This is a genomic window from Sulfuricystis multivorans (assembly GCF_003966565.1).
Classification (GTDB): Bacteria; Pseudomonadota; Gammaproteobacteria; order Burkholderiales; family Rhodocyclaceae; genus Sulfuricystis; species Sulfuricystis multivorans.
In genome coordinates, this window is record NZ_AP018718.1 from 1,786,649 (window position 1) to 1,841,457 (window position 54,809).

Genomic DNA, 54,809 nt, shown 5'->3' on the forward strand with positions numbered 1-54,809 from the left:
CATCGCCGGAAAGGATGGTCAGTTTCGCGCCCGTCGCCGCGATGCGCGACAGCGCTTCGCGCACGCCTGGCCGCAAGCCATCGCTGATGCGAAACCAGGCGCGATCCCCACGATCGTCGCCCAATGCGATCACCGTATCGCCGCCCGCCCGCCAGCCGACGACGTCCTCCGGTAACGGCCGTCCATGCAATTCGGCGACGAAGGCCGGCACGCCGATGCGCACTGCCCTGCCCTCGGCATCCCGGGCCTCGATCCCCTTGCCGGTCACGGCGCGCAGCTGCGCAAGTGTCGCCGTCTCACCAGCGCCGACTTTCTCACACAGCGCCTTGGCCAGCGGATGTTCCGATGCCTGCTCCAGCGCCCTTACCTGCGCGAACACCTCGGTCTCGCTCAACCCCTCGGCCAAGCGCAGATCGACCACCGTCGGCCGCCCCAAGGTGAGTGTGCCCGTCTTGTCGAAAATCCAGTGATCGGCGCGCGAGAGCGTCTCGATCGCATGACCGCGCGTGACCAGCACGCCTGCCTTCGCCAGCGCGCCGGTGGCCACGGTCAGCGCCGCGGGCGTAGCGAGCGAAAGCGCGCACGGGCAGCTGACCACCAGCACCGCGACGCAGATCCACAAGGCATTGGCCGGATCGACGTTGAACCAGTAAATGCCGGTCGCCAGCGCCAGTGCCAACAGTGCCCAGACGAAACGCTGCGCGATGCGATCCGCCGTCTGCACCAGGGTCGGTTTTTCCGCCGCGGCCTGCTCCATCAGCCGGCGGATCGACGCGAGTCTCGTCGCCTCGCCGACCCGTTCGAGCCGGATCGTCAGGGGGCTGCCGACATTGACGCTGCCGCCCGTCACCGCATCCCCGATGCCCTTGGTCACCGGGCGGCTCTCACCGGTGAGCAGCGATTCGTCGGCGCTGCTTTCGCCATCGACGACGATGCCATCGCCGGGGATCGTCTCGCCGGGCTTGACGCGCACCACATCGCCGACGGTCAGATGCGCGACCGCGACGCGCTCGGCATCAACGGCCGGCCAATGGGGCAGCCGCTCGGCGAACGCCGGAATCGCGCGCGCCAGCGCCTCGATCCCGCGGGTGGCCTTCTGTCGCGCCATCATCTCCAGATAGCGTCCGGTGAGCAGGAAGAACACGAACATCGTCACCGAATCGAAATACACCTCGCCCGAAGCCGTGAGCGTCGCCCAGACGCTGGCGAGAAACGCGCTGCCGACGCCGAGGGCCACCGGCACGTCCATGCCGACGCGGCGGAACTTCAAATCGCGCCAGGCGCTGGTGAAGAACGGCGCCGCCGAATAGCCGATCACCGGCACGGTGAGCAGAAAACTCGCCCAGCGCATCAGTTGCGCGATGTCCAAGGGCATGTCGCCGCTCTCGCCGATGTCCGCCAAATACATCGGTACCGCATACATCATCACCTGCATCATGCCGAAACCGGCGACGAACAGCCGCCACTGCGCGCTGCGCCGTTCCTTTTTCGCCAGTTGCTCGGACTTCGTCGCATCGTATGGATGCGCGCGATAGCCGATCGCCTGGATCGCCTCGAGCAGCGCGGAGAGCTTGGTCACGCGCTCGTCCCAGCGCACCCGCGCGCGCCGCGTCGCATAGTTGATGTCCACGGCGGTCACACCCGGCTGTTTCGAAAGATGCGCCTCGTTGAGCCAAACGCAGGCCGCGCAGGTGATGCCTTCGAGGATCAGGCTCGCCTCGCGCTCGTGCGCGCCGATCGGCCGCACGAAATTCTTCTGCACCTCGGGATGGTCGAAGAGCCCCAGCTCCTGCAAGGCGGCGGGCAACGCCTCGCGCGGGCTTTCCGGCAGCGCGTCGCGGTGCTTGTAGTAATCGGTCAGTCCGTTGGCGACGATCGCCTGCGCCACGGCCTGGCAGCCGGCGCAGCACATCTGGCGCGGCACGCCATCGATCTCGACCGTGAAATCGACGCCCGGCGGCACCGGCAGGCCGCAGTGATAGCAGTCGTGTTCGCTGGCCAAGGGCTTATTTCGGCTGCATGCGGATCGCGCCGTCGAGGCGGATCGTCTCGCCGTTCAGATACGGATTCTCGATGATCTGCCCGACGAGCGAAGCGAACTCGGCCGGCCGGCCCAGGCGCGGCGGGAAAGGCACCATCTTGCCGAGCGCATCCCTCACCTCGTCGCTCATGCCGGCCATCATCGGCGTTTCCATGATCCCCGGCGCGATCGTCATCACGCGGATGCCCATGCGCGCCAGATCGCGGGCGATCGGCAATGTCATGCCGACGATGCCGCCTTTCGATGCCGCATAGGCCGCCTGACCGATCTGGCCGTCGAATGCCGCCACCGAGGCGGTATTGACGATCACGCCGCGCTCGCCCTCCTCGTTCGGCGCGTTCTCGCCCATCGCCGCGGCGGCCAGCCGAATCATGTTGAAGGTGCCGACCAGATTCACCTCGATCACGCGCTTGAAGCTTGCGAGCTGATGCGGCCCTTCCTTGCCCACCGTCTTCTCGCCCAGCACGATGCCGGCGCAGCCGACCAGGCCATGCACCGCGCCGAAAGCCTCCCGCGCCGCCGCGATGCAGTCTCGTGCGCTCCCTTCGTCGGCGACGTCGGTGGCAACGAAGCGGGCATTCGCCCCCAGTTCCGCGGCCAACGCCTCGCCCGCGGCATGATTCGGATCGGCAATGACCACCTTGCCGCCACGCCCTGCCAGAAACCGCGCCGCCCCGGCGCCCAGGCCCGAAGCCCCGCCAGTGACGATGAACACACATTCTTCGATCTGCATGACCCATCAATCCTTTTCGAGTGCGAGACGCCCGCCCGCTTTCTTCAACGCCTTGCGCAAATCTGCATCGATGGTCGCCAACGGCAGATCCTCACGCAAGGCCAGTTCGAGGTATGAAGCATCATAAGTCGAAAGCCCATAGCGGCGCGCCAACTGCAAGGTATCCGATAGCGCAAGGCGGTTCGAGGCCGGGTCGATCTCGATCGCCATGTCGCGCAACAACGAAAGGAAGGCGATACTGCGCGCCTCCTGGAGCAAGCCTTTCGCCTCGGCGCGCACCACGACATTGCCGACCTCGAGCGGCCAGACGGCGGGAACGAGCGCGACGGTTTCTTCCTGCTCGAAACAGGCCAGCACCTCTTCGGCATAGCGGCGGTCGGCCTCGCTGCCATCGCCGAACAGCCAGCGCATCACGACCGAATTGTCCAGCACGAGCCGCATCAGTCGCGGCCCTCTTCGATCAGCGCGCGCACATCGACCCCTTGCCCTGCGGCACGCTCATGCATGAAACGCCGCAGCCGCGCGGCGGCTTCGGCGCAAGCGCGCTTTTCGAGCGTCGCCGCGGGAACCAGATCGGCCACCGGCTTACCGCGCTGGGTGATGCGATAGGCCGCGCCGGCCTGGACCTTGCGCAGAAAATCGGCGAGATGCGTCTTCGCCTCGTAAGCCCCTATTTCCACGTATGTCGTCATCGCTTCACCCCCACCATCGACCAGTAGATAGACCGGTCGGTCAAAGTATACAGCCGCCTTCGGGATGCGCTGCAGAATTTTTCACCGCCGCTCAGCCATCCCGCAACATCGCCAGCACCGGCGCCGTCTCGGGCCGCACGCCGCGCCAGAGGAAGAACGACTCGGCCGCCTGCTCGACCAGCATCCCCAGTCCATCGGCGACGCAGGATGCGCCCAACCCTCGCGCCTGGATCATGAACGGCGTCTCGCTGGGGCCATAGACCATGTCGTACGCCAGGGCGTCGGGGGCGAACAGCCCCTGCGGCAGCGGGAGCTGCGCCCCGCCCAGGCCGGCCGAGGTCGCATTGATCACGACGTCGAAGGCCCCACCCGCGAAAGCGTCGAAGCCGCCGGCCTCGATCCGCCCGTAGGATGCAAAACGTTCGCGCAGCTCGCAAGCCTTCTCGACGCTGCGGTTGGCGACCGCCAAGAGCGCCGGCGAGCGTTCCAAGAGCGCCGGAATCACTCCCCGTGCCGCCCCGCCAGCGCCGAGAATCAGCACCCGCCGGCCGGCAAGATGCACGCCCAGCCGCTCTTCCAGATCGCGCACCAGCCCGATGCCGTCGGTGTTGTCGGCGAAGATGCCGTCCGCATCGAAGCGCAGCGTATTCGCCGCGCCGGCCAGCCGAGCCCGCTCGGTCGGTTTGTCGGCCAAGGCCAGCGCCTCCAGCTTGAATGGCACCGTGACGTTTGCGCCGCGCCCGCCGGCGGCGCGGAACGCCGATACCGTGGCCGCGAAGTCCTCCAGCGGCGCGAGGATCGCCTCGTAGGACACGTCCTGCCCGGTCTGCCGTGCGAAAGCGGCGTGGATCAGCGGCGATTTCGAATGGGCGATCGGGTTGCCGATCACCGCGTAACGGTCGGTCATCCCGCCTCCAGCCCGGCCACATCCTCGTAGAAGTCATCGAGCGAGACCGCGATCGACAACGGCGGGCAGGACAGTGTCAGCACCTCGTCCTCCTCGAGCGTCCCCGGCCGCCACGGCCCGCCGGCCTCGCGCAGCCAATACTCCACCGCGCGCTGCTCGCTATCGACCAGCAGATAGGCATGAAGGCTTGGCAGCGTCCGGTAAGCGAGCCATTTCTCGCGGCGGTCGATCGCCGCCGTCGAAGGCGAGAGCACCTCGACGACGATGCACGGACTACTCTTGTACTGCGGGTGCGTATCCGTCTCGCACACCAGCATCACGTCCGGGTAATAGAACGCATTGGCCGCCTCGATGCGCAGCTTCATGTCGCTGATGAACACCCCGCAGCGCGTGCCACGCGAGGCAAGGCGGAAACGGAAGGCGGCATTCAACGCGATGCGGTTGTGCCGCTCGCCGGCGCCGGCCATCGCGACGATGCGTCCATCGAGATATTCGTGCTTGATCGGGCTTTCGGCCTCGTGTCTCAGATAGTCTTCCGGGGCGACGGGCAGGATTTCGGCGGCAAGCGGCATAGGACGACTCCGATTCGAGAAACATCGAGAACACGAACCCTAGCATACCGGATCGCCCTCGTCACCCGCCGCCGCGACGGCCGCGAGCGGTGCCAAGATCGCCCCCTGCGTCATGTCCCGGCCGCGCTGGCGCGCGCACGCCGCGAGGTTGCGCGGTCGGTCATCCTTCCTCCGCCGGCAGCGTGTTCCAGTCGATCGTCACCTCCGGCACCGCGGCGCTTGCCAACGTGCCGGAAAGCTCGAAGACCTCGTCGCGGCCATAAAGGCCGCCTGCCGCATCGAGCCGATAGACGCTTGCCGCATCGAGCCGATAGACCATTGATCGAGACCCCACGTAGTGACGCACCGGCGCATGGTAGCGCAGCTTTTCGTCCCTCACCATCCATCCGGCCTGCAAAGCGCGGCTGGCCCGCCAGATCCCTCTCCCGCTTGGGCAGCTTGGATGTTGCAAAAACCCAACACCTGCGTCGTCAAGAACCCGCCAAAGTGCAATCGTGGCCCAGCTCGACGGTGGCTTTGGCGATAATGGCGCCAGCTTCCCGCTTGGGGAGTTCCCGCGGAGTCAGTGGCCGACCACGTGGAGCCATTGGAGCCGTCTGAAACACCTTTACAACACATCTTTGAAACACCTTTGCAACACCTTCTCAACCAAAGGAGATTCATATGCAGAAGAAAATCATCGCTCTGGCCGTCGCCGGCCTCGTTTCCGGCGCGGCGTTCGCTCAGTCGAACGTGACGGTCTATGGCGTCGCCGACGGCTACTATGGCCGCCTCTCCGCCGACGGCATGATGTCCAACAACTACTTCAACTCCGGCGGTCTGTCCGGCTCCCGCATCGGTCTGCGCGGTTCCGAGGATCTGGGCGGGGGGCTCAAGGCCGTGTTCGAATATGAGCTTGGCTTCAACCTCGACAATACTGCCAAGGACGCCACTCAAGCCATCAACAAACAAGATACCACTAACGGTGGGAACGGTATCAATGGCACCCGCCAGTCCTATGTCGGTCTCGGTGGCGGCTTCGGCACCGTCGTTGTCGGCCGCCTGCAGACGCCCGGCTACTACATCGGCAAGTTCGACGCCCTGGCCTCCTCGACGATCAGCCCGCAGTCCATCCTGTCGGGTAAATCCGGTGCGACGATCGCCCCGAACAACAATGGCCGCGTGAACAATACCATTGCCTATATGTCGCCGAATTTCAACGGCTTCTCCGCCGTCGTCGCTTTTGGCTCGGGTGAAGAAAACACGCAAGGCGCCGAGAAGGAAAGCGTGCAGGGCCTGGGCCTGAACTATGCGAACGGCCCGCTAGCCGTCGGCTATGTTTTCCATCATGTCACGAACGTCACGGCTAATAACACAGCCAATGTCGATTTCCCGAACCGCTCCGAGCACATGATCGGCGCGTCCTACGACTTCGGTATGGTCAAGGTGCTCGGCTCGTACCAGAACCAGAAGAACTCTGGCGGCGGTCTGACCGATCCGGCCACCAAGCGCGACAACATCTGGCAACTTGGCGTGGTCGTGCCGGTCGGCGCAGGCAACGTTCATCTCGCCTATGGCAAGTACAACCTCAAATCCACCGCCGCTTCGGACGATGCCAAGAGCTGGACGCTGGCCTATACGCATGGCTTCTCCAAGCGCACCACGGGTTATGCGGGTTACAACTACACCAGCAACGATGGCGACAATCTGACGGGGGGCACCGCGGGCATCCTGGCCCCGACCCCTGGCGGCAACAGCAAAGCCTTCGTCGTCGGCGTCCGCCACACCTTCTGATCGATTTCCCTCGATCGAAGCTCGAAACAGCCGCCTCTTGGCGGCTGTTTTTTTTGCCTCGCTGCCGCAATGCGCCACTAACGCCCATCTGCGGAAGATGAAATTCCCATGCGCAAGAACAAACACCCGCCCACATCCTGTAGGGGCGGGTCTTGTGCCCGCCCTATGGGCGGCTGAACGGGTAGGCACAAGGCTGAGCTTCCCCTGAAATTTCGTCTTCCAGGAGATGGGCTATGACGCCCCGGCAAACTGGAAGGAGCGAGGAAGTTGAACCCAAATCGTCCATTGGACCGGGCTGGCTCGGATGAGCGTGAGCAAGCCTTGTCATCCTGGACTGCGCAAGTGCTTTCGGTCTGCGGGCAGGCCAGCAGGATCAGATAGGGCAGCCAGCCGAGCAAGCCGGACAAGTGCATCCGGTGCTCGAAGGCCAGGAGCAGAACCGCAAGGAGCGCATAGCCACCGAAGACTCAACGGGAGCGTCGTTTTGTCCTGATGGTTGTCTCGGTGCGCGGAATGGTCATGTGCTTCCATCGAATATGCCAAGAGTTATGCGTCACTCTTACCTTGCTCGCGACAACCCTATGCCAACATGACCTGGAAGTGACATTCACGTCAGTGGGACTGGGCTATCCCTCAGCGCAACCGCGCCGGCGGATGGTTGCAGCAAGCGCCGCTCATCGGATGCGCCTCGTTTTCGATTTCATTGCCCTCGATGAACTTCCACAGGCTGCGGCGCCAGCGATGCAAACCGCCGCGGAGAACGAGGCCCGCCCCGGCAACGACGGCTTCGATTTGTGCGAATGTCACCTGGCGCAGGTCATATTCGACAGTGAGATCATCCGCCCCCGGAACGGCAGTTGTGACTCCCATCATGCCGAGGAGCATGCCGCACGTGGCACGAAGCGTCTCCTGTTTCGGCGCGATGAAGCGAATCTTGCGCCGTTTGACGATGGGGACGACATTTTTGACGCCTTCCGGTGAGGTGTAGAGCGATGGATTGGCAATGAAGCGTTCGAGGCATTGCGCCGAACAGAAATGGAATTCGATCCCTTGCCATGTCGTCGAGTATGGCGATGCGATAACGCCTACAATCATCCCACACACCGGGTCGCGGCTCGTTTCAGGTTTCCTGGTCATGGGTCTCTCCTGTCAAGGTAGCACATGGAGATGCTGAAAATATGTAGCGTGCAGGTAATGCGCCGTCCTGCCAGCCCCGACTTTCGGGGCATGCGTCAGATCAGATCGCCTGCATGATCCGCTCCAGTTTCCCGCGCACTATGGCGGCGAGAGGCTCGATGTTCGGGTTGTCAACGAGCTGAAGCACTGCAGCTGTCCATAAATGTGCTCAATTGGCTGGTTTCGTGGGCTCGCCCGGCGGCATGCCCATGCGGCCCTGCATCATCATCTGCATCATGTCCATGCGCTTCTCCATCATCTCCATGCGCTTGGACATCATGTCGTCCGGGGCAACCTTGCCTTGCCCCATCATGCCCATGCCGCCACCCATCATGCCCATGCCGCCACCCATCATGCCCATGCCGCCACCCATCATGCCCATGCCGCCACCCATCATGCCCATGCCGCCACCCGGCATGCCCATGCCCCCCTGCATCATCGGACAACCCATCATGGCCGATTGCATGCCCCGGGCCATGCCCATGTTCTCCTGCATGGTCTGCATGTGCTCGTCCATGATCTTCTGGCGTTCTTCGGCGGTCTTCGCCTTCGCCAGCCGTTCGAGTTGGATGCGCATTCGGCCCAGGTTGTCCAGCATCTTCTGCACGGTCTTGCCATCCGGCTGTGCCTGTGCAGTTTGTGCCCCACCGGGTTGCGATGGGTGGTGTGCATCATCGGCAAGCGCCGGCATGGCCAAGACGATGGAGGCAGCGATAGCGGAAAGTGTGATCGTTTTCATGGTGTTGCTCCTTTGCTGAAGTTTCAATGACGGGCGAAGGACGACGTGCTGCCGTCCTGGCGCACGAGGAAGATTTCGTAGGGCTGCTTGCCGGGCATGTCCATGCCGGGCGCGCTTTGCGGCATACCAGGCGAGACGAGACCCTTCGCCTTCGGCTTTTCTGTCAGCAGGCGCTTGACGTCATCCGCCGGAACGTGGCCCTCGACCAGATAGCCGCCGACCTCGGCGGTGTGACAGGAACCCATACCGACTGGCACGCCCAGCCGCTGCTTGTGCGGCGTGACATCGTTCATTTCGTGGGTGACGACCTTAAAGCCGTTCGCCTTCATGTGCTCCACCCATTTGCCGCAGCAGCCGCAGGTCGGGCTTTTGTATACCTCGACAGTCGGCAGGGAGGCTGCGGCCCAGGCGGCTGGCGTGAGCAGTGCAAACAGGACGGCGGCGCGGATTGCTGGTTTCATGAGAGACTCCTTTCTGATTCGATGAATCCAGTATGAAGTACAAACACCTACGCCAGTCTGACCGCAAGATTACATTGCTGTCATCTGCGCATTGCGAGGTGCCAAGGTCGTTCAACCCAGATTGTCCATTGGAACGCGAGCGGGTATCGAAAGCGAGGGCGAGCAGGTTTGGGTCTCCGCGACGAGCCAATAACAGTGTCTGGCGATACGCGGGGGCGCAAAGATGCCGCCCGCAGACCGAAAACCGCCGCGTAGGGCGTTGAAATGATCGTATCGGATGTTCATGACGAATCAGCCCGGTCTAATGGATAATCTGGGTTCAATGCATCATGTGCCCGGAGTGGCCGTCTTGCGCCATGGCCGCAGCTTTCGCCAACGGCGTAAAGCGCGCCTGCTCGGCGGCTTTCCCGGGCAGCGTGATCGACACCACCGCCTTCATGTCGGGCGTCGAGGCATACACCCCCGATCCCTTGAGCCGATTGTCGCCATCCGGAGCCAGATCGACCGTGGTCTTGGCCTTGCCAGACAGAATGGTCACCGTACCTTTGGCGCCCGTCGTCGGCACCTTGGTGCCGGCGTGGTCGGTGACATAGACAATCACGGGGTTGTCTTTCGCCTCTTTGCTGTCTTTGGCCACGACCAGTTCGAAGTGGTAAATGCCCGCCATGCGCAGTTGACCGCCGTGGGGCGCGGCCTGCGTGTCCAGGTATTCGTCGGAATGCGCCAGGGCAGCGCTGGTGGAAAGGGAAAACAGGCTGGCAGCAGCGGCGACAGTGATCAGGGTCTTGCGAAACATCTTGGTTCTCCTGGGTCGTTGTGAAGTGGGTCGGATCAGAAGCTGTCCCGGCCATGCTCGGCGAGCAGTCGCTTGAGCGGCTTCTCGCCCCAGAGCCAGAACATCAGCGGCGTCAGCACGGTGTCGAGCAGGGTGGAGCTCACCAGGCCGCCAAAGATGACGACGGCGACCGGATGCAGCACCTCCTTGCCCGGCGCATCGGCCGCGAGCAGCAGGGGCAGCAGCGCGAAGGCCGCGACCAGCGCGGTCATCAATACCGGCGTCAGGCGTTCGAGCGAGCCGCGCACGATCATGTGCTGGCCGAAGCTCTCGCCCTCGAAGGCGCACAGGTTGATGTAGTGACTGATCTTGAGAATGCCGTTGCGCGTGGCGATGCCGGTCAAGGTAATGAATCCCACCAGCGCGGCGACCGACAGCGGCTGGCCGGAAATCCACAGCGCGATCACGCTCCCCACCAGGGCCAGGGGAATGTTGCCCATGATGATGAAAGTCAGCGTCGCCGAACGGTAGCGGCTGTAGAGCACCATGAAGATCATCGTCAGCGAAATCAGGGCCAGCAGGGTGATCAGCCGGGCTGCCTGCTCCTGCGCCTGGAACTGGCCCTCGAGCGCCGTGAAGTAGCCTTCCGGCAGCGGGTTGGCTGCCAGTTCGGCGCGAATGTCGGCGATCACCTGCGCCATGTCCCGGCCGTTGGTATTGGCTGAAAGCACGATGCGCCGGCGCGAGTTCTCGCGGCTGATCTGATTGGGCCCGTCGCTCTCCTCGACGCGGGCGATCTTTGACAGCGGCACGAAGCCGTTGGGCGTTTCGATCATCAAGTTCGCCAGCGCCTGCGGCCCGCGGGCGTCTTCCGGCAGGCGCACCAGCAGGTCGAAGCGGCGGTTGCCCTCGACGATCTGGGTGATGCGCTCGCCCGCGACCATCTGTTCCAGGCTGCGCAGCAGATTGCCCGGCGCGACGCCGTAACGTGCAGCCTCGGTATAGTCGAGATGGATCTTGATCTGCGGGATCAGCACCTGCTTCTCGATTTGCAGATCGGTGATGCCGGGAATCTTCGCCAGCCGTTCCCGCAAGCCACCCGCCAGACCGCGCAGGGTGTCCAGGTCGTCGCCGTAGATCTTCAGGGCGATCTGAGCGCGCACGCCGGAGAGCAGATGATCGAGACGGTGCGAGATCGGCTGGCCGACGCTGGAGACGGCCGGCAGGGTGGCCAGGCGGCTACGGATGTCGGCGATGACGGCCTCACGGCTGCGCTCCGACGTCTTGAGGTCGACTTCCATCTCGGTGTAATGCACGCCTTCGGCGTGTTCGTCCAGTTCGGCGCGACCGGTGCGCCGGCCGACCTGGGTCACCTCGGGCACCTGCAGGACGAGTTCCTCGGCCAGGGTGCCGATGCGATTCGATTCGGCCAGCGAGGTGCCGGGATTGAGCAGCACGTTCACGGTAAGCGTGCCTTCGTTGAACGGGGGCAGGAAGGAGCGCGAAAAGAACGGCACGCTGGCGCCGACCAGCAGGACCGCGACCAGCGCGACGGCCAGCAGGGTGCGCGCATGGGCGAACGACCAGTGCAGCAGGCGCGCGTCCTGACGCTTGAGCCAGATCACCAGCGGGCTATCGCCCGCGTGCAGCTGCTTCATCCGGGGCAGCAGGTAATAGGCCATCACCGGGGTCAGCGTCACCGAGACGATCATGCTGGCGAGGATCGAAACGATGTAGGCGACGCCCAGCGGCGTAAACAACCGACCCTCGATGCCGGGCAGCACGAACAGCGGCACGAATACCAGGACGATGATCACCGTCGCATAGACGATCGCGGAGCGCACTTCCAGCGTCGCCGCTGCGATCACCTCGATCACCGGCCGTGGCGAAGATCCGGCTCGATTGATCTTGAGGCGGCGCAACACGTTCTCGACGCCGACCACCGCATCGTCGACCAGTTCACCGATGGCGATCGCCAGCCCGCCCAGCGTCATGGTGTTGATCGACAGGCCGAAGTAACGGAACACCAAGGCCGTTACCAGCAGGGAGACGGGAATCGCCATCAGCGAGATCACCGTGGTCCGCACGTTGAGCAGGAACAGGAAGAGGATCACCGCGACCATCAACGCACCGTCGCGCAAGGCCTCCTCGACGTTGGTCACCGAGTGCTCGATGAAATCGGCCTGTTTGAACAGGAAGGCGGGCGCGGCCACGCCCGGCGGCCGGCTCTTCGCCAGTTCGTCCACCGCCTTCTCGACCTCGCGGGTCAGGGTCACGCTGTCGGCAGACGGTTGCTTCTGCACCGACAGGATCACGGCCGGCTTGCCCTGGTAGCTACCGTCGCCGCGCTTGATGGCGGACGCGAGGCGAACATCGGCCAGCTGCTTGAGCAGCACCGGCTGACCGTTCTTGACGGCCACGACCAAGTTTTGCAGGTCCTCGATGCGACTGGTGCGGCCGATGGCGCGGATGAGGAATTCGCGCCCCTGCGCTTCGAGAAAGCCACCGCTGGTGTTGGCGCCGAAATCGCGTAGCGCCGCGTCGAGCTTCTCGCGCTCGATGCCGAGGGCTTGCAATTGGGCCGGCTTCGGCTCGACGCGATATTGCCTGACCTCGCCGCCGATCGGGATCACCTGGGCGATACCCGGAATGGTCAACAGACGCGGCCGCATCACCCAGTCGGCATACTCGCGCACCGCCATCGGACTGGCCCTGTCCGGGCCGGCAGCGGTATCGATAGGCAGGGCGATCAGCAGGATTTCGCCCATGATCGATGAGATCGGCCCCATTTGCGGAACAATGCCCGGCGGCAACTGTTCGCGCACCAGATTGAGCCGTTCGGAGATCTGCTGACGGTTGCGGTAGATGTCGGAACCCCACTCGAACTCGACATACACAACCGACAAGCCGATGCCGGAGACCGAGCGCACACGGGTAACTCCCGGCATGCCGTTCATGGCCGATTCGATCGGGAAGGTGACGAGCTGTTCGACCTCTTCCGGCGCCATGCCGCCGGCTTCGGTCATCAGGGTCACCGTCGGTTTGTTCAGGTCGGGAAAGACATCGACCGGTACCTGGCGCAGGGTCAGCGCGCCGTAGATCATCAGCAGCAGCGCGACGCCCAGCACCAAGAGTCGCTGCTTAAGGCAGGCGCGAATGATGAAATCGAACATGATTAGCGCACCTGAGACAGCAGGCTGGCGCCCTCGGTGACCACGCGGTCGCCGTCATGCAGGCCGTCGATCACGGCCACGTTGGCCGCATCCAGCGGCTGGGTGCGCACCTTGCGCGCGATGAAGCGCTCGGCTTCGGCATGCACCCAGACTGCCGTCTCGCCAGCGCCGACTTTTACCATGGCCTGCAGCGGCACGGCCTCGCCCTTGATTCCCTGCGCGGTACGCACCACGACCTTGACCGGTTGTCCCACGGCGATGGAAGCATTCGGCTCGATGATGCGAAACAGCAGGGGCAGCGCCTGCTCGCGCAGCTGCCGCCCGCCGCCGACAAAGTTCAGTGCCAGCGCCGTTTTTCCGGCCAGAGCGCTGGCCGACTCGAGAGTGCCCACGATTCCCGGATCGTAGGCCAGCGCCTCGACGGCAAGGCGCGTCGGATCGACGATCTCGAAGAGAATCTCGCGGGCATCGACGATCTGCCCGGCCACTAGATGGTGCGAGGCGCTGATCACGCCGGTTGCCGGCGCGCGCAGCGGCATTGGGCTATCCAGGCTGGCGGCGACGAAGGCGCGCCGGCGCTGGAGCGCGGCGCGCTCGATCCTTGCCGCTTCGATTTCCTTTTGGGGCACGGCGCCCTCGAGCTGCTCGTAGCGTTTCACCCGTTGGTCGGCGATCGCCAGCTGCGCCTCCAGTTCGGCCAGCTGCGCCTTCTGGTTGCCTTGCTCGATGGCGTTGGCCACCGGCTTCAGATAGGCCAGCACTTCACCCTTGACGACCTTCCTGCCCCCGACCGGCATGCCCTTGGGACCTGGCTGGACGCTGCCGGCAAAAGGCGCTTGCACGCGACCACTGGTTTCCGGATCGGCAATGACGGTGCCGTTGAGCTCGATGCCGGCCGCCAGCTCACCCGTGCGCACCTGGACGGTACGGATGCCGAGACGTCGTTGCACGGACTTGGGCACGAACAGACTGCCGTCGGTCAGCCGTTGCGGCCCCTCTTGGGCGAGGGACACTGCAGCACCGGCGCCTACGGGTGCGGGCGCCTTGGCAATCCCATCGCCATGATCCTCGCCGCCGTGGGCATACACGTCGGCTGCGGCCAGTGCCAGCAGGATGGCGATCAAGCGTGTTGCTCCCGGAACCATTACTTCACTCCCTTTGTTTGGCGACGGCGACGAACGATCAGCAGTGCAACGGCCGTCAGCCCCATGACGGCGGCGGTGAGCCAGGTGACGATTTCACCCCAACCATGAACATGAGCGGCAACGCCATCAGGCGGCACCGGAATTTCCAGTGTCGTCGTCAAGAGATCGGTGACATCGCCCGCTTCGATGGAAATCGTCAGCGGCAACTTCGTTCCTGGAGCGCCGTTTGCCGGCACGCCAAACGGCGCCACATAGACACCGGGACTGGTTTCCTGGGCGAGCGCGCTCTGTCCGCCAGCGTCGACTTCGAGTTTGGCCCCAAGGATCGGTTCGTTGGTGGCAAAACGGTCGAGGAACAGTCTCAGCCGTCTGCCTTCCGGCTTGGCCTCCTCCAGTACCGCGACCAGTTCGAAATCCTCGCTCTGCGCGCTGGCACGTGGGGCGATGGCAACGGTCGGCGCCGGCGCTTTGGCTTCATCGCCGTGGTCTTCGCCGCCGTGCGCACTGGCGCCGGTGCTGCCCAGCACGCCCAGGCCCAGCAAACCCAGAACGACGATTCGCTTGATGAAAACTCTCATGGCAGGATTCCCCTCGCTTGATTGACCTGGGCACGGGCGGCCGCCAACGCATGCGTCGCACGGAGCAGATCGAGCCGCGCCTCATTGGCAGCGGCGCGCACGCGCATGAATTCAGCCAGACCCAGTTCGCCGAGTGCGAAGGCCTTTTCCTGCAACGCCAGACGCTCCGATGCCAGTCCGGCGCGGACCTGCGCGGCCTGATGAGCGGCCTCGGCGTTGTCCAGGGCGACTTGCGCTTCGCGCTGTGCGGCCGCCAATTCGGCGACCACTTGGCGATATTCCGCTTCAGCACGGATCAATCCGGAGTTGGCGGCGGCGATCTTCGGCGCATTGCGGGCCTCGCTGGCGAAAGGAATACGTATCCCGATGCGTACCGTGTTGACGTTCGCTGCCCCGAATCCGTCGCGCGCCTGCAGCAGGCCAAGGGAGAGTTCGGGCGGATTGCGCCTGTCTTCATGCGCCACCTGCATCTCGGCACGCGCCCGCTCCACAGCAGTCCGAGCCAGACGCAGGCGCGGATGCTCGGCCGTTGTCGGCGCCGCGACCACCTCCTCGATCGGGACGGGCAGGCGATCGAAGCCGGTCAGCACGCGATAACGCTCCAACGCCTGCTGCTCGCGCGTACCGGCCTCGGCCAAAGCGATCTTTGCGGCCAGGGCCTCCTCTTTTGCGAGCAGCAAGTCGGTGCGTGCGAGATCGCCGACTCTCTCGCGCCGGGCGATATCGGCTGCGAGCTTCTCCGCCGTCACCAGGCGTTCGCGTGCAATCTCCAGTTCCGACCTGGCCAACGCCACGTTCCAGATCGATGTCCGCAGCTCGCCGGCAATGGCCAGACGTGCGGCAGCGATCGCCGCCTGTGCATCGGCCGCATCCTTGGCCGCGAATGCCTGGTGTGCCTTGCGCTGTCCGGGAACCCAGAGCGGCAGGGTCAGCTCGACTTCGCGCTCGCGAATCCCTTCGTTCTTGTTGAGTCGGTCATTCTTTTCCGCCACAGCGAGGGAAGGAGGTTCAGGAAACCAACCGTCGGCGATCGCCTTGCTGGCCTCGGCTTCGCCACGCCGTGCTTCGGCTGCTCTGCCCTGCGTGGCTCGTTCCCAAGCCCGATCCAGCGCCTCGCGTAGGGTGGGATCGGCCCAGGCATGGAGGGGCAGGACGGCCAGCAGCAGCCCTCCTGCGAGGGCCCGCGATAGCTTCATGAATCTCAAAATCGTCATCCTTGCTCAAGGTTGATTGGATTGGCCGCCATCTTGCCCGCGCCTGACCAACGACAATCTGACCTGCGGATTACATTTCTGTAATCTGGATACTTGCGCATGGATACGGCGGAAAATGTGTCATCGGCAGGCGCCGTCGTTGGAGAAAGGTGATGAAGATTCTGGTCGTGGAAGACGAACCCAAAACGGGAACCTATTTGAAACAGGGTCTGGACGAAGCCGGCTTCGTCGTTGATTTATCCACCAACGGCCTTGATGGACTGCATCAAGCGCTGAGCGAAGCCTACGACCTGGCCATCCTCGACGTCATGCTGCCGGGCATCGACGGCTGGCAGGTGTTGCAGGGCATACGGCGAGCCGGCAAGGAGATGCCCGTGCTCTTCCTGACCGCACGTGATCAGGTGGACGATCGGGTCAAGGGACTGGAATTGGGGGCGGACGACTATCTGGTGAAGCCGTTTGCCTTTTCCGAACTGCTGGCCCGCGTGCGTACCCTGCTGCGGCGCGGCGGCAAGTCGAAGGAATCCGAGTTTCTGCGCGCTGCCGATCTCGAGCTCGACCTCCTGCGCCGGCGTGTCAGCCGCGCCGGCAAACGCATTGACCTGACCGCCAAGGAGTTTGCCCTGTTGGAGTTGCTGCTGCGCCGGCAGGGCGAAGTGCTGCCACGCTCGCTGATCGCCTCCCAGGTCTGGGACATGAATTTCAACAGCGACACCAACGTCATCGAGGTGGCGATCAAGCGCCTGCGGCTCAAGATCGACGAAGGCTTCGAGCCCAAGCTGATCCGAACGGTGCGCGGCATGGGCTATGTGCTGGAGGTGGCGGATTGACGACGCGGCAAGGCCCCTCCCTCACGCTTCGCCTGACGCTGTCGTTCGCGCTGGCCTCGGTGCTGGTCCTCTTCCTGCTCGGGCTGATCATCGGCGATGCCGTGGAAAAGCATTTCGAGGAACAGGACATCGAACTGCTTTCGGGCAAGATGGAACTCGTCCGGCACATCCTCGCTCGATCGAAGGGGCCTTGGCCGAATCCAACGGTGACCCAAGAACTGGATGATGCCTTGACCGGACATCACGGACTGGCCGTCACCATTCGGGCAGCGGATGGCCGGATCGTTTTCACGAACGACATGCGCGCTTTTCCGTCCGATCTCTCGAAGGCCGGAGCAGCCGAAGGCGGGCGGCCCGTCAAATGGATTGCCGGCAACGGTCTGCCCATGCGTGGCATCGTGGCTTCTGCCGAGACGGCCGAGGACGGGACCATGCTTACCGTTGGAATTGCTACCGAGATCGACCATCACGAACATTTCATGAAATCGTTTCGGCACACCTTGTGGTCATTCGTAGCAACGGCAGCCCTCGTCATGGGCATGCTCGGATGGTTCGTCGCCCAACGTGGCCTGTCTCCATTGAAGGCAATCAAGCAGCGGGCAGCGGCGATCACCGCAAATAACTTGCACTTTCGTCTGCCCTCCGAGGCGATTCCCCGAGAACTGGCCGAGCTGACCGATACGCTGAACGGCATGCTCTCCAGGTTGGAAGAGTCTTTTCAGCGGCTCGCCGACTTTTCCTCGAACCTCGCACATGAGCTGCGTACGCCGATCAGCAATCTCCTCACGCAGACCCAGGTCATGCTTTCGAGGGCGCGTTCAGCCGACGAATACTGCGACGTGCTGGCCTCCAACGCCGAAGAGTTCGAGCGTCTGTCGCGCATGATTTCCGACATGCTTTTCCTGGCCAAGGCTGACAACAACCAGATCATTCCGAACCTCGAGCCCGTCGACCTGGCCGAAGAGGTTCACAGCCTCCTGGAATATTACGAAATCCTCGCCGAAGAAAAGCGCTTGCACCTTTCAGTGTCGGGGAATGGCGTCGTCAACGGCGATCGCTTGATGCTCCGGCGGGCAATCAGCAATCTCCTGTCCAACGCCATCCGTCATACCCCGGAGGATGGCAGTATCGCCATCCGGATCCATGACAGTGATCAGGAGCGAGTCGGTCTCAGCGTCGAAAATTCCGGTCCAGCCATTCCTCCTGAGCACCTCGAGCGTCTATTCGACCGTTTTTACCGAGCAGACAGCGCTCGGAACAGGACGACGGAGGGAGCTGGATTAGGTCTGGCGATTACCCGCTCGATTCTCCGCGCACATGGAGGGGACGTCCATGTGACTTCCGCAGACCAATCGACCCGGTTCATGTTGTTGATGCCCGCCAAATCTGGCGAGTAGCTAGAGGAGCCATGCAAAGCGCGCTTTCTGAGCATTTCCTGTCCGATCTGCCCTGCCGATTCAACCTAAAAACCTCAGTTGGACGCGCCCGATGGTGCGTCCCGGCGGGTGCATGGCGCGACGCATCGAGGCGGCAGGCTCATGCCTGCAAGGAGGAGCTTTAATCACAGATTGTTCATTAGGGCGCGAGGCGATTTCGAGGCGAGGGCGAGGCGATTTGCGTTTGCGCGATGAGCCAAAACCCTCGTCTATTGGCGAGGAGCGCGGGCGCAAAGGGCCCGCCCGCAGACCGGAAGCGCCCGCGCAGTCCAGAATGAAAAGGCTTGCTCACGTTCATCCGGTGACAGGACGGTCTAATGGACAATCTGGGTTAATGCCAGGCGCCCGCTTAGGAATTGCCAGGGGGCGCGTAGCGGGGTCACCTTTTCGGTGAGCTGTGAAGGTGAGGCAAGTTCTGATTTCCGAAGGCATTCTTCACCTTGAGAAGCGGTCAACTGGGGTTTTTAGGTTCAACCCAACGCGCATGATCGCCATGCCCACCCGCGGAGGATGAAATACCCATGCGCAAGATAGGGGCATGGCTCATCAAGACGCCGATTGGCGAACCGGTCGCGCAGGGTCTCGTCGAAGAGGACATTTTCCGACATGACGATTACCCCAGTGCTTGATTCAGATCGGCAATCAGATCGGCAGGATCTTCCAGGCCCACGGAAAGACGCAACATGGCATCCGAGATGCCGCGCCGCGTGCGCTCCTCCGGCGTCAGGCCGTGGTGCGTCGTCGTACATGGCTGGGTCACCAGACTCTCGACACCGCCAAGACTGGGCGCCAGCGCGAAGAGCTTAAGCTTGTCGGCAACACGAGTGGCATCGTCGCCATTCCCTTTGACCTCAATGGTCAGCATGCCGCCGAAACCGCTCATCTGCCTCTTCGCCAGCGCATGACCGGGGAAGTCCGGCAAGCCGGGATAGAGCACGCGGCTGACCTTGGGATGCTTCGCCATCGCCTCGGCAATGTTTTGCGCAGAAGCGTTCTGGGCATGTACGCGCACTGGCAGGCTGCGGATGCTGCGGGCGAGCTGGCTGGCGATTTCCGGAGCAATCGCCGTACCGAGGTTCTTGCGCCAGTTCCACACCGGCATCAGCAAGTCCTTGGAACCCATCAGGGCGCCGGCCGTGATGTCCGAGTGACCGCCGAGATACTTGGTGCAGGAGTGCACTACGAAATCGGCACCGAGCGCCAGCGGGTTCTGGTTGACTGGCGAGGCGAAGGTATTGTCCACCGCCACCAGTGCGCCGTGGGCATGGGCCATCTTGGCGATGGCATGGATGTCGAAAATCTCCAGCGTCGGGTTGGTTGGCGTTTCCAGGAACACCAGGCTCACGCCTTGCGACAGCAGTTCATCGAGACGGGCCAACTCATTGCCCAGCAGGAAATGACCGGGGATGCCCAGAAGCGGCAGTTGGGATGAAATGAGTTCCAGCGTGCCACCATAGGCGTCGCCGAGGCAGACGATACCCTTGCGGCCGTGGGATAGGAACAGTGCTGCCTCGGCGGCCATGCCGGAGCAGAAGGCCCATGCCATCTCGGCACCTTCGAGCGAGGCCAGTTTCTGCTCGATACTGGCGATGGTCGGATTGAGTCCATAGCGCGTATAGAGGCTGCCGGACTTCCGCCCGTCCACGACATCAAGTAGATCGGCGGTTGAGGCGAACTTGAAGGTGGTCGTGGTGTAGATCGGGGTATGCGGCGACCCATGTGCGTCGTCGATTTCTCCGGCGTGGATGCAGCGTGTGGCCAGTGCGTCTTTCATTTTGTTCTCCTCCTCACGGTTTCAGCAGTTGTTTGATGGTGGCGACAATGTCGGGATCGTCGAATTCGCGCCCTCCGGTGGCGCGATAGGCAATCTGCCCGTTGCGATCCACCAGGAATGTCGTCGGCAGCCCCTTCACCGCCCAGGCGGCCATGGTCTTCGAATCACGGTCGAACACAACGGGAAAGTCGGTAATCCCCGCGAATGAGAAGGCCGAATCCGGATCCTCGCCGACATTGACCGCGATGACCTCGAATTCGGCTGGCTTGAAGAGTTTGCGCACGCGGCTCAGCGACGGAAACTCCTTGCGGCAGGGCGGACACCAGGTTGCCCAGAAGTTGATGAGCACGACGCGCCCCTTGTACTGCGCCAGATCGACGATCTTGTCGTCGGTATCCATCAACCGCAAAGTCGGCGCTGGCGAGACGGTGGGCACGGCGGTCATGCCCCTGCCCTGGGCCCAGGCTGACGGCAGCACAGCCAGCAAGCCGAGGGCGGCAATGAAATGGCGCCGGTTACAATGTCGATCAGTCATGGGCGCATTCCAGTTGGTCGAGGACGATTTCATGATCTCCCTTGTTGTCGTGATAGCGGGCAATGAGGCGGAAAGGAGCGGCCGGTACCGACTCCAGCGTTGCCATGCCCATGATCCAGTCGCCGGGTTCGAAGCTGTTCTCCGTCTGGAACTGCGCCCAGCGGAAGGCAATCCTAGCGGATTGCGGCACCTTTGCCAGGGCCCAATCAGCATCCCATGACTCCGGCAATCGAAAGCCGATCCTGCGGCCTTTGGCGTCAGCGACACGCCAATCGGCAAGTCGGGTCAGGATCGGAATTGGTCCGCCATTCCGCATGCCAAAAGAAAAGCCGCAGGAGTTCGCGTAGGGGCGAATCGCTTCGGCCGCAAAGCCCCTGGCGGCGTAGAACGCCGAGAGGGGTGCCGGAGCCTGTGGATTGGCAGTCAGCACCACGTCGCCATGCCGGGCTTGATAGCGCCATGCAATGTCGTCGTTCGCGTGACCGTGTAGCGATAGCCCGGCCAGCAGAGCTGCGAATACGTGCAAGCGGAGGCTTCTCTTCATGCTCATGACAGCGCCTGATAGCTCGTGTCTGGGAGCCGAGTAGCAGCAACCGCCAGAAAGCCGCCTAAGGGAATAATCCGTGATGGCAAGCACGTCTCAACCATTCGGGCCATCGCCCCGCCATCGGGAAGGAACCCTGCGTTCCTGACCGAAACATCCTCGCATCCAGCCTTCTCCAGCAATGCACGAGCCTCGGCGGAGGAATGCCAGCGCGCCTCCGCGTAACTCCCTGTCTGCTTAACTCCTTTGGAGAGATAGAGGAGACTGTGCCGGTTGAGCAGACCAAGGGCTAGCCGCTGCCTGGCCGCCCGAGTCATTTCGCGGATGGCCCTTTGTTCATCCGATTGTGCAACCCCTTTTCTGTAAATTTCCTCAGCGGTGGTCATGACGCTCGGGTTACGGGTTGAGGTTGAGGTAGACCTTGCCGGTCATCCACTCGTCATCGAGTTCGGCGAAGAGAGCGGAGACGGGGCGCAGGCAGGAATCGGGGTTGGGGAAGATGCTCACCACCCGCGCTCGTCGGCGCAATTCCCGATTGATGCGTGTAAGGCCTGGTGGTGCGCAGCCGGATCCGATGAGAGAGCGGGAAGTGGCTTCGGCCGCCGCTTCGCGGCTTCACGTTCGCAACGCTCACGTGAGCCTGCGCCGAAACTTCGTTTTCGAAGATGGTCAGGCTTTCTGGGACGGCTTCCTCGGCCCATTGGGCGAGCTTGGGATGTTCCTTGCGCCAGACATCCAGAAATGCCTTCAAGAGGCGTTCGGCTTCTGTTCGGTCGGGGGCATTGAAGAGGGCGCGCAGTTGAGCCGCGACCGTTTTTCTGGCCTCTTGGCGCGTGACGAACTGAGCGGCGTTCTGTTGCAGATGGAACTGGTAACGCTGCCAGGGCACAGAGGAGAGCACGGCCCGGCGGGCGGCCTTGAGTCCGGCATGATCGTCGGCGACGATGAGCTTGACGCCCTTGGGTCCCCGGGCGAGCAGGCTTTCCAGGAAGCGCCGCTTTTTTATCTCGGCCTCCGAGGTGGCGATCTCGCAGCCCAGTACGCGGCGTTTGCCCGAAGCCTCGATGCCGACGGCGATGAGCACCGCGCAATCGACGATCCGGCCTTCCAGGCGCACTTTCTCGTATCGGGCATCCAAGAAGAGGTAAGGCACTCCGCCCAAGGGGCGTTCCCGCCAGGCTTTGAGTCCTTCGTCGTGCTTGGCGGCAGCGCGGCTGACCTGGGCGGAAGAGAGCGCAATCTCGGGGCCCAGCAGCCGTTGCAGCACGTCGATGACGCGGCGGGTGGAGACGCCTTGCACATACGTCTCGGCGAGCGCCAGATGGGCTGCCAGGTCGGTGCGGGTGCCCTTCTCCAAGGCGGAAGGGTAAAAGTCGCCGGATCGCACTTGGCTAGCACCTGGAAGGTCAATTCACCCAGCCGGGTGAGCATGGTTTTGGGTTTGAAGCCGTTGGCGTAATCGCGCCGTGTTTCGGCGCGCTCGTAGGGGCGGGCGCCGATGAACTCGCTTCGTTCGATCTTGGCAGCTTCATTGATGAGGATACGCAGGGCTTCGCCGGCGCCGTCCAAGCCATTTTCAAGCAAGACGGCATAGGCGACTTCCAAAGGATTCGTTTCGACACGCATCACCATGAGGGATACACTCCTTTCTCGAGGTCATGGCGTCAGACTCACCAGCGCACCGCCTGCTGGGCGGGAACCTCCGGCGCTACGCGCCTGCGTCCCCCGCCCAGCAGACAACAGGCAAAACGGAATTTACAGAAAGAACGATACACAACTAATGGATATGCTGCTTGCCGAAAAAACGACCCAAAGGAACTACCAAGTCCTCCGGACGACGCCAGCCTGAAGGAATCCAGATCAGGCCGGGCAGGAAGATAAGTTCGGACCTGGGTGCTATGACGGTAATCTCGACTTGGCTGTCGATCTGACGCAGCCTGCGTGCTGCGGCGAGCGCGGCAAAGCCAGCGCCGATAATGGAGACGCGCTTCATAAAACCACACTCTTGATGATGATGTAGGTCGCAACGATCATCAATCCCCAGGCAAAGCCCTGCCGCAGGGCTTCACCCGACCAGCGACGGGCCAGCCGAGCGCCCGTCAGACTGGAGAGGACTGTCACCCCGGCGAAGGCGCCCATGACCGAATAATTGACTGTCACGGAACCTAGGTAGCCGACGAAGCCGCTGAGCGAGTTCAGCGACACGACTGCCAGCGATGTGCCGATCGCCCGTTTCATCGGGATGCCGGCCAGCAGCACCATGGCCGGCACGATGAGGAATCCGCCCCCGACACCTACGACGCCCGCGAGCAGGCCCACGCCGCTGCCGGAAACGATGAGAAGAATCACCCGTGCCCTGTCGCTGCGCTCAGTGTTTTGATGGTTGCCCGCTTTCTTGCGAAGCATCCGATAGGCGGCGACATACATCACAACCGCAAAGAGTCCGAGTTGGAATGTGACCGGCACCGTGGCGCCCAAGCGGGCACCGGCATAGGTTCCAGCCACACCGAGCGGACCAAAAGTGGCCGCCGCCCGCAGGTCTACGTTGCCTGCCCGCCAGTGGTCCCAGGCGGAGAGCACGGCGGTGATGGCGATAATGCCCAGGCCCATGGCGATGGCTTCCTTGGGCGGCAAGTGCAGCAGGTAGATCAGCGCCGGCACCACAACAATGCCACCACCGCTGCCGAAAACCCCCAGCGCAAGCCCTGTCAACACACCGGAAAGCAAAGCCCAGGTCAGCATGACACTCCCCACCCTTCGTTCAGCATCTTGTCCACTTCGGCATCGAGCGCTTCTTTGATCTCCAGGGGGGCGATATTGTCGGCACCCAAGATGGCCAGGATGTCGCCCGGCATGACGATCACGCCATCGGATGGTTGTATTGGCCTGCTGTTAAGCCAGATTGAGGGGAATCCGTGGCCATGGGCATCTCGCTCGGTGCTGATGTCGATGGTGGCAGGACAGCATCTGGCATCGAATGGGCTGGATTCAGGCGTGGGTGAGTCTCCTCGCCGAGGATCGCAAGCCCCAGGCCGGAGAGCATCATCGCCGCTGCAACGAACCAGAAAGCCCCTTCGATGGACTGTGTGGATGCCGCCGCCAACCCGAGGCCAAGTGCGCCAATGCCGTAGCCCAGATCCCGCCAGAAGCGATAGGTACCGATGGCCGACGCGCGCCAGTGGGGTGCAGAAATGTCGGCGATGGCGGCCGAGAGATTCGGGTAGAGCATGGCCATACCCACGCCTGACACGGCAGCGCTGATCGACCACCACGCCGAACCTTCGCCAAGCAGCATCATCGCCACGCCGGCACCGCAGAACCACATGCCGGCGACATTGAGCTTCTGCCGTCCCCAATGGTCTGAAAGACGCCCCGTGACTAGTTGGGAGGCGCCCCACGTGAAACCATAAACGCCGACGATCCAGCCGATACCGGGCAGCGAGACACCCTTCGAATAGAGAAACACCGGGTAGAACACCCAGATCAGCGCATCGACGAACTTCTCGACCAGGCCAGCTTGGCAGATGGCGAAGAAACGTCGGTCGCGCCAGGTCACCAGGGTGAAGATCTCACGTGTCGAGGGCTTGGCAGAAACACCTGCGGGATAGCGCGGATGCAGGGTTGCTCCGCTCGCCGCCGCCATGGGCTTTTCCTTGCGCGCCCAAGGCAGCGTGTCCTTGATGAACAATGCCGTCGTCAGGGTGGCTGTGCCGATGACCGCGAGGCCAAAGATCAGCAGGCCGTTGCGTGGCCCCATGTCTGCCGCCAGATAGCCGGTGACGATGCCGGCGATGGCAACGCCGATATAGCCGGCGAACTCATTGAAGCCAATGGTCAGGCCGCGCTGATCGGGACGCGTCAGGTCGAGCTTGGCGGTCTGGGTCATCGACCAGGTGAAGCCTTGGTTGACGCCGAGCAGCAGCGTGGCGACGACGATCCAGTCCCACGACGGCGCAAAGTAGATCAGCAACGGGATCGGGATGGCCGTAACCCAGCCGAGCAGCAGGACGCTCCGCCTTCCCCAGGATTCTGCGAGGCGGCCGGCGACGAAGTTGAGCGTGCCTTTGACGAAACCGAAGCCGACGACGAAGGCGACCAACAGGGCAAACGAGCCACGGGGTACGCCAAACTCACTCTCCGCTAGCGCCGGCACGACGGTGCGCGTCATGCCGATGGTCATGCCGACCAGCAGCACTTGGAAGATCTGGTGCAAAAACTGTCCGAGATTCGGCCGAATGCCGTGTTGAATGTCTTCGGTGAGGCTCATGCTGCGCCCAGATTGAAGGTAAGCCATTGCTCCATTTGCGCAGGCTTGGGAGGGATTTCTTTGGTCAGCGCTTCGATGAAAGCCTCACGTTCCATGTTCAGCAGTGGGTTCCAGCGCTTCTCGAAGCCAAGCGTCGAACCAGGCTTGCCGGAGATGCCGGCGCCGCAGACACTGCCGGCACAATGGCCGGCATACAGCTCGACCTCGGGCGGAAGGGTCAGAATGCGCTGATGGATCGAGTCATAAAGCTCGCTCGCCATCTCCCTTTCCTTGCCCGCCAAGTCGGGGCGGCCAATGGCGCCAACGAACATCGTATCGCCGGTCAGCACGAACCAAGGTGCGTCGGCTCGCCGCTTGTCGGTAACGACGAGGCTGATGCTGTCAGGTGTGTGGCCCGGCGTATGCATCACTTCGACCACGACGTTGCCCACCACGATGTGCTGTTTGTCTCGCAGGGGCTCGAACGGAAACTGGACACGACTGGCATTGGATTCATGGAGGCAGTACAGACCGCCGCACTTTTCCGCCAAGGCACGTCCGCCCGAGTAGTGATCGGCATGGACGTGCGTATCGATCACGTGGGTAATCTTGACGTCCTGTTTCTTGGCCTCAGTGAGGAACCATTCCTCGTCACCCAGAACAGGATCGACGACCACGGCGACATGGCAACTGCCGCAGCCAAAGAGATAGGACAGAGTGGCTTCTTTCGTAGCCAGTTGACGGAAAAACATATCTCCTCCTCGTTTGCCTTGTGGGGGTTCAGAAAACGAACTCTTTGTCGGACCAGAGTGCCCACTCGGTGAGCTCGTCGAGCGTGCCGCGATTCACCCCATCGATCAGATCTGCCGCGGCAATGCCTCGTGCATCCATGCAGGTGCCACACGCGGCGATTTGCCCCCCGGCACGGCAGACCATGCCGAGCATATCGCCGATGTTGTAGAAACCCTGGGGAACTTTTTGCCCAGCCTTGGCGCATGCGACCGCATCACCGAGCAGAAACACTTTCAATTCGACCTGCCCTACGCCTTTCTTCAGCAAGTTGCGAGCGAGCCGTAGCGCGTTGTAGCTGCGTTCGGTGCCATAGGGCGCATCGTTGAGGATGAACAGATATTTCATGGCGATCTCCGATCAAGTCCCAGATGTTTCTTCTTCGAGGGGCAAACCAGCAGCGAACCATTCCGCCACGCCGTCGCTGATCTTGCGGGCTTTGAAGCCACGCTGTTTGAGCAACGCCACCGCTTCGTTCGACATCAGACAAAACGGTCCGCGACAATAGGCGACGATTTCCTTATCCTTGGGAAGTTCGTCAAGGCGGCGCTTGAGTTCGGAAAGGGGAATCGAACGGGCATACGGCAAATGAGCGACCTGGTATTCGGCTTCGGGACGAACATCCAGAACGAAGACATCGCCCTTCTCGGCCTTGTCAAGCAAGGACAAGCGGGTTTCCTCTGTCAGCCGTTCAGGGCCGGACACGATCTGACTTAGGGCGACTTGCAACTCCACGAGGTGTTCGGTCGCCACGGCATGCAGGTTGGCCCAGAGTCCGGCCACATCATCGCCCGCCAAACGGTAGTAGATGAAGCGACCCTCCCGTCTCGCCTCGACGACACGCGACTCCTTGAGCACCCGCAGATGGGCACTGGCGAGTTTCATGTCAATGGCAGCCTCACTGGCCAGCACCTCCACCGGCTTCTCGCCCTGGGCAAGCAGTTCGAGAATTTCCAGACGCTTAGGGCTGGACAAAGCTTTGCCAACCCGGGCCACTTGCTCGTAAAGAAGGTTTTTTAGGTTTCGGCTCATATCAATAGTCTAACGATAATTAGATTGTTGTCAACGTGGTAACCCACTAAACCGGATATTTCATGAGAAACCAGCTTCCTTACCACTTACCTATAACCGTCTCGCATAACCAGTTGTGTGTAGTTGTGCAAAATGCTGATCAGGTAATTGGTTGAATCTGTTTGCGCAGTTGACGGCACGAAGGACGTAGCCCGTAGGGGCGCCAACTGCGCGGTCGCTTCAGGCGGCCAGTCTCAATGCCTTCTTTTTCTGCTCTGCGAGCAGCGTCATGTTCAGGTAACGGCTGTCCTCCAGCCAGGTCTCGTGGGTTTCGACGCACAGCGCCCGGACCAGCCGCAGGCAGGATTCGGACCAGTCTTGGGTACTTGCCCTGCCCCATGCCCCGATCCTTCCAGCAAGGCCGCGAGGCGCGCCTGCAAGGGCGCCAGATGCGCGGCCAGCACACCGGGCTCGATCTCGGCGAGCAGCTTGTGCGCAGCGAGTAGCGCATAGGCTTCGTCCGCCGAGAACCACAGCCCGGGCAGCCCATACTTCGGCCCGGCGGCTGAGGCGCGCTCGAAGCGGTAGCCGCCCGCCTCGCAGACTCTCGATTCAGCCGCGCCCGTGCATGGGCCGTTCTCGGCCGACTTCCGCTGGGTCGCGCTTCCCGACGTCTGGCCGCACGGCCCGATCCGGCTGACCGAGGCGCAGGCCGCGGTGTTCGAGGCTCTTTGGTCGTTCAAAGGCGAGCCTCGTACAGCGGAGCAGATCATGCGGCGTGGGGGGCTGGAGAGCGCCAAGCCCAGCGACGTGCTCAAGGTCAAGGCGCGCGACAAGGGCAAGCCCGAAGTCGAGAGACCGCTGGCCGCCTACCGCGCGCTCGTGGTCACGCAGAAGCGCGCGGGCTTGTACTCGATGCCTTGCGCAGCGGCATCGGGATTGGCGATGGCCAGATCCTTCGCTTACCCGCGTCGGAGCATGGCGAATGCAAACCGACGCCCATGGCCCTGCTTGATCGCCAGGTGTATCCACGTCATGGCAAACGGCTCCAGGTAGCGTGCTGCCATCAGCGGGCCCATGTCCACCGCCTCGAACCCGATCAGCGTCGCCAGCATCATCGCGTGCTGCCGCGCCTGGGCGTCGTCGCCACACACCGGCATCATCGGCGCGCCCTGCGGATAGCGGCTGTCGGCCATGTTCTCGGCGCCGGTGGTGTTGAAGGCCTTGACCACGCGCGCCCCGCGGGCGAGTTTGGCCAATTCTTCCGCGCCCGAGGTGGTGGTGCCCACCAAAAGACCTGAGAGCCCCGGCGCCAACGGGTTGGTGGCGTCGATCAACACCTTGCCCTGCCAGTCGGGCACGCTTTGCGCGATGGCCGCTACGGCGGCGTAGGGCACCGCCAGGATGACGGTGTCGCTGGCGGCGATGGCCTCTTGTGTGGTGGTGACGCGCGCATTGTTGCCCAGCGTGGCGACTGCGTCCGCGTATTTGGCGGGTTCGGGGACGCCATAGATGACGGTCTGGCCGCGCTGGGTGAACGCCTGCCCCAGCGCCATGCCGACATTGCCAGCTCCAATGATGGAAATGCTCATGGTGATGTGCTCCTGTATCTTCGAAGAATCATTGCCAGACGTGGCGGTGCTCGGCCACGAAGTCGGCCCAGGCGGTCGCGGGTCGGCCGAGCAGGCGCGGCACGTCGTCCGTCACCTCGGCTACCCAACCCGCGGCGATGATGCGGTTGAGGCTGGACATCGCCTGCACCAGCGGCTCGGGCATGCCCGCTTGGCGCATTCCCTCCACCGCCTGCTCCTCGCTGATCGACACCAGCTGAATCGGTCGTCCAATGTGTTCGGCAATTACCGCCAATGCCTCGGCATTGGTGAGCGCTTGTGGACCTGTGAGCGTATAGACCTGACTTGCGTGCGCCTGCGGATCACGCAACACCTGCGCGGCCACGGCGGCAATATCGCGCGCATCGATGAAGGGCACCCGGCCCTCGCCTTGCGAGGAATACACCGCGCCGCTGCGGATCATGTCGCGCAGGAACGTGGTGAAGTTCTGCATGAAGTTCTTCGGCCGCAGCAGCGTGTAGGCGATGCCGGAGTCGATGACGATCTGGTCGCAGCTGCCTTGCAGCCGGGCGATGGCGATCTCCGACTTGGGATCGGCGCCAGCGCCCGAGACGCGCACGATGTGCTGCACGCCGGCGGCCTGCGCAGCGCGCACCGCGTTCGCGGTCATGGCCTCCATTTCTGGATGTGCCGGGGTGAGCAGGAACAGGCGTTCGATGCCCTGCATCGCCGCTCGCGTGGACGCGGTATTGAGCAGGTTCAACGGGCGACCCGGCGCGCCGGCCACGGACTGGCCCGATGGCGATGCGGCGATCGTCGATAGCGAGGATGGTGTCGTTTGCAAGATCTCGACCAACGCGCGACCGATGTTCCCGGTGGCGCCTGTCACGAGAATCGTTGAAATGTCTTTCATGACGTGTGCCTCCTTCAACGACCCAGCGCCTCGACCACCAGCCGCGCTGTCTCCTCACCGGAGAAGTTCTGCTGCCCGGTGATGAGGTTGCCGTCGCGCACCGCGAAGCTGCGCCACAGACCGGCCTGCACGTAGTTGGCGCCGATCTCGCGCATCCGGTCCTCGATGCGCCAGGGCATGATGTGGGTGCCGCGCGGAAGCATGTTATAGCTCCACACCGCGTGGTCGGCGAAGTCCTCCTCGCAGTTGGCAAAGCCGGTGACGGTCTTGCCCTTGGCGATGTATTCACCATGGCTGTTCTTCGCGTAGGCCAGCACGGCCACGCCGTGGCACAGCGCTGCCGCCACCTTGCCGGCCTCGTAGAACTCGACGAGCTTCTTGTGCAGATCGGTAGTCTGCTCGAAGGTGAACATCGGCGCCTGGCCGCCCGCGACGAGGATGGCATCGAAGCGGGCTATGCCTATGTCGGCCACCTTCTTCGTGTCGTCCACCAGCGCCTTGAGTTCGGGCGTGTGGATGAAGCCCTGGGTGATCAGGTCCGTCTTGCTGTAGCCGCTTGGATCGTTGGGGTCGCTCATCGCGTCGGCCTGGCACCGGCCGCCGGCCGGGCTGAACACCTGGACTTCATAGCCGGCCTCGGTGAACACGTACCAGGGGTGGGTCAGCTCGCTCCACCAGAAGCCCACGGGCCAGCCAGTGGTACTGGACACGGCCGGGTTGGCAACGACGATGGCGACGCGCTTCTTGGCGTTCGGCTTGACGGGGTTGGGGTCTTTCAGGCTCATCTCGGGCTCCGGGGTTGGTTGACGATGGCTCGAGTCTGAGACTTGCTGCGGAATAGAAAAATACCCTCTAATATGACTATCTGTTGATTTTCGAGATAACAATGGAACTTGCGACGCTTCGCGCCTTTGTCAAGGTCGTGCAAACCGGCAGCTTCACGCGTGCGGCCGAGGCTCTGAACATCCAGAAGGCTTACCTCTCGCGCGTGGTGATCCAGTTGGAAAAAGAACTGGGCGCGCGGCTGCTGGAGCGCACGACGAGGTCGTTATCACTGACCGAGATCGGACGCGAGTTCTTCGAACGCGCCGTGGGCATCCTGGCGTCGGTCGAGGAGGCCGAGCGCGCCGTGCAGAAGGCGCAGGGCGAGCCGCGCGGCGTACTCAAACTCACCTGCGGCGTGGAGTTCGGCATGATTGCGGTGAGCGGCTGGATCAGCGACTACCTCGCGCGATACCCGCAGGTGCGGGTCGATGCCGATTTCACGGGCCGCCTGGTGGACATCGTGCACGAAGGCTTCGACCTGGCCATCCGTGTCGGACCGCTGGCCGACTCCACGCTGACCGCGCGCAAGCTGGGTGAGTTGGGCTATGACCTGTATGCTGCGCCGGGCTACCTGGCCCGGTATGGCGCTCCGGCACGGCCTGCGGATCTGGCCAGTCATGAAACCTTGGCGTTCTCAGGCGGCAGCCATCAGGCCACCTGGACCCTCTCGCATGGCCAACGGGTCGAGCGCGTGACCGTGCAACCCCGACTCAAGGCCAACAACGTGTTCGCCGTGCGCGATGCGGCGGTGGCGGGTCTGGGCATCGCGCAACTGCCCATGGTGGTCGCCGACGCCGCCGTGCGCGCGGGACAGTTGCGCGGCGTGCTGACGGACTGGTCACTGCCGACAGTTCCTGTGCACGCCGTGTTTGCCAGTGCGCGCTACCTGACTCCCAAGGTCAGGGCCTTCATCAATGTGGCAGTCGAGGCCATGCGCGCCAACCCTTCGTCATGATGCTCTGGTCATCCAAGCGCGATGGACAACCGCTCCCAGTGACCCACGTGCAAGTCGTTGACGCAAAAGGCCGTCTGCGTGTGCTTCCCGCGAGACGTTGGCGCGGGTTTTGAGAGAACTGAGGGCAAAAGAGAGTCGAACTGCGCGTGTTCTGGCGCTGACGTCGGCGACCGGCGGCACACGCAGATCGGCGCCGAACCCCGCGTGGTGTCGCGAAAGCCGGAAATGAAAACGCCCAACCGAAGAAGGTTGGGCGTTGAATGGTGGTAGTGGTGAAGTCTACCACCAATTTCGAACTCGTTTCCCAAACCCCTGCGCAATCCTTCGGGCCAGAGCGGAGGGTTTCGGGCGTTTGTCCGTTTTGCGCCGAACCCGCAGGAACACGCACAGGATAGGGCCCAAGTCACTTCAACCCGTACCACACACCGCGTCCGCTGCCGTGCTGCTCCAGATGGTTGCGCTCGGTCAGGTCGCGGAAGTGTTGCTTCAGAGTATTGCGGCTGGCTCCGGTCAGTTTGATAGCATCCATCATCGTGACGCGCCCGTGCTCTCGGGCGAATTCCACGATCTGCAGCGACAGTTCGGGCAGCGCGGCCAGCACGATCTTTTCGCGCTCGACCTTCTTCTCCAGACGCCGCACCTGCTCGGCCAGCGAGCGCAGGAAGAACACCAGCCATGGCTGCCAGTTGGGCGCTTCCGTGCGGATGGTGCCTTGGGTCTGACGCAGGGCCAGGTAATATGCTTCCTTGTTCAGCTCGATCACACTCTCCAGCGAGCTGTACGGCACATAGGCGTACCCGGCCTGAATCAGCAGCAGGGTCGTCAGGACCCGGCTCAAACGCCCATTGCCATCCTGAAAGGGGTGAATCTCCAGAAACACCACCACGAAGATCGCGATGATCAACAAGGGGTGCAGATGCCCCTTGTCCCGCTCATCATTCACCCACGACACCAATTCGGCCATCAGCCGTGGCGTATCGAACGGCGTGGCGGTCTCGAAGACGATCCCGATCTGGGTTCCGTTTTCATCGAAGGCGGCGACGCTGTTCGAATGGGTCTTGTACTGTCCCCGGTGGCGCGCATCCTTCTCGCTGTGGCGCAGCAGGATCTGGTGCAGTTGCTTGATGTGGTTCTCGTTGAACGGGATCTCCTGCCACGAGCTGAACACCAGATCCATCAGCTCGGCGTAACCGGCCACTTCCTGCTCGTCGCGAGTGGCGAAGGATTGAATGGCCAGGTTGGAAAGCAAGCGCTCTACCTCGCGGTCAGTCAGCTTGCTGCCCTCGATACGGGTGGAGGATCCGATGCTTTCGATGGTCGCCACCCGCCGCAGCGCTGAAAGACGCTCGGGCGCGAGGGTTCCCAAGGCCCGCCATGCGCCTTTGAATTCGTCGATCCGGGCAATCAGGCTCAGGATCTCGGGGGTGATCTGGAGTGTGTCTGAACGTAGCATGCAACTTATACTACACCCATTAACACCCATTTTGAAGCTAGCCAGTCTTAGAATGGGTGTAAATGGGTGATCTTTTGGTTTAATCTGAATCGCTCGCGCTACGCGTCGGCTTCGTCAAGCTCGTAGTAGCTGTCGTCGTCACCCGCGCCAATGTCGAGCTCCATGTCGTTCATGAGGCAGACCCGTCCAGCCTTCCGACTGTTTTGGAATACTTGCAACGGCAGATCGACGGCACGCTTCCTCCGCATGCGACTTGTCGCATGAACTACCCGACCGCCATTTCCCGACTGCTTGGATTCCGAGTGCTCAGCCTTGGCAAGGCACATGCCTGTCTGGAAATGGGGCCGACGCAGAGATCCACGGCAACCAACAGGGCACGGTCCATGGCGGGTTGCTGAGCGAGTTGGCTGACGCAGCCATTGGCACCGCGCATTCGACCGTTGTCGAAGGGGATGAAAGTTTCACAAGCATCGACCTGCGCATCAACTTCTTCCGCCCCGTCTGGAGAGCCACGCTCATGGCGAAGGCAAGTCCTGTAAGGCGTGGACGCACTGTTTCGCACTACCAATGCGAAATTATTCGCGAAGACGGCAAGCAGGTCGCCCTAGCGGCAGGTACGATCATGACGCTGCGTGGCCCGGCAGCGCACGGAAGGTGAGAAAGCGGATCGGAAACATTCCCTCAGGCGGCACACGGTATCCGACTACTCCGACTCGTTTGTCATTCGACGATCTTCATAAGATGGCCGTGTCAGAACCGATGAAGCATAAATCATTCGGTTAAGCGATACCGTAATCCAACCGTTTGATTCGTCAGCGCGTAACCCATTGATCTGCATGGGTCCGCGTTGCGGCCTCTGCGGACTTCGGCCCTTAGCCGGCGAGCGAGGCTGGAGAGAAGAACGGCCTGGAGAGAGCGAAATGTTCCCCGAGGTGGGCGCGAGCGCCGAGGCAGGAAGTCCACACGGATTCTCACGAACCCGCGCAGGCACGCGGGAGTGCGCAAGAAAAAACCCCAACCGAGAACGGTTGACCTTTATATATTGTATATTGGTGGCCAGGGGCAGAATCGAACTGCCGACACGCGGATTTTCAGTCCGCTGCTCTACCAACTGAGCTACCTGGCCCAAAACTACCGCAGCACGCGGATTTTGGTTCCGGCTAACGTTCGCTCCGCTCACGTTACCCTGCACCGCAACCCGTTTTGCTTCAGGTTGTGGTTCCGGCCAACGTTCGCTCCGCTCACGTTACCCTGCACCGCAACCCCCGTTTTGCTTCAGGTTGTGGTTCCGGCCAACGTTCGCTCCGCTCACGTTACCCTGCACCGCAACCCCCGTTTTGCTTCAGGTTGTGGTTCCGGCCAACGTTCGCTCCGCTCACGTTACCCTGCACCGCAACCCATCCGCTGCGCGGCCGGGTTGTCAGTCCGCTGCTCTACCCACTGAGCTACCTGGCCCGCGAATGGAAAGCGCGAATTATAGGTAGCCTCGATCCTTGCGTCAAAAACTTCTTGCCGTCTCGGGATCAAAAGCATTGCAGCTGATGCGCCTCACAGTAGGTCCGCTTCAACCAGGCAAGACCGATCCAGGCCCAGAACAGCACGAAAAAAGCAACGAAGGGCAAATGGCGGTCGAGGATCTGCGGTGGGGTGATGAAGCGCACCAGTTTGATCACTGGCGAGACAATCAGGACGAAAAGTTTATAAATGCCGTTGCTGTGCCGTTTGTTGCCGGCCAAAAGCGCCAGCACGCCCTGGCCGAGCAGGCAATACATCGCCACTTCGACGAGAGCGCGCAAGATGCCAATGAGAAAAAGTTCCGGGTGATTCATGAAGGGCCAACGCTCCCTTTCACGCGGGTTTCGATGCTGCCCTCCAGGTTCGGATAGCGCACGTGATCAACCAATTGCTGGATTTCCTTGCGTGGTGCCGGCGCCAGAAAAGAGCCGACGATCACGCCGAGAAACCCCACGGGAATACCGAAGATACCTGCGGATATCGGGTTGATGTCCCACCACAGTGGTGCATTGATGCCGAAGAATGGGTGGGAGCGGTAGATGTAATAAAGGCAGATGCCCAGACCCAGCACCATGCCGAGTATGGCGCCGGTTGCATTGGCCCTCTTCCAGAACACGCCCAATACGAGGGCAGGGAAGAAAGCCGAGGCGGCGATCGAAAATGCCGCGCCGACGAGGAATAGGATGTCACCAGGTTTGAGACTGGTCACGTAGGCAGCAATCACGGCGACGACCAGCAGCAGCCCCTTGGAAACGGCGAGCCGGCGCAGGGTCGGCGCACGCGGGTCGATCATCTTGTAATAAAGGTCGTGCGAGAGTGCATTGGCGATGGTGAGCAGCAGTCCATCGGCGGTGGAGAGCGCCGCAGCAAGACCACCGGCGGCGACGAGCCCGGAGACGACATAAGGAAGGCCGGCGATTTCCGGCGTGGCCAGCACGACGAGATCACCGCCCAGGGTGATCTCGGCCAATTGCACGATGCCGTCGCGGTTGATGTCGGTGATCGCCATCAGCGTCTTGTCCACCGCCGCCCAGTTGCTGACCCAGGCGGGAAGCTGCGCGAACGCAGAGCCGACGAGGTTGTGATAGACCTCGTATTTGACGAGGATCGCCAGCGCCGGCGCGGTGAAATAAAGCAGGAGGATAAAGAACAACGACCAGAACACCGATTCGCGCGCCTGCTTGACCGAAGGGGTGGTGTAGTAACGCATCAGGATGTGCGGCAGCGCGGCGGTACCGACCATCAGGCAAAAGATCAACGCCAGAAAGTTCTTCTTGGCAGCAAACCGCCCCGCTTCATCTTGGGCCGGAAAAGGTTCGGTATGGGCCCTCACGGGGACTGCGCGGGCGAGAGCAGCCGCTTTTTCGGCTTGCCAACGGGTTCGCGCCAGATCGGGATCGGCGGGAAAATCTCGCAGCGCTTTCGCGAGCGTATCGACACGGCGGATATCGGCCGGCTCGCTCGCATTGGTAGCAGCGAGCGCCTTCTCCAGCCGTTGCTTCTCTTCCGCCAGCCAACGTGCGCCGCCACGCTCCAACGCATCGAGCCGCGCTTGCGCTTGCGCGGCACGTTCCCGGAAAATCGCACGCACCGATTCTTCTGCGGCACCTTTCGGCGCCATCGGGTCGTTGAATTCCTTTTCCAGCGCCGACACCTTGGGCAAAGCGGTGGTGTAAGCGGTGATCTGCGGCAGCGGGCTGCCGGTATGTTTGACCGACAGCCAAACCACCGGAATCAGATAGGCCAAGATCAGGATGATGTATTGCGCCACCTGCGTCCAGGTGACCGCCTTCATGCCGCCGAGGAATGAACAGACGAGAATACCGGCCAGACCGACGAAAACGCCGATGCTGAATTCGAGGCCGGTGAAGCGGCTGGTGATGATCCCGACCCCATAGATCTGCGCCACCACGTAGGTAAACGAACAGACGATCGTGGCAACGATGCCGATGAAGCGTGGAATGTTGCCGCCATAGCGCGCGCCAAGAAAGTCGGGGATCGTGAATTGCCCGAACTTGCGCAAATAGGGTGCCAGGAACAGCGCTACCAGACAATAGCCGCCGGTCCAGCCCATCACGAAGGCCAGACCGTCGTAACCATTGTGATACAGCGTGCCGGCCAAACCGATGAAAGATGCGGCGGACATCCAGTCGGCGCCGGTGGCCATGCCGTTGAACAGCGCCGGCACACGACGCCCGGCGACATAGTATTCCGATACCTCGGCCGTCTTCGACATGAAGCCGATCGCGGCATAAAGCACGATCGTCGCAAACAAGAACAGATAACCGAGGATGCTGTTCGGCACCCCCACCCGCTCGAGCACGCCGGCGAACACCACGAAGGCGACGAAGCTGCCGGTATAAACGAGGTAATACTTGCCCAGTTGCCGGAAGAAACGCTGGTGCTGACTGGCTGGCGCTGCCATCACTCGTCCTCGCCTTCCTGAACACCATAGCGCCGATCGAGGCGGTTCATATATCTTGCGTAATAGCCGATGATCAACAAATAGATGAACGGTGCGCCCTGAGCGCCCAGGTAGAACCCCAAGGGGCCGATGATGACGATTTCATTCAGTTCGCGGGCAAACCAGCCGGCAACGAAGGTGACGACGAACCAGATCATGAGCAGCATCGTGGTGATGCGTAGATTCCTGCGCCAATATTCACGATGTTTTTCCGTCAGCTTCATGAGGTCATGGCATTCGCTCGGCCGGGATGGCGCAAATTGTAAATAGTCGTCCAGCAAGCTGACAGGGAACTGACGGATCTGGATCAGGCATCTGCGCCAGCATCGGTCTCGACTTTCGCTACCGCAGGAAAATGCAAGCGAAACAGCGTGCCTTTGCCGGCCGGATTGTCACGAAGTTCGATACGAACGCGGTGCAAATCGGCGATCTCGCGCACGATCGCCAAACCCAGCCCACTCCCCTCGGCATCGGTGCCCAGGATGCGGTAAAAGCGTTCGAAAATCCGCTCACGCTCTGCGACCGGAATACCGATGCCGCTATCCTCGATTTCCAGCACCGGGGTGCGGTCACTGCGCAAGCGCACGGTGACATGCCCACCGGATGGAGTGTATTTGATCGCATTGTCGATCAGATTGTCGATCATTTCGGACAGTAGCAATGGCACCCCGAACACCAAAGCTGCTGGCGCCACTTTGTCGTGGCTTTCGAAGCCAAGGTCGATGTTGCGTTCCAGCGCACGAGACACCCAACGGCCCATGATCTCCCGCACCAGCGTTTCGAGATCGACGCGCTCCATCGGCTGCGCGCTATCGTGACTCGCCTCGGCACGCGCGAGCCGCAGCAACTGATGCGTCAGATGCGCGGCACGATCCACCCCGGTGGCGATCCGGTGCAGATATTCGTGCAGCTGCTGGTGATCGGCTTCGCGCAAGGCCAGCTCGGTCTGGGTTTTGAGCCCCGTGAGCGGCGTCTTCAATTGATGCGCCGCAGCGGCGATGAAGCGTTGCTGGGCTTGTAGATTGTCTTGCAAACGGGCCATCAAATCGTTCATCGCCGCCAGAATCGGCTGCAGCTCTTCGGGTGCGGAATTGAGATCGATCGGCGAAAGATCGTCAGGACGACGGCGCCGGATCAGCGCTTGCAGGCGGGCAAGCGGTGCCAGCCCGCGCGTGAGGCCGAACCAGACCAGCACCACCGCGATCGGAATGATCGCAAACTGCGGAAACAGCACGCCAGAGATGATGCGCGAGGACAGCGCCTTGCGCTGGTTGCGTGTTTCGGCGACCTGAACGAGAATCGGCCGCGCATCGTCGGGCGAAGGCAGCAGCCGGTAGGCGATACGCACCACCTCGCCTTGTAGATAGCCGTTGCGGAAATGGGTCGTGCCCAGTGCGCGCTCATCGCCCCCTTTGAGCGGTGGGACGTCCGGACTACCGGCGATCAGCTCTCCCTCGGCGAGCGCCACCTGATAATACTGACGATCGGCTTGATCATCGACGGCCGGCGGCCGGGGAGGCGGTAAGGTCACCTGAATGCCGGTGGGGGTCGTCTTCACGTGGTTGAGAACCCGGTCCAGATGCTCGACCAAGACATGGTCATAGGCCTGGTCGGCAATCCGCTCGGCAACATGATGAGTTACCGCCACCGAGATCGGCCAAACCAGCAATAAAGGCGCCAGCATCCAGTCGAGGATTTCCCCGAACAGCGAATTGGGAACCGGATTGGGATCGCTGAAAACCGACGCCCGCCGCTTGCCGGAATCTTCAGGCGCTGCCAAGCGCTTCTCCTGGCGGCTTGTCGAGGCAATACCCCAGTCCACGCACCGTCGCGATGCGAATCCCTTCGGGTTCGAGTTTCTTGCGCAGACGGTGGATATACACCTCGATCGCATTGGTGCTCACCTCCTCGCCCCAGCCGCACAGATGATCGACCAGTTGATCCTTGCTGACCAACCGGCCGACCCGCAACAGCAGGATTTCGAGCAAAGCGAGCTCACGCGCCGAAAGATCGAGCAGATGGCCATTGCAGCGTGCGATGCGTTCGCTTTGATCGAAACTGAGACAGCCGAACTCGATCAGCTTCGATTGCGCGGTGCCACGACGGGTGAGTGCGCGCACGCGCGCCTCCAGCTCCGGCAGCGCAAACGGTTTGGTCAGGTAATCATCGGCGCCGGCATCCAGACCCCGCACACGGTCCTCCAGACCGTCCTGCGCGGTGAGGATCAGTACCGGCATGGGGTTCTTGCGTGCGCGCAATCGCTTCAAGACTTCGATCCCCGCAAGGCGCGGTAGCCCCAAATCGAGGATCAGCAGATCGTAGCATTGGCTCACCAACGCGGTGTCGGCCGCGGCACCATCGGCGACGTGATCGACGGCGTAGCCGGATTTCTTCAGGGCGCGCACCAGCCCATCGGCAATCATCCGGTCGTCTTCGGCGATGAGGATCCTCATGACGGCGCGAATTTTACCGCCGGCCGGCTGACCGCCGCGCTATCATTTATTGCAATGCACCATCCACCCCTTTCCGATCATGGCTGCCCGTCCCACCCTGCATAGTCCATTGGCCGCGTTGATCAAGCGCGCGCCCATTACTGCCACGCCCGAGAGCACGCTGCGCGAAGCAGTCTTGGCGATGTCCGAGAACCGGGTGGGTTCGATCATCGTCGTCGAGCCGGAAAGCGGCCGTCCGCTCGGTATCTTCACGCTGCGCGACCTGTTGCACAAGGTGGCGGCGAAATCCTGCGATCTGGACCAGATGGTCATGGCGCTGATGAGCGATTCCGGCTTGCAGATGCTCAACTGGCGCGCCACCGTCTATCAGGCCGCGCTGGTGATGGCGCGCCACGGCATCCACCATGTGATCGTCGTCGACGCAGCGGGCAAACTGAAAGGGGTCGTCTCGCAGGAAGACATCTACGAGCTGCAAAGCGGCGGCGGCAAGGCGATCTCCGGTGCGATCCGCAGCGCCCGGGAGCTGCCGGCCTTGATCGCTGCCGCCGAGGAGATCCGCCGACTCGCCCAGCGCACGCTCGCCGAAGGCGGCGCCGCCGAGCCGCTGACGCAAATGATCTCGACGCTCAACGACCACCTCACCGTGCGGCTGATCGAACTGACTGCCGAGGAATTCAGCCTGCCCAAGGTGCCCTGGAGCTGGCTCGCCTTCGGCTCTGAAGGCCGCTTCGAGCAGACGCTGTCCACCGACCAGGACAATGGCATCGTGTTTGCCGCACCGTTGACCGAGGCAGAAACGGTGCGCCAGGCGCTGCTGCCATTCGCGCGCGAGGTCAATCAGCGTCTCGATGCCTGCGGCTTTCCGCTGTGCAAGGGCAACGTGATGGCCAGCAACCCGCAGCTGTGTCTGACGGTCGAAGAGTGGCAGCAGCGCTTTGCCAGCTGGCTGCGTTCATCGACGCCGCAAGCCCTGCTCGAGGCAACGATCTATTTCGATTTCCGGGCGATTTACGGCGACGAGTCTTTGGCCGAACGATTGCGCGACTGGCTGCGCCAGCACATTCCGGCCGCGACATTGTTCTTGCGCTTCATGGCCGAAAACGCGCTGCGCGTGCGCCCGCCGCTGGGTCTGGTCCGCGCCTTCAGCTTCGACGGCGACAAGCGCTTCCCGCACACCATCGATCTCAAAGCCAGCGGCTCACGGCTGTTCGTCGATGTCGCGCGCATCCTCGCTCTCGCCAATGGCATCAGTGAGACCAGCACCGCCGAACGCTTGCGCGCCGCCGCAGCCTTGGGCAAGCTGGGAGGCGAAGACGTCGAGGCGATGCTGCGCGGCTTTTTCTTCATCCAACAGCTGCGGCTGCGCGCCCAACAGGAAGGCACGCCGGCAGGACGGGCCAACCGCGTCGATCCTGATCGGCTCAACGAGCTCGACCGCTTCATCCTCCGGGAAGCGCTCAAGCAAGCCAAGAAGCTGCAAGGACGCATCCGGCTCGATTACCGTCTTTGAGCGTGCCGTTCCGCCAGCGCCGATTTTCGGCCTTCGCGAACGAAACCCAGCCGCCGCACCAGACTTCTGTAAGGTATCGGTAAGCTTGCGCGCCCACAATGCGCGAGGTCAAAGTGGGGTTTTGACACGTTTCTCATTCCTAAAAAGGAGGACGCAATGCAATACAAACATGACGCGCAAGGCTACTGGAAAGCCACGCTGGGCCTGATCACCAAGGTGCTGGTGATTTGGTTCCTGGCTTCGTTCGGCGCCGGCATCCTGTTCGCCGACGTGCTCAACGGCATCCATCTCGGCGGCTACCCGCTCGGCTTCTGGTTCGCCCACCAAGGGTCGATCTACATCTTCATCGCGCTGATCTTCTGGTACGCGAAGAAGATGGGCGACATCGATCGCGAATTCGACGTTCACGAAGACTGAAGGAGCGCTAGGACATGGATCTGCAAACCACCATTTACCTCGTCGTCGGCGCGACCTTCGCGCTCTACATCGGCATTGCGATCTGGTCGCGCGCCGGCTCCACCAGCGAGTACTACGCCGCCGGCGGCGGCGTGCATCCGGTGCTCAATGGCATGGCGACCGCCGCGGACTGGATGAGCGCGGCCTCGTTCATCTCGATGGCCGGCCTGATCTCCAACATGGGCTACGGCGGCGGCCTGTTCCTGATGGGCTGGACCGGCGGCTACGTGTTGCTCGCCTGCCTGCTTGCTCCTTACCTGCGCAAGTTCGGCAAGTTTACCGTGCCGCAGTTCATCGGCGACCGCTTCTACTCGAAGACGGCCTCGACGGTGGCGGTGATCTGCCTTTTGGTCGCCTCGCTGACCTACATCATCGGTCAGATGACCGGCGTCGGGGTAGCCTTTTCGCGTTTCCTCGGCGTGTCGAAGGAAATGGGCGTCTATGTCGGTATGGCGATCGTGTTCACCTACGCGGTGTTCGGCGGCATGAAGGGCATCACTTACACCCAGGTGGCGCAATACACCGTGCTGATCTTTGCCTACGTGATCCCGGCGATCTTCATATCGTTGGCCATCACCGGCAATCCGATCCCGCAGCTTGGCCTCGGCTCCGACATCAACGGCACTGATGTCCCGCTGCTCACGCGCCTGGACCAGGTGATCAATGACCTGGGCTTCGGCAAATACACCAGCCAGCTGCCCGGCAGCACGCTCAACATGTTCGTCTATACGATGTCGCTGATGATCGGCACGGCAGGGCTACCGCACGTGATCATGCGCTTCTTCACGGTGCCGAATGTCGCCGCCGCACGCTCGTCGGCCGGCTGGGCGCTGGTGTTCATCGCCATTCTCTACACCACCGCCCCGGCGGTTGCGGCGATGGCGCGCATGAACCTGCACGGCACGCTCAATAGCGCCGTCGGTGTGCAAAGCGACCCGGCGGGGGGCCTGAAGATCGATTCGGCGAAGGTGAAGGCCAATGCCGACGTTTTCGCACCGGAAGCGAGCCTCAAGTATGAAGAGCGTCCCGACTGGATGAAGCGCTGGGAGAAGACCGGCCTGCTCAAGTTCGAGGACAAGAATGGCGACGGCCGCATCCAGTACTACAACGACAAGACAAAGAACGAAGACTTCAAGAAGAAGGCCGAAGCCGCCGGCTGGAAGGGCAACGAACTGAATGTCAACGCCGACATCATCGTGCTGGCCAACCCTGAAATCGCCTTGCTGCCCAACTGGGTGATCGCACTGGTCGCCGCAGGTGGTCTTGCCGCCGCGCTGTCGACCGCGGCCGGCCTGCTGATGGCGATCTCGGCCGCGATCTCCCATGACCTGGTAAAAGGCGTCTTCGCGCCGAACATCAGCGAGAAAGGCGAACTGTTGGCCGGCAAGATCGCGATGGCTTGCTCGATCATCGTCGCCGGCTACCTGGGCTTGAACCCGCCTGGCTTCGCAGCCGGCACGGTGGCGCTGGCCTTCGGTATCGCCGCCTCGTCGCTGTTCCCGGCGATCATGATGGGCATCTTCTCGAAGAAGATGAACAAGGAAGGCGCAATGGCCGGCATGCTGGCAGGGCTGTTCGTGACGCTGTTCTACGTGTTCGCGCACAAGGGCATCTTCTTCATCAAGGGCACCGAGTATCTGAACCTGATCGGCGGTGCCAACAGCTTCTTTGGCATCACGCCGGAAGCCTTCGGCGCAGTTGGCGCAATGGTGAATTTCATCGTCGCCTTCCTGGTCGATAAGGTCACCAAGGAACCGCCGGAGCACATCCAGCATATGGTCGAGAACGTGCGCATCCCGCGCGGCTCGAAGCCCGTGGATGGCGCACACGCCCACTAAGCGGTAACCTCTGCGCACAACCCGGCCCAGGCCGGGTTGATCACTGGCCCCGCCGGATTAAACTGGCGGGGCTTTTTGTTTGGAGCACCTCATGGTTTTCGATATCAGCGTCGCGCTGACGTGGATACTGTTTCTTGCCTTGTTTCCGATCACCTATTACTGGCTGCGGCGTGTCTGGCGCATCGTCGTCAAGCGCGATTTTTCCGAGGTCGCTTTGAAGCGCGGCGAGCCACCGCCCAATCCGGAGAAATACGCGCCATGGGCGGTTGCCTTCAACCTCGTCGCTGCCACCATCCTGATCTTCGTGATTTTCGGCGTCGTCAGCGGATTGCTCGACTACGGCAGCTGGACGGCCATCGCCGGCTCGACGATCTGGATGAAGCTCATCTTCGATTTCATCCTCAGCCGGCAAGCGCATCTCGTCGCCACACGGCGGAAAAACGACGCGAAGTAAGCCTTGCGATGTAAAAACGCCCCGCACGGTTTCCCGTGCGGGGCGTTGTCGATGAAGCGATGCTATCCGTGGCTTCGGATTACATCATGTCCATGCCACCCATGCCGCCCATGCCACCCATGCCGGCAGCCGGCGCGGCGGGTTTCTCTTCGACCAGCTCGGCCACCATGCAGTCGGTAGTGAGCATCAGGCCGGCAACGGAAGCGGCGTTCTGCAGCGCGGTACGCGTGACCTTGGTCGGGTCGAGCACGCCCATTGCCACCATGTCGCCGTATTCGCCGGTGGCGGCGTTGTAGCCGAAGTTGCCCTTGCCTTCGACGACCTTGTTGACGACCACCGAGGGCTCGTCACCGGCATTGGCGACGATCTCACGGATCGGCTGCTCGAGGGCGCGCATCACGATCTTGATGCCGGCATCCTGGTCGTGGTTGTCGCCCTTGATATTGACGGCGGCACGTGCGCGCAGCAGCGCGACACCACCCCCTGGCACGATACCTTCTTCGACCGCGGCGCGCGTGGCATGCAGCGCGTCTTCGACGCGGGCTTTCTTCTCCTTCATCTCGACTTCGGTGGCAGCACCGACCTTGATCACCGCCACGCCGCCGGCGAGTTTGGCGACACGTTCCTGCAGCTTTTCCTTGTCGTAGTCGCTGGTGGCTTCCTCGATCTGGACACGGATCTGGGCGACACGCGCCTTGATCGCATCTTCGGAGCCGGCGCCGTCGATGATCGTGGTGTTTTCCTTCGCCACTTCGACGCGCTTGGCCTGGCCGAGGTCCTTCAGCGTGGCTTTCTCGAGCGTCAGCCCCACTTCCTCGGCGATCACCGTGCCACCGGTGAGGATCGCGATGTCTTCGAGCATCGCCTTGCGACGATCGCCGAAGCCCGGCGCCTTGACGGCGACGGTCTTCAGGATGCCGCGCAGGTTGTTGACCACCAGGGTGGCGAGCGCTTCGCCTTCGACGTCTTCGGCGATGATCAACAGCGGACGGCTGGCCTTGGCGACTTGTTCGAGGACCGGCAGCAAGTCGCGGATGTTGGAGATTTTCTTGTCATGGAGGAGGATGTACGGGTTCTCCAGGACGGCGATCTGCTTGTCAGGGTTGTTGATGAAGTAGGGCGACAGATAGCCGCGGTCGAACTGCATGCCCTCGACGACCTCGAGCTCGTTTTGCAGGGACTTGCCGTCCTCGACGGTGATCACGCCTTCCTTGCCGACCTTGTCCATCGCATCGGCGATGATCTGGCCGACGTCGGCATCGGAGTTCGCGGAGATCGCGCCGACCTGGGCGATTTCCTTGCTGGTCGTGCAGGGCTTGGAAATCTTCTTCAGCTCTTCGACGATCGCGGCGACCGCCCTGTCGATGCCACGCTTCAGATCCATCGGGTTCATGCCCGCGGCGACATACTTCATGCCTTCGCGGACGATCGATTGGGCCAGCACGGTCGCGGTCGTGGTGCCGTCACCGGCGACATCGGAGGTCTTGGAGGCGACTTCCTTGACCATCTGCGCGCCCATGTTCTCGAACTTGTCCTTCAGTTCGATTTCCTTGGCAACGGAAACGCCATCCTTGGTGACGGTCGGCGCCCCGAAGGAGCGCTCGAGCACGACGTTGCGGCCCTTCGGGCCAAGGGTGACCTTCACGGCGTCGGCGAGGATGTTGACGCCGCGCACCATGCGGCTCCGGGCGGAATCGCCAAACAGAACTTCTTTAGCAGTCATCGTTCAATCTCCAGTGGGTTTTAATCGGAAAATCAAGCCGTCAGGACTCGATCACGCCCATGATGTCTTCTTCGCGCATCACGAGCAGCTCTTCGCCTTCGACCTTGACGGTCTGGCCGGCATACTTGCCGAAGAGCACGCGATCGCCGACCTTGACGGCCATCGGACGCACCTTGCCATCATCCAGGATCTTGCCATTGCCCACGGCGATCACCTCGCCCTGGTCCGGCTTTTCACCAGCGGTGTCGGGAATGACGATGCCGGAGGCGGTGGTGCGTTCGGCTTCAACGCGCTTGACGATCACACGATCATGCAAGGGACGGATTTTCATGAAGATTTCTCCTTCTGGACAAAGCCGCACGAGCGGCGCTTCGAGGGGTTTGCAAACATTGCGGCAATGGGCTGTTAGCACTCATCGCCAACGAGTGCTAATAATAATGACGCGCTGCGGGATTTTCAATATGCGCGGCGAGATTTTTTTGAGGTGATAATCGCCGTCATGGGACTTTTCGATTGGCTCAAGCCCGCACCGCCGCCCGACCCTGCCGTGCAGGCGCACATCGACCAGGCCGTGCAGGCGATCGATCCGCGGATCAAGCAGGTCGCCGGTTATGAGCGCAAACTCGCCCCCGCGGTTCGCCATGCCCTCGCCCACTGCGTCGACGTCGCCGCACGCATCCCCGGCCCGATCGAGATCAGCCGCGCCGCATTCGGCAGCGATCCGCTCGTCCATGCCTTGTTCGCCAGCGCCGATGCGATCGAACAAATGTTCGCGACCAGCCAGTGCGTGCGCGAGCACTTTGCGCAGATGATCATGCACACCGACCGCTGCTGCGCGCTGCTCGGCATGCGTTTGCACGAAAAAGCCAGTTTCGGCACGCAGTTGGAGGGTGAAATCGTGCGCAGCGACGTACCGCAAAAGACGTTGTATTTCTCGGATCACACGCTGGCCGAGCCAGCGCCGGACGAAGCGAGCGCGCGTCAGCGCCTTGCCGATGCCATGTTCGACGGCATGATCAAGGCGATCGCCGAACACGTCGAGGGCGTACGCGCGGAACGGGCGGGGCTCGATCAGGAAAAAGCCTTCGCCGCGGCACAGCTGCGCGCCGGACAGGCGGTGCATGGCCGCCGGCTGGCAGGCTTGCAGGAACGATTGGCCGCCACCGCCGATGCGCTGCAGCCGCAACGGCTGCTCGAAACCCTCGTCGATTCGCTGAACGCGCCCGAAGCGCTGTTGCGTCTGGAGCCGATCGAGCTGTGTGTCGATCGCACCGGCATCATCCGCAACGACGCCAGCGAAGGCGATATGCTGCATTTTTGCCGGCTGATCAGCCGCGATCCCCGCCAGTGGGTGGTCTTGCTCGTCCAGATCGATCATGCCGAGGTGCGCCGCGCCCTCGAACGCTTCGAGACGGCGCGTCACTTCATCGTCATCTGATGGTCCGCTCGTTTTTGGCGCTTTGCGTCGCTGCCCTGTTGCTCTCTCGCGCTACCGCGGCCGAGCCGGCCAATACCCCGCCCGCTGCGGTGGCGGCAGCGCTGCAAGCCGCGGGCATTCCAATGAGCGCAGTCGGGATCGTCGTGCATGGCGTCGCCGAGCGAACGCCACGGCTCGCCGTGAATGCTCGTCAGCCGCTGAATCCGGCATCCTTGATGAAGCTTCTCACCACCAGCGCCGCACTCGAAATGCTCGGCCCCGCCTTCACTTGGCGCACCGAGGTGCTGGCCGATGCACCGCCGGATCACGCGGGCGTGCTCGCCGGCGATCTCTATCTGCGCGGCAGCGGCGATCCGAAACTCACCTACGATCGCCTCTGGCTGCTGCTCCGGGAGCTGCGCGGTCGCGGCCTCAAGGAGATTCGTGGTGCGCTGGTGCTCGACCGCACGGCCTTCGCGCCGGTCGATCACGATCCGGCCGCCTTCGACGGCAAACCGCAGCGCCCTTACAACGTCGGGCCGGACGCCTTGCTGTTCAACTTCACCGCCATGAGCTTGACGCTGATCCCGGAAAATGGCGGGGTGCGCGTGCTGGCCGAACCGCTGCCGACGGAGCTGACGATCGTCAATCGCCTGCGCGTCATCGAGGGCAAGCTTTGCCCCGCCGAGTGGCGCGAAGCGCTGACCGCGAGCTTCCTGCCGGGCCAACTGATCCTCGTCGGCGACTACCCGCGTCCCTGTGGCGAAAAACATTGGCATCTGGCCGGCTTGCCGAATGGCGAGTTCTTGGCCGGCGTCTTCACGCGCCTGTGGCGCGAGCTGGGCGGTGAATTCTCTGGCCGTTGGCGTGAGGGCGCCACCCCCGCCCAAGCCGTCCTTTTGGCGACCAGCACCTCGCCGCCGCTTTCCGAACTAGTGCGCGACATCAACAAGTTTTCGAACAACGTGATGGCGCGGCAGCTGTATCTCACGCTCGGCACCAAATTCGGCGCTGGCGATACGGCAAGCGCCGGGCAGGTGGTGAAGCGTTGGCTTACACAAAAAGGGCTGGACTTTCCTGAGCTGGTGGTAGACAACGGTGCGGGGCTGTCCCGCGATGCGCGCATTAGCGCCGAACACCTCGCCCAATTGCTGACCGCCGTCTGGGAAAGCCCGATCATGCCGGAATTGGTCGCCTCGCTGCCGATCGTCGCTGTCGATGGCACGACGAAGAAACGTTACGACGGCGTCGCCTATAGAGGACGGGGGCACCTGAAAACCGGCTCGCTCGAAGGCGTGCGCGGCATCGCCGGCTATCTCCTCGACCGCGGCGGCAGGCGCTGGATCGTCGTCTTCCTCGTCAATCACCCCAACGCCGGCGCGGCGCAGCCGGCCTTCGACGCCTTGCTCGATCGGGTCTGGCGTAGCGGTTTGCCAGCGGGATAGCGCCCCGGGAAGGTGCCGTCCCACCAGCGCCGATTTTCAGTCGGGCAGCGGCAGCGCGCGCCGATCGACGAGCGCCAGCCAGCCGCGCACCACGCGGTAGAGCACCCAAAGGCCGGTGACGACGATCACCACGATCGCGGCCGGGATGCCGATCAGCGTGAATGCCAGCAGGCCGGCGACGAGCAGCCAAAGCGCAGCGAACCAAAAGGTGCGCAACTGCCAGCGCCAGTGCGTCTCGATCCACGTGCCACGCACGTTCGAACGCGTCGCATAGTTGATGATCACCGCGATGATCGACGGCCAGCCGAAGACGAAGGCGCCGGCGATCGAGGCCGAAGTGAGGATGCCCGAGAGCGCCGAGAGCGCATGCAGGCCGTACATGATGTGGCACCAGGCGCGCTGGCCGTCGAGATGGCCACCATCGATGATTTCACCCTGTTGATCGTAGTCGGCCATGCGTGTCCCCTCATAGTCCCAGTCGATTCCACAGCTCATCGACGCGCCGCTTGACGGCGGCGTCCATCACGATCGGCCGTCCCCACTCACGGTTCGTCTCGCCCGGCCATTTGTTCGTCGCGTCGATGCCCATCTTGCTGCCCAAGCCCGCGACCGGCGAGGCGAAATCGAGATAGTCGATCGGCGTGTTCTCGGCGATCAGCGTATCGCGCGCGGCATCCACCCTTGTTGTCAGCGCCCAGATCACTTCGGGCCATGAGCGGATGTCGATGTCGTCATCGACGACGATGATGAACTTGGTGTACATGAACTGGCGCAGAAAGCTCCAGATGCCGAACATCACGCGCTTGGCGTGGCCCGGATACTGCTTCTTCAAGCTCACCACCGCGAGGCGATACGAGCAGCCCTCGGGCGGCAGATAAAAATCGGCAATTTCCGGAAACTGCTTCTGCAACAGCGGCACGAACACTTCATTCAGCGCAACACCCAGCATCGCCGGCTCGTCCGGCGGCTTGCCGGTATAGGTGCTGTGATAAATCGGCTCGCGCCGCATCGTGATGCGTTCGATCGTGAATACCGGAAATTCGGCCTGCTCGTTGTAGTAACCCGTGTGATCGCCATAGGGCCCTTCCAGCGCCGTTTCATCCGGATGGATCACGCCTTCGAGCACGATCTCGGCGCGCGCCGGCACAGCGAGGTCGTTGCCGATGCACTTTACGAGCTCCGTCTTGCCACCGCGCAAGAGTCCTGCAAACTGGTATTCGGACAAGGTATCCGGCACGGGAGTGACCGCACCGAGGATCGTCGCCGGGTCGCAGCCCAGCACCACGGCGACCGGGAAGGGCTGGCCAGGGTTTTTCTGGCAGTGATCGCGGAAATCGAGCGCGCCGCCCCGGTGGGCGAGCCAGCGCATGATCACCTTGTTCGGCGCGATCACCTGCTGGCGGTAGATGCCCAGGTTTTGGCGTGGCTTGTTCGGCCCGCGCGTCACGGTCAAGCCCCAGGTGATCAAGGGCGCGACGTCGCCCGGCCAGCAAGTCATCACCGGCAGGCGCGACAGATCGACATCCTGACCCTCCCAGACGATTTCCTGACAGGGCGCAGCGCGCACCATCTTCGGCGCCATGTTGAGCACCTGCCTCAGAATCGGCAGCTTTTCCCAGGCATCCTTGAAGCCCTTGGGCGGCTCGGGTTCCTTCAGGTAGGCGAGCAGCCGGCCGACTTCGCGCAACGCGCTCTGCCAGTCCTCGCTCTGACCCATGCCCAGCGCGACGCGCTGCGGCGTGCCGAAGAGATTCGCCAGCACTGGCATCTGTCCCGCTGTAGGTTTTTCGAACAGCAGGGCGGGCCCCCCGGTTCGCAGCACGCGGTCGGCGATCTCGGTCATCTCGAGCTTCGGGTCGACCGGCACGGCGATGCGTTTCAACTCGCCGCGCGTTTCGAGACGACTGATGAATTCGCGCAGATCCAGGGCAGCATTCATGGGGCGATCCAGTAATCGAGGACGATGCCGGCGAAGATCGCGGCGCCGAACCAGTTGTTGTGCAGAAAGGCTTTGAAGCACTTCATGCGCTCGCGCTCCCTGATCAGCGTGTAGTGGTAGAGCGCGATGGCGGCCGCAACAACAAGGCCGGCGAAATACAGCCAGCCAAAATGCAGCAAGACGCCGACGTAGGCGAGGACCAGCAAGGCCGCAGCGTAACAGACCATGATCGCCGCGACGGCGAAACGGCCAAAGGTCAGCGCCGAGGTCTTGATGCCGATCTTCTTGTCGTCCTCGATGTCGACCAGCGCGTATTCCGTATCGTAGGCGATCGCCCAGAAGATGTTGGCCGCCAGCATCTGCCAGGCAAACGCGGGCACGCTCCCTTCGATCGCGGCGAAGGCCATCGGGATGCCGAAGCCGAAGGCCACGCCGAGATAGGCCTGCGGGATCGCGAAAAAGCGCTTGGTAAAGGGATAGCTTGCCGCCAGAAACAATGCGGCCACTGCGAGGCCGAACAGAAGCGGCGAAAGGATCGGCACGATCAGCAAGAAGGCGCAGAGGACGAGAAAACCAGCGAGGATGAAGGCTTCGCGCACCGTGACCGTGCCAGCGGCCAGCGGCCGGGCTTTGGTGCGCTCGACATGCGGGTCGAACTCGCGATCGGCATAATCGTTGATCACGCAGCCGGCCGAGCGCATCAGCACCGTACCCAGCACGAAGATGGCGAGAAACATCCACTGCGGCCGCCCGCCCGAGGCGATCCACACCGCCCAGAGTGTTGGCCACAACAACAGCAGGATGCCGATCGGCTTGTCGAGCCGCATCAGCTTCTCGTATTGGTCGAGGCGTTCCTTGATGAGGGTGAGGCTTGCCATGTCCGGATTCTACGGAAACGCCGCAGATTCGGCGCCTTCCTACGCTTTGAGCAATTCGGCGCGCCCGGCCAGCCAGCGCGTCAAATGGCGTTCGGCATGGTCGGGCCAGCGCACCAGCATCTGATCGGCGGCCGCGCGCGCGGCCTCGACCAGTGCCGTGTCTTCGAGGTCGGCGAAGCGCAGCAGCGGCAGCCCGCTTTGCCGGCTGCCGATGAATTCGCCCGGCCCGCGCAAAAGCAGATCCTGCCGGGCGATCTCGAAGCCGTCGTGGTTCTCGAAGATGATCCTGAGCCGCTGCCGCGCCGTCTCCGACAGCGGCTGCCCGAAGAGCAGGATGCAAGCGGATTCCGCGGCGCCGCGGCCGACGCGGCCGCGCAACTGGTGCAATTGCGCCAGACCGAAGCGCTCGGCGTGTTCGATCACCATCAGGCTCGCATTCGGCACATCGACGCCGACTTCGATCACCGTCGTGGCGACGAGCAGCTGAATCTCGTTCCTGACGAAACCCTCCATCACCGCGGCTTTCTCGTCCGGCTTGAGACGCCCATGCACGAGGCCGATCGACAGCTCGGGCAGCTCATTGGAGAGATGTTCGAAGGTTTCCTGCGCGGTCTGCAGCTGCAGCGCCTCGGATTCCTCGATCAACGGGCAGACCCAATAGACTTGCCGGCCGGCGCGACACAGAGCGCGCACACGCTCGATGATTTCGCCTCGCCGCGTGGCGCTGACCAACTTGGTGAGCACTGGTGTGCGCCCCGGCGGCAGTTCATCGATCACCGAAACGTCGAGATCGGCGTAGTAGCTCATCGCCAGCGTGCGCGGGATCGGCGTGGCCGACATCGCCAGCTGATGCACCCCACCCCCTTTCTGCATGAGCGCCAGGCGCTGGCGCACGCCGAAGCGATGCTGCTCATCGACGATCGCCAGCCCGAGTCGGGCGAAGGCGATGTTATCTTCGATCAGCGCATGTGTGCCCACGATCAGTGCCGTCTCGGAAGCAGAGACTTTGGCGATGATCGCCTGTTTGTCCTTTTTCTTCTGGCTGCCGGAGAGCCAGGCGACTTCGATGCCCAGCGGGGCCAGCCAGCCGGAAAGCTTGCGCCAGTGCTGCTCGGCGAGGATCTCGGTCGGCGCCATCAGCGCGGCTTGATGGCCCGCCTCCACTGCCCGCAGCATGGCCAACGCAGCCACCACGGTCTTGCCGCTGCCGACGTCGCCCTGGAGCAGGCGTTGCATCGGATACGGCTGGGCGAGGTCGGCGGCAATCTCACACCAGACGCGCTGTTGCGCCGCGGTGAGCCGAAACGGCAATCTCGCGATCAAGGCCTCGGTCAGGCGGCCATCGCCGACGAGCACCGGCGCTCCCTTCTTCCGCCTCGCAGCATAGGCCTGGCGCAACGAAATCTGCTGGGCAAGGAGCTCATCGAAGGCGATGCGACGCCAGAAAGGCTGCTGCCAGCGTTCCAGCGCCTGCGCATCGAGCCCCGCCGGTGGCGCATGCAGTGCGCGCACGCTGGCGGCAAAACCAGGCAGAGAAAGCCGCGCCAGCAACGCATCGGGCAGGGTTTCGGACAAATCGACCTCATCGAGGGCGCAGCCGATAAGACGGCGCAGCGTGGCCTGGGGAAGCCCGGCGGTGGTAGGATAGACGGGCGTCAAGGCCGTCGGCAACGGCTCCTCGCCGCGCAACGCCCGGAAACGGGGGTGGATGACCTCGCTGCCCCAGAAACCGCCGCGCACCTCGCCGAACACGCGCAGCCGCGCACCTGGCTGCAGCGCCTTTTGCTGGCTCGGATAGAAATTCAGGAAACGCAGCACCAGCGTGCCCGAACCGTCGGCGACACGGCAGACGAGCTGGCGCCGCGGCCGGTATTCGATCTGCGTGGAGACGACCTCGACTTCGAACTGGGCCGTCTCGCCCGGCACGGCGGCGGCGATCGGGGTGATGCGCGTCTCGTCCTCGAACCGAAGCGGCAGGTGCAAGACGAGATCGGCCTGGCGGTTGATGCCAAACGTTTTCAGCTTGTCGGCGACGAGCGGGGTCGCCCCGGGAATTTTTTCAGCCAAGCGCGAGCACGGCATCCGCTTCGATGAGCGCCCCGCGCGGCAATTCCTTGACGCCGACGGCGGCGCGTGCCGGATAGGGCTGCCGGAAATACTTCGCCATCGTCTCGTTCACCTTGGCGAAGTGGGCCAGATCGGTGAGATAGATATTGACCTTCACCGCGGCATCGAGCGTCGTCCCCGCGGCGGCAGCCACCGCCTTGAGATTCTCGAAGACGCGCACGATCTGCGCGTCGATCCCCTCGACCAGCTGCATCGTCGCCGGGTCGAGGCCGATCTGGCCGGAAAGATAGACGGTGTCGCCGACCTTCACGGCCTGGGAATAGGTGCCGATGGCGGCGGGGGCATTCGGGGTACTGATGATCTGACGGTCCATGTTCACTCCACAAAAAAGCGCATTATCGCCCCGGCAGGCGAGCCATGAGACTCATCGCGGCGGTCTGTCCAGCTCGTCGAAACCGGGTTCTTTGAAAAGCTCTTCGCCGCGGCTCAAGGCATGCACCAGCTCGGCCTCGGCGAGCGAAATACCCATCCGGTCGGCGATCTGCTGCGCGCTCAAACCGCGCCGGGCCAAGCCAAGCGCTTCGGCATACTGCGGCGAGACATTGCGGGCAGCCCGCAATTCGGCTATTTCTTCGCGCAATTTCGATACATCTTCGCGCAACCTACTCACTTCGAGCTCCAGATCGTAGCGTGCGAGATGCTCGGCGAGCTGCTGACCGAAAGTGGCGACCGACGCGGCATCCTCTTCATTCTCGGTGGCTTTCGTGGCCCCGGCCTTATCGGCCCTTGCCGCCTGCCAGCGGCGGAACAACTGCGAAAGCAGGTAACCGAGCGCCAGCCCCACGAACAGAAGCAGCACCTCACGCCAATCGATCAAATCGATTTCCATACCTTGAGCTCAGCGCGTTGCGCATCGAGGTTGAAATCCCGATATTGCCACTCATATCTGGTTACAAATTTCGTCTTCGCGGCAGGGAACCCTCTCACCTGGAACGGGTCGGATCGTTTTCTTCCGCAGTTTGAAAGGAAAGGCAGTATGAACCGCACCCGCATCTCTCTGATCGATGTCCTGCAACCGCGCCAGTTCAAGATCACTCCGGAACGCTCGAAGGTCACCCGCACCATCATCCAACCGGAGATCGACGCTTTCGAGGAACAGGAAGCCCGACTGGCTGCGCAAAAGTCGGCGCTGGCGGAATCGACGACGCCCCGCCGGGCGCCGACTCGCTTCGAAAAGTCGGCGCTGGCGGGGCGGCACCCCGAGGCCACCGCGCAACATTGAACCCAGATTATCCATTGAGAGCGGGCTGATTCGCCATGAGCATTCGATACGATCATTTCATCGCCCTACGCGGCGGCTTTCGGGCTGCGGACGGCATCTTCGCGCCCCCGCGTATCGCCAGACACGGTTATTGGCTCGTCGCGGAGACCCAAACCTGCTCGCCCTCGCTTTTGATACTCGCTCGCGTTCCAATGGACAATCTGGGTTGAACGCGCTCATGCCGCCGGTGGCACTTCCCGCTTGCTGCCATCGGCATTGAGACACACATAGGTCAGGGTGGCCTCGGTCACCTTGACGACCACTGGCTGGGCGGGATTGCGTTCGGCGAATACCTGCACATCGACGGTGATCGACGTCCGTCCGGTCTTGACGATCTTCGCGTAGAAGCTCACCACGTCGCCGACGGAAATCGGCTGCTTGAACAGGAAGGAATTGACCGCCACGGTCGCGATGCGGCCGCGCGCGCGGCGCATCGCCGGAATCGCGCCGGCGATATCGACCTGCGCC

General features: G+C 62.7%; 56 protein-coding genes, 1 tRNA gene and 3 pseudogenes (2 of these 60 running past the window's edge). 13 read left to right on the top strand and 47 right to left on the bottom strand.

Annotation, left to right across the window (positions count from 1 at the left end):
• The 7 genes from EL335_RS08965 to EL335_RS08995 all read right to left on the bottom strand — a co-directional run.
• Window positions 1-2,002, bottom strand: the 5' portion of a protein-coding gene (locus tag EL335_RS08965; protein WP_284155306.1) for a heavy metal translocating P-type ATPase. Its footprint begins 470 nt before the window's first position; only the first 2,002 of its 2,472 coding nucleotides appear in the window; it begins with the start codon at window positions 2,000-2,002; its stop codon lies off the left edge, out of view.
• A gap of 4 nt (window positions 2,003-2,006) precedes the next feature.
• Window positions 2,007-2,774: an SDR family NAD(P)-dependent oxidoreductase gene (locus EL335_RS08970; RefSeq protein ID WP_126446111.1), complete on the bottom strand. Its 768-nt coding sequence runs from the start codon at window positions 2,772-2,774 to the stop codon at window positions 2,007-2,009.
• A 6-nt stretch (window positions 2,775-2,780) separates the two neighbouring features.
• A complete protein-coding gene (locus EL335_RS08975) occupies window positions 2,781-3,215 on the bottom strand; it encodes a type II toxin-antitoxin system VapC family toxin (protein ID WP_126446113.1) in 435 nt (144 codons plus the stop codon).
• On the bottom strand, window positions 3,215-3,466 hold the full coding sequence (locus tag EL335_RS08980) for a type II toxin-antitoxin system Phd/YefM family antitoxin (RefSeq protein WP_126446116.1): 252 nt from the start codon (window positions 3,464-3,466) through the stop codon (window positions 3,215-3,217). Before EL335_RS08980 ends, EL335_RS08975 begins: the two co-directional genes overlap by 1 nt.
• Before the next feature lie 91 nt (window positions 3,467-3,557).
• A complete protein-coding gene (gene aroE / locus EL335_RS08985; RefSeq protein ID WP_126446118.1) occupies window positions 3,558-4,373 on the bottom strand; it encodes a shikimate dehydrogenase in 816 nt (271 codons plus the stop codon).
• Window positions 4,370-4,945, bottom strand: a complete 576-nt coding sequence (locus EL335_RS08990; protein ID WP_126446121.1) for a Uma2 family endonuclease — start codon at window positions 4,943-4,945, stop codon at window positions 4,370-4,372. The genes aroE and EL335_RS08990 overlap by 4 nt, the downstream gene beginning before the upstream one ends.
• Before the next feature lie 160 nt (window positions 4,946-5,105).
• Window positions 5,106-5,327 carry a hypothetical protein gene (locus EL335_RS08995; protein WP_126446124.1) on the bottom strand — a complete coding sequence of 74 codons (222 nt, stop codon included), beginning with the start codon at window positions 5,325-5,327 and terminating at the stop codon, window positions 5,106-5,108.
• A 281-nt stretch (window positions 5,328-5,608) separates the two neighbouring features.
• Between EL335_RS08995 and EL335_RS09000 the strand changes: the two genes are divergently transcribed.
• Entirely contained in the window at window positions 5,609-6,718 is a 1,110-nt protein-coding gene (locus EL335_RS09000; protein ID WP_126446127.1) for a porin, read from the top strand.
• 77 nt (window positions 6,719-6,795) lie between these two features.
• On the opposite strand, the pseudogene EL335_RS14580 reads toward EL335_RS09000, so the two are convergent.
• The 9 genes and pseudogenes from EL335_RS14580 to EL335_RS09045 all read right to left on the bottom strand — a co-directional run.
• Window positions 6,796-7,158: pseudogene (locus EL335_RS14580) on the bottom strand (DUF2933 domain-containing protein); the annotation flags it as partial.
• Between the two features lie 193 nt (window positions 7,159-7,351).
• Complete coding sequence (locus EL335_RS09010; RefSeq protein WP_126446130.1) at window positions 7,352-7,855, bottom strand: YHS domain-containing protein; 504 nt, start codon at window positions 7,853-7,855, stop codon at window positions 7,352-7,354.
• Window positions 7,856-8,063: 208 nt separating this feature from the next.
• The gene (locus EL335_RS09015; protein WP_126446133.1) at window positions 8,064-8,633 is read right to left on the bottom strand and encodes a hypothetical protein; all 570 of its coding nucleotides are present in this window, start codon (window positions 8,631-8,633) and stop codon (window positions 8,064-8,066) included.
• Window positions 8,634-8,656: 23 nt separating this feature from the next.
• The gene (locus EL335_RS09020) at window positions 8,657-9,094 is read right to left on the bottom strand and encodes a DUF411 domain-containing protein (protein WP_126446137.1); all 438 of its coding nucleotides are present in this window, start codon (window positions 9,092-9,094) and stop codon (window positions 8,657-8,659) included.
• A 319-nt stretch (window positions 9,095-9,413) separates the two neighbouring features.
• Entirely contained in the window at window positions 9,414-9,890 is a 477-nt protein-coding gene (locus tag EL335_RS09025; RefSeq protein ID WP_126446140.1) for a hypothetical protein, read from the bottom strand.
• A gap of 35 nt (window positions 9,891-9,925) precedes the next feature.
• Complete coding sequence (locus EL335_RS09030) at window positions 9,926-13,042, bottom strand: efflux RND transporter permease subunit (RefSeq protein WP_126446143.1); 3,117 nt, start codon at window positions 13,040-13,042, stop codon at window positions 9,926-9,928.
• A gap of 2 nt (window positions 13,043-13,044) precedes the next feature.
• Complete coding sequence (locus EL335_RS09035) at window positions 13,045-14,166, bottom strand: efflux RND transporter periplasmic adaptor subunit (protein ID WP_284155307.1); 1,122 nt, start codon at window positions 14,164-14,166, stop codon at window positions 13,045-13,047.
• A gap of 20 nt (window positions 14,167-14,186) precedes the next feature.
• Window positions 14,187-14,765 carry a hypothetical protein gene (locus EL335_RS09040; protein WP_126446149.1) on the bottom strand — a complete coding sequence of 193 codons (579 nt, stop codon included), beginning with the start codon at window positions 14,763-14,765 and terminating at the stop codon, window positions 14,187-14,189.
• Window positions 14,762-15,961, bottom strand: coding sequence for a TolC family protein (locus EL335_RS09045; protein ID WP_172600071.1), 1,200 nt, complete (start codon window positions 15,959-15,961; stop codon window positions 14,762-14,764). The genes EL335_RS09040 and EL335_RS09045 overlap by 4 nt, the downstream gene beginning before the upstream one ends.
• 170 nt (window positions 15,962-16,131) lie before the next feature.
• Between EL335_RS09045 and EL335_RS09050 the strand changes: the two genes are divergently transcribed.
• Window positions 16,132-16,809 (top strand): heavy metal response regulator transcription factor, encoded by a 678-nt coding sequence (locus tag EL335_RS09050; protein ID WP_126446154.1) that lies wholly within the window; start codon window positions 16,132-16,134, stop codon window positions 16,807-16,809.
• The gene (locus tag EL335_RS09055; protein ID WP_126446157.1) at window positions 16,806-18,206 is read left to right on the top strand and encodes a heavy metal sensor histidine kinase; all 1,401 of its coding nucleotides are present in this window, start codon (window positions 16,806-16,808) and stop codon (window positions 18,204-18,206) included. The genes EL335_RS09050 and EL335_RS09055 overlap by 4 nt, the downstream gene beginning before the upstream one ends.
• A 652-nt stretch (window positions 18,207-18,858) precedes the next feature.
• Here EL335_RS09055 and EL335_RS09060 read toward each other — a convergent pair.
• From EL335_RS09060 to EL335_RS09130, 14 genes and pseudogenes are all read right to left on the bottom strand, one after another.
• Window positions 18,859-20,019 (bottom strand): trans-sulfuration enzyme family protein, encoded by a 1,161-nt coding sequence (locus EL335_RS09060; protein WP_126446159.1) that lies wholly within the window; start codon window positions 20,017-20,019, stop codon window positions 18,859-18,861.
• Window positions 20,020-20,032: 13 nt separating this feature from the next.
• Window positions 20,033-20,554: a TlpA family protein disulfide reductase gene (locus tag EL335_RS09065; protein WP_284155308.1), complete on the bottom strand. Its 522-nt coding sequence runs from the start codon at window positions 20,552-20,554 to the stop codon at window positions 20,033-20,035.
• On the bottom strand, window positions 20,547-21,104 hold the full coding sequence (locus EL335_RS09070; protein ID WP_172599970.1) for a hypothetical protein: 558 nt from the start codon (window positions 21,102-21,104) through the stop codon (window positions 20,547-20,549). The genes EL335_RS09065 and EL335_RS09070 overlap by 8 nt, the downstream gene beginning before the upstream one ends.
• Before the next feature lie 390 nt (window positions 21,105-21,494).
• Window positions 21,495-22,730, bottom strand: a pseudogene (locus tag EL335_RS09075) (IS256 family transposase).
• A gap of 145 nt (window positions 22,731-22,875) precedes the next feature.
• Complete coding sequence (locus EL335_RS09080; RefSeq protein WP_126446165.1) at window positions 22,876-23,091, bottom strand: hypothetical protein; 216 nt, start codon at window positions 23,089-23,091, stop codon at window positions 22,876-22,878.
• Window positions 23,088-23,840 carry a sulfite exporter TauE/SafE family protein gene (locus EL335_RS09085; protein WP_126446168.1) on the bottom strand — a complete coding sequence of 251 codons (753 nt, stop codon included), beginning with the start codon at window positions 23,838-23,840 and terminating at the stop codon, window positions 23,088-23,090. Before EL335_RS09085 ends, EL335_RS09080 begins: the two co-directional genes overlap by 4 nt.
• A gap of 118 nt (window positions 23,841-23,958) precedes the next feature.
• Complete coding sequence (locus EL335_RS09090; RefSeq protein ID WP_284155310.1) at window positions 23,959-25,392, bottom strand: MFS transporter; 1,434 nt, start codon at window positions 25,390-25,392, stop codon at window positions 23,959-23,961.
• Window positions 25,362-26,096 (bottom strand): MBL fold metallo-hydrolase, encoded by a 735-nt coding sequence (locus tag EL335_RS09095; RefSeq protein ID WP_126446173.1) that lies wholly within the window; start codon window positions 26,094-26,096, stop codon window positions 25,362-25,364. The genes EL335_RS09090 and EL335_RS09095 overlap by 31 nt, the downstream gene beginning before the upstream one ends.
• Before the next feature lie 28 nt (window positions 26,097-26,124).
• On the bottom strand, window positions 26,125-26,481 hold the full coding sequence (locus EL335_RS09100) for a DsrE/DsrF/TusD sulfur relay family protein (RefSeq protein WP_126446176.1): 357 nt from the start codon (window positions 26,479-26,481) through the stop codon (window positions 26,125-26,127).
• Between the two features lie 12 nt (window positions 26,482-26,493).
• A complete protein-coding gene (locus tag EL335_RS09105) occupies window positions 26,494-27,165 on the bottom strand; it encodes an ArsR/SmtB family transcription factor (protein ID WP_126446180.1) in 672 nt (223 codons plus the stop codon).
• A 219-nt stretch (window positions 27,166-27,384) separates the two neighbouring features.
• Window positions 27,385-27,516: pseudogene (locus EL335_RS09110) on the bottom strand (IS256-like element ISCARN27 family transposase); the annotation flags it as partial.
• A 590-nt stretch (window positions 27,517-28,106) separates the two neighbouring features.
• Window positions 28,107-28,736 (bottom strand): NADPH-dependent F420 reductase, encoded by a 630-nt coding sequence (locus tag EL335_RS09120; protein WP_126446182.1) that lies wholly within the window; start codon window positions 28,734-28,736, stop codon window positions 28,107-28,109.
• A 28-nt stretch (window positions 28,737-28,764) separates the two neighbouring features.
• Window positions 28,765-29,628 carry an SDR family oxidoreductase gene (locus EL335_RS09125; RefSeq protein ID WP_126446185.1) on the bottom strand — a complete coding sequence of 288 codons (864 nt, stop codon included), beginning with the start codon at window positions 29,626-29,628 and terminating at the stop codon, window positions 28,765-28,767.
• A gap of 14 nt (window positions 29,629-29,642) precedes the next feature.
• Window positions 29,643-30,413, bottom strand: coding sequence for a type 1 glutamine amidotransferase domain-containing protein (locus EL335_RS09130; RefSeq protein WP_126446187.1), 771 nt, complete (start codon window positions 30,411-30,413; stop codon window positions 29,643-29,645).
• Between the two features lie 101 nt (window positions 30,414-30,514).
• Here EL335_RS09130 and EL335_RS09135 point away from each other — a divergent pair, with 101 nt between their 5' ends.
• A complete protein-coding gene (locus tag EL335_RS09135; protein ID WP_126446190.1) occupies window positions 30,515-31,408 on the top strand; it encodes a LysR family transcriptional regulator in 894 nt (297 codons plus the stop codon).
• Window positions 31,409-31,811: 403 nt separating this feature from the next.
• Here EL335_RS09135 and EL335_RS09140 read toward each other — a convergent pair whose 3' ends face one another.
• Together EL335_RS09140 and EL335_RS14350 are read right to left on the bottom strand one after the other, a co-directional pair.
• Window positions 31,812-32,861: a Fic family protein gene (locus EL335_RS09140; protein ID WP_126446193.1), complete on the bottom strand. Its 1,050-nt coding sequence runs from the start codon at window positions 32,859-32,861 to the stop codon at window positions 31,812-31,814.
• A gap of 98 nt (window positions 32,862-32,959) precedes the next feature.
• Window positions 32,960-33,109 (bottom strand): hypothetical protein, encoded by a 150-nt coding sequence (locus EL335_RS14350; protein WP_172600072.1) that lies wholly within the window; start codon window positions 33,107-33,109, stop codon window positions 32,960-32,962.
• Between the two features lie 5 nt (window positions 33,110-33,114).
• Here EL335_RS14350 and EL335_RS09145 point away from each other — a divergent pair, with 5 nt between their 5' ends.
• Window positions 33,115-33,519, top strand: coding sequence for a PaaI family thioesterase (locus EL335_RS09145; RefSeq protein WP_284155311.1), 405 nt, complete (start codon window positions 33,115-33,117; stop codon window positions 33,517-33,519).
• A gap of 392 nt (window positions 33,520-33,911) precedes the next feature.
• On the opposite strand, the gene EL335_RS09150 is transcribed toward EL335_RS09145, so the two are convergent.
• The 6 genes from EL335_RS09150 to EL335_RS09175 all read right to left on the bottom strand — a co-directional run bounded on the left by EL335_RS09150 (window position 33,912) and on the right by EL335_RS09175 (window position 39,293).
• Window positions 33,912-33,987 (bottom strand) — tRNA-Phe (locus EL335_RS09150).
• A gap of 397 nt (window positions 33,988-34,384) precedes the next feature.
• Window positions 34,385-34,690, bottom strand: a complete 306-nt coding sequence (locus tag EL335_RS09155; protein WP_126446195.1) for a hypothetical protein — start codon at window positions 34,688-34,690, stop codon at window positions 34,385-34,387.
• Window positions 34,687-36,801, bottom strand: coding sequence for a sodium:solute symporter family protein (locus tag EL335_RS09160; protein ID WP_126446197.1), 2,115 nt, complete (start codon window positions 36,799-36,801; stop codon window positions 34,687-34,689). Before EL335_RS09160 ends, EL335_RS09155 begins: the two co-directional genes overlap by 4 nt.
• Complete coding sequence (locus EL335_RS09165) at window positions 36,801-37,064, bottom strand: DUF4212 domain-containing protein (protein WP_126446200.1); 264 nt, start codon at window positions 37,062-37,064, stop codon at window positions 36,801-36,803. Before EL335_RS09165 ends, EL335_RS09160 begins: the two co-directional genes overlap by 1 nt.
• Window positions 37,065-37,147: 83 nt before the next feature.
• The gene (locus tag EL335_RS09170) at window positions 37,148-38,620 is read right to left on the bottom strand and encodes a sensor histidine kinase (RefSeq protein WP_284155312.1); all 1,473 of its coding nucleotides are present in this window, start codon (window positions 38,618-38,620) and stop codon (window positions 37,148-37,150) included.
• A complete protein-coding gene (locus EL335_RS09175; RefSeq protein ID WP_126446202.1) occupies window positions 38,607-39,293 on the bottom strand; it encodes a response regulator transcription factor in 687 nt (228 codons plus the stop codon). Before EL335_RS09175 ends, EL335_RS09170 begins: the two co-directional genes overlap by 14 nt.
• 79 nt (window positions 39,294-39,372) lie before the next feature.
• Here EL335_RS09175 and EL335_RS09180 point away from each other — a divergent pair, with 79 nt between their 5' ends.
• The 4 genes from EL335_RS09180 (at window position 39,373) to EL335_RS09195 (ending at window position 43,551) form a co-directional block, all read left to right on the top strand.
• Window positions 39,373-40,803 carry a DUF294 nucleotidyltransferase-like domain-containing protein gene (locus tag EL335_RS09180; protein ID WP_126446205.1) on the top strand — a complete coding sequence of 477 codons (1,431 nt, stop codon included), beginning with the start codon at window positions 39,373-39,375 and terminating at the stop codon, window positions 40,801-40,803.
• Between the two features lie 156 nt (window positions 40,804-40,959).
• A complete protein-coding gene (locus EL335_RS09185; RefSeq protein ID WP_126446208.1) occupies window positions 40,960-41,220 on the top strand; it encodes a DUF4212 domain-containing protein in 261 nt (86 codons plus the stop codon).
• 14 nt (window positions 41,221-41,234) lie between these two features.
• Window positions 41,235-43,097 (top strand): sodium:solute symporter family protein, encoded by a 1,863-nt coding sequence (locus EL335_RS09190; protein ID WP_126446211.1) that lies wholly within the window; start codon window positions 41,235-41,237, stop codon window positions 43,095-43,097.
• Between the two features lie 91 nt (window positions 43,098-43,188).
• Window positions 43,189-43,551: a hypothetical protein gene (locus EL335_RS09195; protein ID WP_126446214.1), complete on the top strand. Its 363-nt coding sequence runs from the start codon at window positions 43,189-43,191 to the stop codon at window positions 43,549-43,551.
• A gap of 79 nt (window positions 43,552-43,630) precedes the next feature.
• Here EL335_RS09195 and groL read toward each other — a convergent pair whose 3' ends face one another.
• Window positions 43,631-45,274 carry a chaperonin GroEL gene (gene groL, locus EL335_RS09200; RefSeq protein WP_126446217.1) on the bottom strand — a complete coding sequence of 548 codons (1,644 nt, stop codon included), beginning with the start codon at window positions 45,272-45,274 and terminating at the stop codon, window positions 43,631-43,633.
• A gap of 40 nt (window positions 45,275-45,314) precedes the next feature.
• Window positions 45,315-45,605, bottom strand: a complete 291-nt coding sequence (gene groES / locus EL335_RS09205; RefSeq protein ID WP_126446219.1) for a co-chaperone GroES — start codon at window positions 45,603-45,605, stop codon at window positions 45,315-45,317.
• 168 nt (window positions 45,606-45,773) lie between these two features.
• On the opposite strand from groES, the gene EL335_RS09210 reads away from it, so the two are divergent.
• Together EL335_RS09210 and dacB are read left to right on the top strand one after the other, a co-directional pair.
• Window positions 45,774-46,712, top strand: coding sequence for a hypothetical protein (locus tag EL335_RS09210; RefSeq protein WP_126446222.1), 939 nt, complete (start codon window positions 45,774-45,776; stop codon window positions 46,710-46,712).
• Window positions 46,712-48,136: a D-alanyl-D-alanine carboxypeptidase/D-alanyl-D-alanine endopeptidase gene (dacB, locus tag EL335_RS09215; RefSeq protein WP_126446225.1), complete on the top strand. Its 1,425-nt coding sequence runs from the start codon at window positions 46,712-46,714 to the stop codon at window positions 48,134-48,136. Before EL335_RS09210 ends, dacB begins: the two co-directional genes overlap by 1 nt.
• A gap of 36 nt (window positions 48,137-48,172) precedes the next feature.
• On the opposite strand, the gene EL335_RS09220 is transcribed toward dacB, so the two are convergent.
• From EL335_RS09220 to EL335_RS09245, 6 genes are read right to left on the bottom strand one after another with little or no spacing between them, the layout of a single operon-like run.
• Entirely contained in the window at window positions 48,173-48,592 is a 420-nt protein-coding gene (locus EL335_RS09220) for a DUF4870 family protein (RefSeq protein WP_284155313.1), read from the bottom strand.
• Window positions 48,593-48,602: 10 nt separating this feature from the next.
• Window positions 48,603-50,075: a 4-hydroxy-3-polyprenylbenzoate decarboxylase gene (gene ubiD, locus EL335_RS09225; protein ID WP_126446228.1), complete on the bottom strand. Its 1,473-nt coding sequence runs from the start codon at window positions 50,073-50,075 to the stop codon at window positions 48,603-48,605.
• Window positions 50,072-50,953: a 4-hydroxybenzoate octaprenyltransferase gene (gene ubiA, locus EL335_RS09230; RefSeq protein ID WP_126446230.1), complete on the bottom strand. Its 882-nt coding sequence runs from the start codon at window positions 50,951-50,953 to the stop codon at window positions 50,072-50,074. Before ubiA ends, ubiD begins: the two co-directional genes overlap by 4 nt.
• Window positions 50,954-50,992: 39 nt before the next feature.
• Window positions 50,993-53,035 (bottom strand): ATP-dependent DNA helicase RecG, encoded by a 2,043-nt coding sequence (gene recG, locus EL335_RS09235; protein ID WP_126446233.1) that lies wholly within the window; start codon window positions 53,033-53,035, stop codon window positions 50,993-50,995.
• On the bottom strand, window positions 53,013-53,393 hold the full coding sequence (locus EL335_RS09240; RefSeq protein ID WP_126446236.1) for a RidA family protein: 381 nt from the start codon (window positions 53,391-53,393) through the stop codon (window positions 53,013-53,015). Before EL335_RS09240 ends, recG begins: the two co-directional genes overlap by 23 nt.
• Window positions 53,394-53,444: 51 nt before the next feature.
• Complete coding sequence (locus EL335_RS09245; RefSeq protein ID WP_126446240.1) at window positions 53,445-53,909, bottom strand: DUF2802 domain-containing protein; 465 nt, start codon at window positions 53,907-53,909, stop codon at window positions 53,445-53,447.
• Window positions 53,910-54,056: 147 nt separating this feature from the next.
• Here EL335_RS09245 and EL335_RS09250 point away from each other — a divergent pair, with 147 nt between their 5' ends.
• Both EL335_RS09250 and EL335_RS14355 read left to right on the top strand, forming a co-directional pair.
• The gene (locus tag EL335_RS09250; RefSeq protein ID WP_126446243.1) at window positions 54,057-54,302 is read left to right on the top strand and encodes a hypothetical protein; all 246 of its coding nucleotides are present in this window, start codon (window positions 54,057-54,059) and stop codon (window positions 54,300-54,302) included.
• 35 nt (window positions 54,303-54,337) lie between these two features.
• Window positions 54,338-54,511, top strand: coding sequence for a hypothetical protein (locus EL335_RS14355; RefSeq protein ID WP_172600073.1), 174 nt, complete (start codon window positions 54,338-54,340; stop codon window positions 54,509-54,511).
• A gap of 6 nt (window positions 54,512-54,517) precedes the next feature.
• On the opposite strand, the gene EL335_RS09255 is transcribed toward EL335_RS14355, so the two are convergent.
• Window positions 54,518-54,809 carry the 3' portion of an acyl-CoA thioesterase gene (locus EL335_RS09255; RefSeq protein ID WP_126446245.1) on the bottom strand. It continues 113 nt past the right edge of the window, so 292 of the gene's 405 nt are visible here — the last part of the coding sequence; its start codon lies beyond the right edge, outside the window — the gene reads right to left on this strand; the stop codon is at window positions 54,518-54,520.

What these genes read in the sequence shown, in the direction of transcription:
- EL335_RS08970 (WP_126446111.1), bottom strand. Translation starts at nt 2,774, where the DNA reads ATGCAGATCGAAGAATGTGTGTTCATCGTCACTGGCGGGGCTTCGGGC.
- EL335_RS08975 (WP_126446113.1), bottom strand. Translation starts at nt 3,215, where the DNA reads ATGCGGCTCGTGCTGGACAATTCGGTCGTGATGCGCTGGCTGTTCGGC.
- EL335_RS08980 (WP_126446116.1), bottom strand. Translation starts at nt 3,466, where the DNA reads ATGACGACATACGTGGAAATAGGGGCTTACGAGGCGAAGACGCATCTC.
- aroE (WP_126446118.1), bottom strand. Translation starts at nt 4,373, where the DNA reads ATGACCGACCGTTACGCGGTGATCGGCAACCCGATCGCCCATTCGAAA.
- EL335_RS08990 (WP_126446121.1), bottom strand. Translation starts at nt 4,945, where the DNA reads ATGCCGCTTGCCGCCGAAATCCTGCCCGTCGCCCCGGAAGACTATCTG.
- EL335_RS08995 (WP_126446124.1), bottom strand. Translation starts at nt 5,327, where the DNA reads ATGGTGAGGGACGAAAAGCTGCGCTACCATGCGCCGGTGCGTCACTAC.
- EL335_RS09000 (WP_126446127.1), top strand. Translation starts at nt 5,609, where the DNA reads ATGCAGAAGAAAATCATCGCTCTGGCCGTCGCCGGCCTCGTTTCCGGC.
- EL335_RS09010 (WP_126446130.1), bottom strand. Translation starts at nt 7,855, where the DNA reads ATGACCAGGAAACCTGAAACGAGCCGCGACCCGGTGTGTGGGATGATT.
- EL335_RS09015 (WP_126446133.1), bottom strand. Translation starts at nt 8,633, where the DNA reads ATGAAAACGATCACACTTTCCGCTATCGCTGCCTCCATCGTCTTGGCC.
- EL335_RS09020 (WP_126446137.1), bottom strand. Translation starts at nt 9,094, where the DNA reads ATGAAACCAGCAATCCGCGCCGCCGTCCTGTTTGCACTGCTCACGCCA.
- EL335_RS09025 (WP_126446140.1), bottom strand. Translation starts at nt 9,890, where the DNA reads ATGTTTCGCAAGACCCTGATCACTGTCGCCGCTGCTGCCAGCCTGTTT.
- EL335_RS09030 (WP_126446143.1), bottom strand. Translation starts at nt 13,042, where the DNA reads ATGTTCGATTTCATCATTCGCGCCTGCCTTAAGCAGCGACTCTTGGTG.
- EL335_RS09040 (WP_126446149.1), bottom strand. Translation starts at nt 14,765, where the DNA reads ATGAGAGTTTTCATCAAGCGAATCGTCGTTCTGGGTTTGCTGGGCCTG.
- EL335_RS09045 (WP_172600071.1), bottom strand. Translation starts at nt 15,961, where the DNA reads ATGAAGCTATCGCGGGCCCTCGCAGGAGGGCTGCTGCTGGCCGTCCTG.
- EL335_RS09050 (WP_126446154.1), top strand. Translation starts at nt 16,132, where the DNA reads ATGAAGATTCTGGTCGTGGAAGACGAACCCAAAACGGGAACCTATTTG.
- EL335_RS09060 (WP_126446159.1), bottom strand. Translation starts at nt 20,019, where the DNA reads ATGAAAGACGCACTGGCCACACGCTGCATCCACGCCGGAGAAATCGAC.
- EL335_RS09065 (WP_284155308.1), bottom strand. Translation starts at nt 20,554, where the DNA reads ATGACTGATCGACATTGTAACCGGCGCCATTTCATTGCCGCCCTCGGC.
- EL335_RS09070 (WP_172599970.1), bottom strand. Translation starts at nt 21,104, where the DNA reads ATGAGCATGAAGAGAAGCCTCCGCTTGCACGTATTCGCAGCTCTGCTG.
- EL335_RS09080 (WP_126446165.1), bottom strand. Translation starts at nt 23,091, where the DNA reads ATGAAGCGCGTCTCCATTATCGGCGCTGGCTTTGCCGCGCTCGCCGCA.
- EL335_RS09085 (WP_126446168.1), bottom strand. Translation starts at nt 23,840, where the DNA reads ATGCTGACCTGGGCTTTGCTTTCCGGTGTGTTGACAGGGCTTGCGCTG.
- EL335_RS09090 (WP_284155310.1), bottom strand. Translation starts at nt 25,392, where the DNA reads ATGGCTTACCTTCAATCTGGGCGCAGCATGAGCCTCACCGAAGACATT.
- EL335_RS09095 (WP_126446173.1), bottom strand. Translation starts at nt 26,096, where the DNA reads ATGTTTTTCCGTCAACTGGCTACGAAAGAAGCCACTCTGTCCTATCTC.
- EL335_RS09100 (WP_126446176.1), bottom strand. Translation starts at nt 26,481, where the DNA reads ATGAAATATCTGTTCATCCTCAACGATGCGCCCTATGGCACCGAACGC.
- EL335_RS09105 (WP_126446180.1), bottom strand. Translation starts at nt 27,165, where the DNA reads ATGAGCCGAAACCTAAAAAACCTTCTTTACGAGCAAGTGGCCCGGGTT.
- EL335_RS09120 (WP_126446182.1), bottom strand. Translation starts at nt 28,736, where the DNA reads ATGAGCATTTCCATCATTGGAGCTGGCAATGTCGGCATGGCGCTGGGG.
- EL335_RS09125 (WP_126446185.1), bottom strand. Translation starts at nt 29,628, where the DNA reads ATGAAAGACATTTCAACGATTCTCGTGACAGGCGCCACCGGGAACATC.
- EL335_RS09130 (WP_126446187.1), bottom strand. Translation starts at nt 30,413, where the DNA reads ATGAGCCTGAAAGACCCCAACCCCGTCAAGCCGAACGCCAAGAAGCGC.
- EL335_RS09135 (WP_126446190.1), top strand. Translation starts at nt 30,515, where the DNA reads ATGGAACTTGCGACGCTTCGCGCCTTTGTCAAGGTCGTGCAAACCGGC.
- EL335_RS09140 (WP_126446193.1), bottom strand. Translation starts at nt 32,861, where the DNA reads ATGCTACGTTCAGACACACTCCAGATCACCCCCGAGATCCTGAGCCTG.
- EL335_RS14350 (WP_172600072.1), bottom strand. Translation starts at nt 33,109, where the DNA reads ATGCGGAGGAAGCGTGCCGTCGATCTGCCGTTGCAAGTATTCCAAAAC.
- EL335_RS09155 (WP_126446195.1), bottom strand. Translation starts at nt 34,690, where the DNA reads ATGAATCACCCGGAACTTTTTCTCATTGGCATCTTGCGCGCTCTCGTC.
- EL335_RS09160 (WP_126446197.1), bottom strand. Translation starts at nt 36,801, where the DNA reads ATGGCAGCGCCAGCCAGTCAGCACCAGCGTTTCTTCCGGCAACTGGGC.
- EL335_RS09165 (WP_126446200.1), bottom strand. Translation starts at nt 37,064, where the DNA reads ATGAAGCTGACGGAAAAACATCGTGAATATTGGCGCAGGAATCTACGC.
- EL335_RS09175 (WP_126446202.1), bottom strand. Translation starts at nt 39,293, where the DNA reads ATGAGGATCCTCATCGCCGAAGACGACCGGATGATTGCCGATGGGCTG.
- EL335_RS09180 (WP_126446205.1), top strand. Translation starts at nt 39,373, where the DNA reads ATGGCTGCCCGTCCCACCCTGCATAGTCCATTGGCCGCGTTGATCAAG.
- EL335_RS09185 (WP_126446208.1), top strand. Translation starts at nt 40,960, where the DNA reads ATGCAATACAAACATGACGCGCAAGGCTACTGGAAAGCCACGCTGGGC.
- EL335_RS09190 (WP_126446211.1), top strand. Translation starts at nt 41,235, where the DNA reads ATGGATCTGCAAACCACCATTTACCTCGTCGTCGGCGCGACCTTCGCG.
- EL335_RS09195 (WP_126446214.1), top strand. Translation starts at nt 43,189, where the DNA reads ATGGTTTTCGATATCAGCGTCGCGCTGACGTGGATACTGTTTCTTGCC.
- groL (WP_126446217.1), bottom strand. Translation starts at nt 45,274, where the DNA reads ATGACTGCTAAAGAAGTTCTGTTTGGCGATTCCGCCCGGAGCCGCATG.
- groES (WP_126446219.1), bottom strand. Translation starts at nt 45,605, where the DNA reads ATGAAAATCCGTCCCTTGCATGATCGTGTGATCGTCAAGCGCGTTGAA.
- EL335_RS09210 (WP_126446222.1), top strand. Translation starts at nt 45,774, where the DNA reads ATGGGACTTTTCGATTGGCTCAAGCCCGCACCGCCGCCCGACCCTGCC.
- dacB (WP_126446225.1), top strand. Translation starts at nt 46,712, where the DNA reads ATGGTCCGCTCGTTTTTGGCGCTTTGCGTCGCTGCCCTGTTGCTCTCT.
- EL335_RS09220 (WP_284155313.1), bottom strand. Translation starts at nt 48,592, where the DNA reads ATGGCCGACTACGATCAACAGGGTGAAATCATCGATGGTGGCCATCTC.
- ubiD (WP_126446228.1), bottom strand. Translation starts at nt 50,075, where the DNA reads ATGAATGCTGCCCTGGATCTGCGCGAATTCATCAGTCGTCTCGAAACG.
- ubiA (WP_126446230.1), bottom strand. Translation starts at nt 50,953, where the DNA reads ATGGCAAGCCTCACCCTCATCAAGGAACGCCTCGACCAATACGAGAAG.
- recG (WP_126446233.1), bottom strand. Translation starts at nt 53,035, where the DNA reads ATGCCGTGCTCGCGCTTGGCTGAAAAAATTCCCGGGGCGACCCCGCTC.
- EL335_RS09240 (WP_126446236.1), bottom strand. Translation starts at nt 53,393, where the DNA reads ATGGACCGTCAGATCATCAGTACCCCGAATGCCCCCGCCGCCATCGGC.
- EL335_RS09245 (WP_126446240.1), bottom strand. Translation starts at nt 53,909, where the DNA reads ATGGAAATCGATTTGATCGATTGGCGTGAGGTGCTGCTTCTGTTCGTG.
- EL335_RS09250 (WP_126446243.1), top strand. Translation starts at nt 54,057, where the DNA reads ATGAACCGCACCCGCATCTCTCTGATCGATGTCCTGCAACCGCGCCAG.
- EL335_RS14355 (WP_172600073.1), top strand. Translation starts at nt 54,338, where the DNA reads ATGAGCATTCGATACGATCATTTCATCGCCCTACGCGGCGGCTTTCGG.